The organism is Burkholderiales bacterium (assembly GCA_035560005.1).
Classification (GTDB): domain Bacteria; phylum Pseudomonadota; class Gammaproteobacteria; order Burkholderiales; family Eutrophovitaceae; genus DASRFY01.
The window spans coordinates 1-46,360 of the sequence record DATMAN010000096.1; the positions used below are offsets into that span (position 1 = coordinate 1).

At 66.0% G+C, this 46,360-nt stretch carries 50 protein-coding genes; 38 read left to right on the forward strand and 12 right to left on the reverse strand.

All coding sequences use genetic code 11. The features are described 5' to 3' along the window. From VNM24_14775 to VNM24_14805, 7 genes are all read left to right on the forward strand, one after another. Positions 1–148 (forward strand): PLP-dependent transferase (locus tag VNM24_14775; protein HWQ39843.1); only part of this gene is annotated, 148 nt, incomplete at its 5' end. A gap of 191 nt (positions 149–339) precedes the next feature. Beyond that, a complete protein-coding gene (locus VNM24_14780) occupies positions 340–981 on the forward strand; it encodes a sigma-70 family RNA polymerase sigma factor (protein ID HWQ39844.1) in 642 nt (213 codons plus the stop codon). Between the two features lie 40 nt (positions 982–1,021). Continuing rightward, positions 1,022–1,264, forward strand: a complete 243-nt coding sequence (locus VNM24_14785; GenBank protein HWQ39845.1) for a zf-HC2 domain-containing protein — start codon at positions 1,022–1,024, stop codon at positions 1,262–1,264. Between the two features lie 24 nt (positions 1,265–1,288). After that, entirely contained in the window at positions 1,289–2,140 is an 852-nt protein-coding gene (locus tag VNM24_14790; GenBank protein ID HWQ39846.1) for a methyltransferase domain-containing protein, read from the forward strand. A 197-nt stretch (positions 2,141–2,337) separates the two neighbouring features. Continuing rightward, positions 2,338–3,114 carry a methyltransferase domain-containing protein gene (locus tag VNM24_14795; GenBank protein HWQ39847.1) on the forward strand — a complete coding sequence of 259 codons (777 nt, stop codon included), beginning with the start codon at positions 2,338–2,340 and terminating at the stop codon, positions 3,112–3,114. Positions 3,115–3,126: 12 nt separating this feature from the next. Continuing rightward, complete coding sequence (locus tag VNM24_14800) at positions 3,127–3,510, forward strand: hypothetical protein (protein HWQ39848.1); 384 nt, start codon at positions 3,127–3,129, stop codon at positions 3,508–3,510. A 242-nt stretch (positions 3,511–3,752) separates the two neighbouring features. After that, positions 3,753–4,226, forward strand: coding sequence for a group 1 truncated hemoglobin (locus tag VNM24_14805; protein HWQ39849.1), 474 nt, complete (start codon positions 3,753–3,755; stop codon positions 4,224–4,226). A gap of 209 nt (positions 4,227–4,435) precedes the next feature. Here the strand turns inward: VNM24_14805 and VNM24_14810 are convergent, their stop codons facing one another. Continuing rightward, a complete protein-coding gene (locus VNM24_14810; protein ID HWQ39850.1) occupies positions 4,436–5,527 on the reverse strand; it encodes a mandelate racemase/muconate lactonizing enzyme family protein in 1,092 nt (363 codons plus the stop codon). 86 nt (positions 5,528–5,613) lie between these two features. On the opposite strand from VNM24_14810, the gene VNM24_14815 reads away from it, so the two are divergent. Further along, complete coding sequence (locus VNM24_14815; GenBank protein HWQ39851.1) at positions 5,614–6,417, forward strand: alpha/beta hydrolase; 804 nt, start codon at positions 5,614–5,616, stop codon at positions 6,415–6,417. Positions 6,418–6,482: 65 nt separating this feature from the next. Here VNM24_14815 and VNM24_14820 read toward each other — a convergent pair whose 3' ends face one another. Both VNM24_14820 and VNM24_14825 read right to left on the reverse strand, forming a co-directional pair. Further along, positions 6,483–6,683: a hypothetical protein gene (locus VNM24_14820; protein ID HWQ39852.1), complete on the reverse strand. Its 201-nt coding sequence runs from the start codon at positions 6,681–6,683 to the stop codon at positions 6,483–6,485. A gap of 44 nt (positions 6,684–6,727) precedes the next feature. Then, positions 6,728–7,249 (reverse strand): peroxiredoxin, encoded by a 522-nt coding sequence (locus VNM24_14825; protein ID HWQ39853.1) that lies wholly within the window; start codon positions 7,247–7,249, stop codon positions 6,728–6,730. Positions 7,250–7,418: 169 nt separating this feature from the next. On the opposite strand from VNM24_14825, the gene greB reads away from it, so the two are divergent. Further along, positions 7,419–7,982 carry a transcription elongation factor GreB gene (greB, locus tag VNM24_14830; GenBank protein HWQ39854.1) on the forward strand — a complete coding sequence of 188 codons (564 nt, stop codon included), beginning with the start codon at positions 7,419–7,421 and terminating at the stop codon, positions 7,980–7,982. A 95-nt stretch (positions 7,983–8,077) separates the two neighbouring features. Here the strand turns inward: greB and VNM24_14835 are convergent, their stop codons facing one another. Further along, complete coding sequence (locus VNM24_14835; GenBank protein ID HWQ39855.1) at positions 8,078–8,896, reverse strand: uroporphyrinogen-III synthase; 819 nt, start codon at positions 8,894–8,896, stop codon at positions 8,078–8,080. Between the two features lie 468 nt (positions 8,897–9,364). Here VNM24_14835 and VNM24_14840 point away from each other — a divergent pair, with 468 nt between their 5' ends. Then, entirely contained in the window at positions 9,365–9,715 is a 351-nt protein-coding gene (locus tag VNM24_14840) for a hypothetical protein (protein HWQ39856.1), read from the forward strand. Between the two features lie 203 nt (positions 9,716–9,918). Here the strand turns inward: VNM24_14840 and VNM24_14845 are convergent, their stop codons facing one another. Continuing rightward, positions 9,919–10,626 carry a glutathione binding-like protein gene (locus tag VNM24_14845; GenBank protein ID HWQ39857.1) on the reverse strand — a complete coding sequence of 236 codons (708 nt, stop codon included), beginning with the start codon at positions 10,624–10,626 and terminating at the stop codon, positions 9,919–9,921. 110 nt (positions 10,627–10,736) lie between these two features. After that, a complete protein-coding gene (locus tag VNM24_14850; protein ID HWQ39858.1) occupies positions 10,737–11,783 on the reverse strand; it encodes an SDR family oxidoreductase in 1,047 nt (348 codons plus the stop codon). A gap of 76 nt (positions 11,784–11,859) precedes the next feature. Here VNM24_14850 and gor point away from each other — a divergent pair, with 76 nt between their 5' ends. The 14 genes from gor (at position 11,860) to VNM24_14920 (ending at position 26,216) form a co-directional block, all read left to right on the forward strand. After that, on the forward strand, positions 11,860–13,230 hold the full coding sequence (gene gor, locus VNM24_14855; GenBank protein HWQ39859.1) for a glutathione-disulfide reductase: 1,371 nt from the start codon (positions 11,860–11,862) through the stop codon (positions 13,228–13,230). A gap of 231 nt (positions 13,231–13,461) precedes the next feature. Beyond that, positions 13,462–14,865, forward strand: coding sequence for an Nramp family divalent metal transporter (locus VNM24_14860; protein ID HWQ39860.1), 1,404 nt, complete (start codon positions 13,462–13,464; stop codon positions 14,863–14,865). A gap of 28 nt (positions 14,866–14,893) precedes the next feature. Then, positions 14,894–15,241, forward strand: a complete 348-nt coding sequence (locus VNM24_14865) for a RidA family protein (protein ID HWQ39861.1) — start codon at positions 14,894–14,896, stop codon at positions 15,239–15,241. Between the two features lie 72 nt (positions 15,242–15,313). Beyond that, positions 15,314–16,723: an Nramp family divalent metal transporter gene (locus VNM24_14870; protein HWQ39862.1), complete on the forward strand. Its 1,410-nt coding sequence runs from the start codon at positions 15,314–15,316 to the stop codon at positions 16,721–16,723. A gap of 68 nt (positions 16,724–16,791) precedes the next feature. Further along, on the forward strand, positions 16,792–18,606 hold the full coding sequence (locus VNM24_14875; protein HWQ39863.1) for a monovalent cation:proton antiporter-2 (CPA2) family protein: 1,815 nt from the start codon (positions 16,792–16,794) through the stop codon (positions 18,604–18,606). Positions 18,607–19,230: 624 nt separating this feature from the next. After that, positions 19,231–19,581, forward strand: coding sequence for a mercuric ion transporter MerT (gene merT / locus VNM24_14880; protein ID HWQ39864.1), 351 nt, complete (start codon positions 19,231–19,233; stop codon positions 19,579–19,581). Positions 19,582–19,596: 15 nt separating this feature from the next. After that, positions 19,597–19,884, forward strand: a complete 288-nt coding sequence (gene merP, locus VNM24_14885) for a mercury resistance system periplasmic binding protein MerP (GenBank protein ID HWQ39865.1) — start codon at positions 19,597–19,599, stop codon at positions 19,882–19,884. Between the two features lie 219 nt (positions 19,885–20,103). Continuing rightward, positions 20,104–21,813: a mercury(II) reductase gene (gene merA, locus VNM24_14890; GenBank protein HWQ39866.1), complete on the forward strand. Its 1,710-nt coding sequence runs from the start codon at positions 20,104–20,106 to the stop codon at positions 21,811–21,813. A gap of 729 nt (positions 21,814–22,542) precedes the next feature. Beyond that, entirely contained in the window at positions 22,543–23,046 is a 504-nt protein-coding gene (locus VNM24_14895; GenBank protein ID HWQ39867.1) for a sigma-70 family RNA polymerase sigma factor, read from the forward strand. Positions 23,047–23,050: 4 nt separating this feature from the next. After that, entirely contained in the window at positions 23,051–23,779 is a 729-nt protein-coding gene (locus VNM24_14900; GenBank protein ID HWQ39868.1) for a DUF3379 family protein, read from the forward strand. 113 nt (positions 23,780–23,892) lie between these two features. Further along, positions 23,893–24,144 carry a DUF2282 domain-containing protein gene (locus VNM24_14905; protein HWQ39869.1) on the forward strand — a complete coding sequence of 84 codons (252 nt, stop codon included), beginning with the start codon at positions 23,893–23,895 and terminating at the stop codon, positions 24,142–24,144. Between the two features lie 26 nt (positions 24,145–24,170). Continuing rightward, positions 24,171–25,001, forward strand: coding sequence for a DUF692 domain-containing protein (locus VNM24_14910; protein ID HWQ39870.1), 831 nt, complete (start codon positions 24,171–24,173; stop codon positions 24,999–25,001). After that, on the forward strand, positions 24,979–25,788 hold the full coding sequence (locus tag VNM24_14915; protein ID HWQ39871.1) for a DNA-binding domain-containing protein: 810 nt from the start codon (positions 24,979–24,981) through the stop codon (positions 25,786–25,788). The genes VNM24_14910 and VNM24_14915 overlap by 23 nt, the downstream gene beginning before the upstream one ends. Further along, entirely contained in the window at positions 25,776–26,216 is a 441-nt protein-coding gene (locus tag VNM24_14920) for a DoxX family protein (protein HWQ39872.1), read from the forward strand. The genes VNM24_14915 and VNM24_14920 overlap by 13 nt, the downstream gene beginning before the upstream one ends. A 30-nt stretch (positions 26,217–26,246) precedes the next feature. Here the strand turns inward: VNM24_14920 and VNM24_14925 are convergent, their stop codons facing one another. Then, a complete protein-coding gene (locus tag VNM24_14925) occupies positions 26,247–27,158 on the reverse strand; it encodes a DMT family transporter (protein ID HWQ39873.1) in 912 nt (303 codons plus the stop codon). A gap of 135 nt (positions 27,159–27,293) precedes the next feature. Between VNM24_14925 and VNM24_14930 the strand changes: the two genes are divergently transcribed. From VNM24_14930 to VNM24_14965, 8 genes are all read left to right on the forward strand, one after another. Next, the gene (locus tag VNM24_14930) at positions 27,294–27,845 is read left to right on the forward strand and encodes a DUF6806 family protein (GenBank protein HWQ39874.1); all 552 of its coding nucleotides are present in this window, start codon (positions 27,294–27,296) and stop codon (positions 27,843–27,845) included. A gap of 82 nt (positions 27,846–27,927) precedes the next feature. After that, positions 27,928–29,358, forward strand: a complete 1,431-nt coding sequence (locus VNM24_14935) for an MATE family efflux transporter (GenBank protein ID HWQ39875.1) — start codon at positions 27,928–27,930, stop codon at positions 29,356–29,358. Positions 29,359–29,498: 140 nt separating this feature from the next. Next, a complete protein-coding gene (locus VNM24_14940; GenBank protein HWQ39876.1) occupies positions 29,499–30,764 on the forward strand; it encodes a serine hydrolase domain-containing protein in 1,266 nt (421 codons plus the stop codon). A 77-nt stretch (positions 30,765–30,841) separates the two neighbouring features. Beyond that, positions 30,842–31,465 carry a YqgE/AlgH family protein gene (locus VNM24_14945; protein HWQ39877.1) on the forward strand — a complete coding sequence of 208 codons (624 nt, stop codon included), beginning with the start codon at positions 30,842–30,844 and terminating at the stop codon, positions 31,463–31,465. A gap of 45 nt (positions 31,466–31,510) precedes the next feature. Next, entirely contained in the window at positions 31,511–32,296 is a 786-nt protein-coding gene (locus tag VNM24_14950) for a glucose 1-dehydrogenase (protein ID HWQ39878.1), read from the forward strand. A 29-nt stretch (positions 32,297–32,325) separates the two neighbouring features. Beyond that, entirely contained in the window at positions 32,326–33,459 is a 1,134-nt protein-coding gene (locus VNM24_14955) for a phospholipase A (GenBank protein ID HWQ39879.1), read from the forward strand. A 123-nt stretch (positions 33,460–33,582) separates the two neighbouring features. Beyond that, complete coding sequence (locus VNM24_14960) at positions 33,583–36,501, forward strand: EAL domain-containing protein (protein HWQ39880.1); 2,919 nt, start codon at positions 33,583–33,585, stop codon at positions 36,499–36,501. Positions 36,502–36,557: 56 nt separating this feature from the next. Beyond that, the gene (locus VNM24_14965; GenBank protein ID HWQ39881.1) at positions 36,558–37,580 is read left to right on the forward strand and encodes a fumarylacetoacetate hydrolase family protein; all 1,023 of its coding nucleotides are present in this window, start codon (positions 36,558–36,560) and stop codon (positions 37,578–37,580) included. A 13-nt stretch (positions 37,581–37,593) separates the two neighbouring features. On the opposite strand, the gene VNM24_14970 is transcribed toward VNM24_14965, so the two are convergent. Both VNM24_14970 and VNM24_14975 read right to left on the reverse strand, forming a co-directional pair. Beyond that, entirely contained in the window at positions 37,594–37,725 is a 132-nt protein-coding gene (locus tag VNM24_14970) for a hypothetical protein (GenBank protein ID HWQ39882.1), read from the reverse strand. Positions 37,726–37,742: 17 nt separating this feature from the next. Further along, entirely contained in the window at positions 37,743–38,774 is a 1,032-nt protein-coding gene (locus VNM24_14975; protein HWQ39883.1) for a potassium channel family protein, read from the reverse strand. 41 nt (positions 38,775–38,815) lie between these two features. Here VNM24_14975 and VNM24_14980 point away from each other — a divergent pair, with 41 nt between their 5' ends. The 4 genes from VNM24_14980 (at position 38,816) to VNM24_14995 (ending at position 41,791) form a co-directional block, all read left to right on the forward strand. Beyond that, a complete protein-coding gene (locus VNM24_14980) occupies positions 38,816–40,225 on the forward strand; it encodes a di-heme oxidoredictase family protein (protein HWQ39884.1) in 1,410 nt (469 codons plus the stop codon). A gap of 190 nt (positions 40,226–40,415) precedes the next feature. Then, positions 40,416–40,793, forward strand: a complete 378-nt coding sequence (locus tag VNM24_14985; GenBank protein ID HWQ39885.1) for an STY0301 family protein — start codon at positions 40,416–40,418, stop codon at positions 40,791–40,793. 53 nt (positions 40,794–40,846) lie between these two features. Then, positions 40,847–41,515 carry a DsbA family oxidoreductase gene (locus tag VNM24_14990; GenBank protein HWQ39886.1) on the forward strand — a complete coding sequence of 223 codons (669 nt, stop codon included), beginning with the start codon at positions 40,847–40,849 and terminating at the stop codon, positions 41,513–41,515. Between the two features lie 126 nt (positions 41,516–41,641). Beyond that, complete coding sequence (locus VNM24_14995; GenBank protein ID HWQ39887.1) at positions 41,642–41,791, forward strand: hypothetical protein; 150 nt, start codon at positions 41,642–41,644, stop codon at positions 41,789–41,791. Between the two features lie 94 nt (positions 41,792–41,885). Here the strand turns inward: VNM24_14995 and VNM24_15000 are convergent, their stop codons facing one another. Further along, positions 41,886–42,179 (reverse strand): Mpo1-like protein, encoded by a 294-nt coding sequence (locus VNM24_15000; protein ID HWQ39888.1) that lies wholly within the window; start codon positions 42,177–42,179, stop codon positions 41,886–41,888. A 50-nt stretch (positions 42,180–42,229) separates the two neighbouring features. Next, entirely contained in the window at positions 42,230–42,625 is a 396-nt protein-coding gene (locus tag VNM24_15005; GenBank protein HWQ39889.1) for a cupin domain-containing protein, read from the reverse strand. 258 nt (positions 42,626–42,883) lie between these two features. On the opposite strand from VNM24_15005, the gene VNM24_15010 reads away from it, so the two are divergent. Then, the gene (locus VNM24_15010) at positions 42,884–44,794 is read left to right on the forward strand and encodes a feruloyl-CoA synthase (protein HWQ39890.1); all 1,911 of its coding nucleotides are present in this window, start codon (positions 42,884–42,886) and stop codon (positions 44,792–44,794) included. Then, positions 44,791–45,768 (forward strand): tripartite tricarboxylate transporter substrate binding protein, encoded by a 978-nt coding sequence (locus tag VNM24_15015; GenBank protein HWQ39891.1) that lies wholly within the window; start codon positions 44,791–44,793, stop codon positions 45,766–45,768. The genes VNM24_15010 and VNM24_15015 overlap by 4 nt, the downstream gene beginning before the upstream one ends. Here VNM24_15015 and VNM24_15020 read toward each other — a convergent pair. After that, positions 45,755–46,207, reverse strand: a complete 453-nt coding sequence (locus tag VNM24_15020; GenBank protein HWQ39892.1) for a thioesterase family protein — start codon at positions 46,205–46,207, stop codon at positions 45,755–45,757. The two genes, VNM24_15015 and VNM24_15020, sit on opposite strands and share 14 nt — an antisense overlap. Between the last annotated feature and the right edge of the window lie 153 nt (positions 46,208–46,360).

Sequence of the window (46,360 nt, forward strand, 5' to 3'; positions counted from 1 at the left end):
GACCACCACCCACTACCGCATGGACGAGCAGGCGCTGCGCCAGGCCGGCATCACCGCCGGCACCGTGCGCCTGTCCATCGGCCTGGAGGATCCCGAAGATTTGATCGAAGACCTGTCCCGTGCCTTGTACGCTTCGCAGAAGTTCTAGCTCTCACTGCGGCGGATGGGCGGCATCCTGGCGTCGTAAAGTGCGCGGTCGCCGGCCTTAAGCGGTTCAGGGCCGGTTTTCCCCGCTCTGTTCCTGCGCGCCCACGCTGCGTCCTCACCGGTGAGAGCTTGTTGCCCGGCACCGGGAACTTTCGGGCCGGCACTTGCATCCTTCGGCTGACTGGGGGACGGATGGAGCCGTCGACGGCTGATCGGGAGTTCTTCGAGCGCGGCGTGGGCGAGGCCCTGGACGGCCTGTACGGAGCCGCGCTGCGCATGTGCCGGAACGACGCCCAGGCGCAGGATCTCGTCGCCGAGGCGGTGATCCGAGCCTGGAGCCATTTCGGCGATCTGCGCGACCGCCAATGTTTTCGCGCCTGGCTGTTCAAGATCCTGACCAACGTGTTCTTCGAGGAGTGCCGCCGCCAAGCCGCCAACCCGAAACCCGCCAGCCTCGACGCTCTGGCGGAGGAGGACGAGGCGTCTGGCGCGCCGTTCTCGATCTTCGAGCGGCTGCACCAGCCGTTCCTGCTGTGGTGGGGCTCCCCCGAGCAGGAGTTTCTCAACGGCCTGCTGCGCGAGCATCTCGAACGCGCGGTCGCCGCGCTGCCGGAAGCCTTCCGCGTGGCGCTGGTGCTGTGCGAGCTGCAGGGCTTCAGTTATCAGGAAATCGCCGACATGCTCGGCGTACCCGTAGGCACGGTGCGCTCGCGGCTCGCCCGCGCCCGCTCCATGCTGCAGCGCGCGCTCTGGGAAGACGCGCAAGCCGCGGGTGTTCTCAAACCGGGCGCCGGCGCACCGCGCGATACCGCGGACGACGTGCCATCGGCGTAAGCGGCAAGCCGATACGAACATGAAAAGGAGCGCGAGGCCGATGTCACCCGAAGCGCGTAGCATTTCCTGCGAAGAGGCGCTCAAGCGCCTCTATGAGCATCTGGATCGCGCTCTGGACGCGACCGAGGCAGCCGAGATCGAGCACCATCTCGAAACCTGCCGGGCCTGCTTTTCCCGGGCCGAGTTCGAGAAGCGGCTGAAGGAGCGGCTGGCCGCGATCGGCCGTGAACAGGCGCCCGAAGCGCTGCAGCGCCGGGTACGCGAACTGTTGCGGCGCTTCTGAACCGCCCAGCGGGACGGGAGCAACATGGTCGCCATCCTGCGCTACCAGCGCGAGCACATCCTCGAGGCCGTGCGCGCGATGTACACCGAGGTGGCGGCCAATCCGCAGAAGGTCTTTCATTTCCCGACGGGCCGTTGCGCCTGCCTGCTCGTCGGCTACCCCGAGTCGGAGCTCGAACGCCTTCCTCCCGGCGCACTGGAATCGTTCGCGGGCGTCGGCTATCCGTTCCTGGCCGGCGCGGTCGGTCAGGAGGACGTGGTGCTCGACGTGGGATCGGGAAGCGGAACCGACACGCTCATCGCGTCGCTGCGCGTCGGTCCCCGGGGCAAGGTGTACGCCCTGGACATGACCGAGGCGATGCTGCACAAGCTGCGCGGCAACGTACGCGAGATGGGTGCGGGCAACGTGGAGGCTCTCTCCGGCAACGCCGAAGACATCCCCCTGCCCGATGCAAGCGTGAGCGCCGTCACCAGCAATGGCGTGCTCAATCTCGTCCCCGACAAGCGCAGGGCCTTCAGCGAGATCTTTCGAGTGCTCGCACCCGGAGGACGGCTGCAGATCGCGGACATCGCGGTGGGGCATCCGGCATCCGCCGAATGCCGGGACAATCCGCGCCTGTGGGCGGAATGCATCGTCGGCGCGCTGCCCGAAGAAGACTATCTGGACGCATTGCGCATGGCGGGCTTCACAGGCGTGGCCGTACTCGCGCGTCTCGACTACTTCGCCCTCAGTTCCAGCGCCGAGACTCGCCACGTGGCGCAGAGCCTGAACGCGCACAGCATCGTGCTGCGCGCGTCCAAACCGCAGCGCGGCGGTGCGGGCCTTGGCGGGCGCGTGCTCTCGTCGCTGCGTATCGCCTGGCGCAACTTCCCCTGATTCGCACACACGTCCGGAAAGCGCCAGCGCACGCCGGTGAGCATCGTGCGCCCTGAGCCTAGAAACAGCTCGCCTCCTTTCCGCTACGCCCCGCAGCCTTCGGACACGCTTCGGCCGGTTCGCCGGGAACTCAGGCCGGCGCGCTTGCATCCTTCATGACTGCGTACACGCGCAACGCATCGAGAGGAGAGGCTGAAATGACCACCGCACAAGCCGTCAATCGCATCGAGCTGGAAGCCAAAGTCAAGGAAATGTATCGCTACGTCGCCGATGCGCCCAGCGGCGAGTTTCACTTCGAAATGGGGCGAACGCTCGCCGAGCGGCTCGGCTATCGGCCGGCCGAACTCGACCGCGTCGCCCCCGAGGCGGTGGAATCGTTCGCGGGCGTGGGCTTTCACTTCGATCTCGCCGCCATCCGTTCCGGCGACACCGTGCTCGATCTGGGCAGCGGGAGCGGAATGGACAGCTTCATCGCCGCCCTGAAAACCGGTCCCGCAGGGCACGTGAGCGGGCTGGACATGACGGATGCCCAATTGCAGAAAGCGGAACGCCTGCGCGCCGCTGCCGGGCTGGAGCATGTCTCGTTTCACAAGGGCTACATCGAGGACGTCGCGTTTGCGTCCGAGACCTTCGACGTGGTGATCAGCAACGGTGTCATCAATCTCTCCGCCGACAAGGCGCGGGTGTTCCTGGAGGCGGCGCGCGTGCTCAAGCCCGGGGGCCGGCTGGCGATCTCCGACATCGTGACCGAGAAGCCGCTGCCCGAAGGCGTGACCTGCAACGCGACGCTGTGGGCCGCGTGCATCGGAGGCGCGATGCAGCAGGACGACTATTTCCAGGTCATCACGCGCGCGGGATTGCACCTGGTTCAGGTACGCGACAACCCGCAATACCAGTTTCTGTCGCAGAACGCGAAGAACGCGGCGCACAAGTACGGCGTGAAGAGCGTTTCGCTGCTGGCGATCAAGTATTGACGGGGATGTGCCATGACCGACACCAAGACCGGGGCTCGGGGGGCGTTCGCCACCGCCGTGTTCACTTGGATCGCCGGGCTGATCGCAGCGGCGTCGTGCCTCGGCATGCCGTTCGCCGCGGCGCTGTTGACGGCACTCGGCGCCGGCGCTTTCGCCACCCGGCACGCGCTGCTGATTCCGATCTTCGAGGCGATGCTGCTCGCGGCGGCCGCCTGCGCCGCCTGGCTCGCGCACCGCACCGGTCGCAGCCGCGCGTACGCCTATCTGGCGGCGTCGGTGCTGCTCGCGGGCATCGGGATCTTTTTCCACGCGGCGCCGGTTTTCGCCGGGATGGCATTGCTGGCGCTGGTGACGGCGCGGTTACTGGGGCACGCCCGGGCCGCCGGCATTTGCTAGCGCGCACCGATATCGCGCGCCAGTGCGTGCACGCAGACCGATGGAAAGCCGGGGCCGCTCGATAGACCCGCTCGACGCCGGCGCGGACGTCAACGCGGTCCGCCGCGGCACCGTGCTTTCCCCGGACCGACAAGAACAAAGCGCCCGCTGCGTCCGTCGGCGTGGGCGCAGGAAACGTCAAGAGGAGCCTGGCGGCGAACTTTTGGCCGCAATGCTCGGAAGGAAACACATGAGGAGTAGCCATGAACAGCATTCTTTGTGGAGTTCTCGCTCGATGCGTCGTTGGGCTGGCCTTTGCGCTGGCAAGCGCCGCCACATGGAGCCAGCAGGACACGGGGAAGCCGTCGCTCTATGAGCGGCTCGGCGGCGTGTACGCAATCGCCACGGTCGTCGACGATTTCATCGAGCGCCTGCTGGTCAACGAGACCCTGAACGCCAATCCCCGGATCAACGAAGCGCGTCATCGGGTTCCCAAGGCCGGCCTGAAGTACCAGGTGACTTCCCTGGTCTGCCAGGTGACCGGCGGACCTTGCGTATATGCCGGACGCGATATGCGCACCGCGCACGCACACCTCAATATCGGGGAGCGCGAGTGGCAGGCGCTGGTCACCGACTTCGTGAAGACCCTGGATCACTTCAAGGTGCCCAAGGCCGAGCAGCAGGAACTTTTGGCGATCGTGGGCTCCACCAAGCCCGAGATCGTGACCCGCCAGTAGAGATAAGACTCGAAAGACACACGACGTGTAGGCACCAGCCTGTCGCGGCGGAAGCTAACGCGTCGTGGAGCGCAGCCGCTGCGCCGCAGGCAAGGGGGCACGAAGAAATCCGCTACAGGTTTCTTGTGCCCCGTTCGATTCACGGCGATGCGCTCCTCTGCGTCCCCCGCTTCCTCCGCGTCGAGAGTCTGCCGCCGGCGCGGCGAACATCATGCCCTGACCAGCTCCAGACCGCGCCAGTCGAAGGTCAGCCCGTGTCCCGGCGTGTCGGGGGCAATCGCGCACCCGTCTTCGATCTTCAACTGCGGGGCGACGAAGCGTTCCAGCCCGAAGCCGTGCGCTTCCAGGTAAGAGCGGTTCGGGGCGGCCGCCAGCAGGTGCACGGTGATGTCGTGCGCCCCGTGGGAGGTCACCGGCAGATTCATCGATTCGGCGAGATGCGCGACCTTCATGAACACCGTGACGCCGCCGCAATTGGTCACGTCCGGCTCGGGATAGGTCACGCCGCCCGACCGGATCAAATTGGCAAACTCGTAGAGCGTGTGCAGGTTCTCGCCGGTGGCGACCGGCAACCCGCCTTCGCGCACGATGCGTACATGCCCTTCCAGGTCATCGGGGATGGTCGGCTCTTCGAGCCAGACTGGATTGAAAGGCTGCAGCGCGCGCGCCGCGCGGATCGCCTCGTCCGCACTCCAGCGCATATTGGCGTCCACCATCAGCGGAAAATCCGGCCCGAGGTGCTGGCGCATGGCCTTCACACGCGCAACGTCCTCGGAGAGCCTGTCGCGTCCGACCTTCATCTTGATGGCGCGAAAGCCCCTGGCGAGGTTGTCGTCGGTCTGTTTCAGCAGCCGGTCGAGCGGGAAGTACAGGTCGATTCCGCCCGCGTAGCAGGGCACTCGCGGATCGGTTCCGCCCAGCAGCCGCCACAGTGCCGTGTTGTGGCGCCGGGCCTTCAAGTCCCAGAGCGCGATGTCCACTGCGGAGATCGCCATCGCAGCGGCGCCGCCGCGGCCTCCGTAGTGCAGCCGCCACCACATCTTCTTCCACAGCGCCTCGATGCGATCGGCCTCCTCCCGAAGCAGGATGGGCTTGAGATCGCGTTCGATGGTGGCGAAGACCGCCGCCCCGTTGGCGCCGACGGTGAAGGTGTATCCCACCCCTTGCGCGCCGTCGCTGTCGCCGATGCGCACGGTGATCAGTTCGAACTTCGCCAACTCCCCGTGTGTGCTGTCCGAGAGCACGACCGGAAGGGGAATCAGATAGTGTCCGGTTTCGATGCTGGCGATGGTCGAGTTCATGGGGCTCCTCGTTTCTTGTCGGCCGGCGGTTGGCGCGAGAGCCAGTAGAATGCGCCCTCGAGCCGGACCCTTATGCGGAGCGCGCAGTGTACCTGAACGTCGGCGGCCATCGGGCCTATGCCTACACGGCCGGCCGTTCGATCGACGGCAACAAGCCGACCGCGGTGTTCGTGCACGGTGCGGCGAACGACCACAGCGTCTGGGCGCTGCAGAGCCGCTATTTCGCCTACCACGGCTGGAACGTGCTCGCGGTCGATCTTCCGGGCCACGGCAAGTCGCAGGGCAACGCCCGCGAAAGCATAGAGGCGCTGGCCCACTGGGTCATGGAACTGCTCGACGCGGCCGGCGTGGCGCGAGCGGCGCTGATCGGGCACAGCATGGGATCGCTCGTTTCGCTGCACGCCGCGGCCAGCGAACCCGCGCGCGTCGCGCGGCTTGCCCTCGTGGGCACCGCGATCCCCATGGCGGTGTCCGAGGCCCTGCTCGCCAGCTCGAAAGCGAACGACCATGTCGCCTTCGAGATGATCAACGCCTACTCCCACAGCCCCGCAGCGCAGATCGGGGGAAACCGTGTCCCGGGGCTCTGGATGCTGGGCAACAACCTGCGACTCATGGAGCGCTCCGCGCCCGGAGTGCTCCATGCCGACTTCGTCGCCTGCAACAGCTACACAGCCGGACTGGAAGCGGCGGGGAAAATCGCCTGTCCCGTACTGCTGATACTGGGCAAGCGTGACCTCATGACGCCGATGAAATCGGCACGGGAACTCGCCGCCAGGCTCAAGGATGCGAAAGTCGTCGCGCTGGACGGCGCCGGGCACGCGCTGATGGCGGAGAAGCCCGACGAGGTATTGGACGCGTTGATCGGTTTTTTGACCGGGAGAGACCCCTGATCGCCGAGAGCGCCGCGGGCTCCTGGAAGGCCGTCGCGAACGCCCCGGCGCCGGGTGCAAGCGGACTACTGGTCGGATGCGTCCGCGCGGTTTTGCAACTGCCGGTTAGCGTCTTCGAGCTTCTTCTCGAATTGCTGTTTCGTCTGCTCGGCCTGTTTGGCTTCCTGCGCCTTGATGGAGGCGCCGGTGGCCGCCGTGCTCGCCGTCTCACTGACTCCACAGGCGCAAAGCGCGAGCGCGACAATGATCGCAAGAGCTGACTTCATGGGCGCCTCCTTTCAGAGTACCGGTAAGTGATCGAAACCGCAGCTCAGGCAGCCTGAAGAATCTTCCGCGCCTGGTTGAGCATGGTATCGACGTCGCTCACTTCGAACTTGCCGGGCTGCTCCACGTTGAGCGATTTGACCACGCCGTCGACGACCAGCATCGAATAGCGCTGCGAGCGCACGCCCATCCCGCGGGCGGTCAGATCGAGCTCCAGCCCCAGCGCCCTGGTGTAAGCGGCGCTTCCGTCGGCCAGCATGCGCACCTTGCCTTTGGCCCCCTGCTCCTTGCCCCAGGCGTTCATCACGAAGGCGTCGTTGACCGAAACGCACCAGATCTCGTCGACCATTTTTCCGAGCTGATCGGCCTTCTGCACGTAACCCGGCAGGTGCTTGCCCGAACACGTGGGCGTGAACGCCCCGGGCAGCCCGAAGATCGCGATACGCTTGCCTTTCGCCATCTCCTGGACCTTGAATTCGTTCGGTCCCACGGTGCAGCCCGGGGTTTCGTCCTCGATGTATTCCCACAGCACACCGGCGGGAAGCCTGTCCCCGACCTTGATCGCCATGTTCTTCTCCTTCTGGTGACTATGACCAAGCATATTTTACTCCCGGCCCCGTTCCCCGGACCGCAGGGGATTCGCGCTTTCCCGCTGCCGTTTCCGGCTGGTGCCCGCTCCGATCGCATTGACAGAGACGGCGAGTCGAATAGACTTTGCGGCCGCACAGGACGACGCGATGAGCAAAGCATTCACCGCACAGACGCGGCCGGACGACGAGACAGAAGAGGAATCCGGGGCTGCCCTTCCGGCCGGCGTCAAGAACTACATTACCCCGGCAGGCTATCGACGCCTGAAGGCGGAAGCGCTGCGCCTGCTCGACAAGGAACGCCCCGACCTGGTCAAGGTCATCCAGTGGGCCGCCTCGAACGGCGATCGGTCGGAGAACGCGGACTACATCTACGGCAAGCGGCGGCTGCGCGAGATCGACCGGCGCATCCGTTTCCTGACCAAGCGGCTCGACGCCGCCGTGGTGGTGGATCCCGCAGATCGCGAACCGACCGACCAGGTCTTCTTCGGCGCGACCGTGACAGTCAGGCACGGCAACGGCGAACGAAGGACCTATTCAATCGTAGGCGTCGACGAGGCCAACCCCTCACGCGGCCTGATCTCCTGGGTCTCTCCGCTCGCCAGGGCACTGCTCAAGGCGCGCGAGGGCGACGTGGTCACGCTGCGGATGCCCTCCGGCGTCGAGCAGATCGAGGTCGTGCAGGTGCAATACAAGCAAATCAGCGAGGCGTGAGGGAAGAGGTTTTGTGGGCGCGAGAAGCAAGGCAGCGCACCGCCTGTCCCGCATTCTCCACACCTGCGCTTGCCCATTTCGGCCTCACGCCCCCTTTACGCCTCGGGCCTCGTCTCGCCTCCCAGCGCCTGGCTGAGCGCTCGCACCAGCGGCCCCAGTTTCGGAGGGTTCGCTTCCAGGCCCGGCCTGACGCCGTAGTGCTCCAACGCACGACTGCAGACCGGACCGATCGAGGCCACGAGCGTTCTGCGCAGCCCATCTTTCAGCTCCGCGGTCCTGCCTTCCGTTTGCGCCACCGCGAACAAGTTCTGGACCTGCGAGGCGCTGGTGAAGACCACCGCGTCCACGTCCACTGCGCCCAGGCGATCGATCAGATTCACCAGGGGCGTGACATCCCGCGGCAGCGCCCAGCGATAGGTCGGCACCTCGATGACGGTCGCGCCGCGTTGCTCGAGGGCCTCCTCCAATTCGACGTTGCTGTCGCCGTAGCGCTGCACCACGACCCGCTCGCCGCCGATTTCGAGCGCGGCGACGGCATCCAGCAATTGCCGCGTGGTGTAGGGCTCGGCCGCGCTGAAATCGATCCGCACCTGCCGCCCGCGCAAGACGGCCGTGGGTTTGGGCCCGCGGACCGCCACGAGCGAACGCTGCAGAAGGTGTTGCAACGCTGGCGTGACACCGAGGTTATCGGTCGCGTCGAACAGGGCCCGGGTGCCGACGCCGGTCTGGAACACAAACAACCGGGCGGGGTGCCGGGCCAACTCCTCGACCAGCGCGCGAATACGCGGCAGATCGACCTCCGGCACCTCGGCCAATGCCGGTGCCGAGATCGGCACGCCGCCCTGCTTGCGCACCATGTCGGCCAGGTGCTCGGCGAAGCGGCTCTCCAGGAGCGCGATCGTCTTGTCTTTCATGAAATCGGTTCACATTCTGAACTGCGCAACACAGGGAGGAAAGCACAGGCAGAAGAGCCAACCAGGAGGACACAGAAAAAAACCAGTCCGACGACACAACCAAACGTCACGCTGTAGAAGCACATGAACCACCAGCGCCCTTGTCTCTCCTCACCTTGAGGTAGTCGGACAGCATTCGCACCTTTTCGCTGCCCAATCCATACCGCGGCCCCCTTTCGCTCATTCAACGCGACGGGAAGCCGCGGTGCTCATCGCTTTGACAAACGCCATGTCGGGCCAACGGGCGTCGTTGCGCGACGGTCCGGTTCAGCGGTTGTGCGTTTGGCGCACAGCGCAAGAACGTCCAAAAAGTGGGCAAGAGCCTACAAGCGCATTGCGCTTCAAACACCGATGCTGAGCGCCAAGGCCGTTATCGCTGACTGGAGCAGGCGGCCGCAACGATTTTCAACTCGTGCAAAGGAGGCAGTCATGACACGGAAGTCCCCCACACTCGTTCTCGCGCTCGCCGGTGCGGTGGCGCTCGGGCTGGCAGGCTTGGCACAGGCCGACGACCGTGGCGGTGCGGTCGAATCGCAGGCAACCATGATCAAGTCGCGCGGCGCGGACGCCGCATATGCCGACTTGATGCGCGACTGGAGCTACAAGGGCGCCGACCAGGGCAAGGCGGTCAATCTGCGCTCCGATCCGGAACTGACTGCGGATCTGATGCGCGACTGGAGCGGCCCGGCCAAGGGTACGGCGGTGCAAAGCCGGCGCGCGCCGCATTCGCGCGCGGCGGAGTCGGCCTACGACGACCTGATGCGCAACTGGGGCGGGTGAGAAACACCCACCCCCTTCACCCCGGCCTTTCCCGCCGGGCGTAGAGGGTGAAGAAGCAAAGGGCGACCGATGCCGGTCGCCCTTTGTGTTTTCTGCCGCTCGAAGGTCACCCGGGACCGGCCGTCAGAACCCTTTTTGAAGCGCATGCTCGCTTTATTCTCGTTGTTGCTCTTATTGGCGTGCCTGGTGCCCTGGTGGTTCGGTCAGATTTTCTCCGCGCGTACGGTGGCGGCGCTCTGGCCGAAGAGGAACTTCCTCGCTTCGTCATCCACCACGGGCTGGCTGCTGATCGCCTTGCCCTTCTCGTAGGCGCGCACCACGGCAGGCCGCGCCCGGATCGCCTCGAACCAGCGTTTCAGGTTCGGAAAGTCCTCCAGATTCTGCTGCTGCCGGGCGTGCGGAACGATCCACGGATAAATCGCCATGTCGGCAATCGAGTATTCCCCCGCCACGTATTGCCGATCCGCGAGCTGCCGGTCGAGCACGGCGTAAAGGCGCGAGGTCTCCTTGACGTAGCGGTCGATCGCGTACGGCAGTTTCTCGGGCGCGTAATGGACGAAGTGGTGGTTCTGCCCCGCCATCGGCCCGAGACCGCCCATCTGCCAGAACAACCACTGCAGAACCTGCACCCTGCCGCGCAGACCGGCCGGAATGAACCGCCCGGTTTTCTCGGCCAGATAGAGCAGGATCGCGCCAGACTCGAACACCGAAATCGGCCCTTTGTCGTCGGATGCTTCGCGATCGATGATCGCCGGCATCCGGTTGTTCGGCGAAATCCTCAGGAAGTCGGACTTGAACTGCTCACCGCGCCCGATGTTGACCGGAACGATCCGGTACTCGAGCCCGGTTTCTTCCAGGAAGATCGTGATCTTGTGCCCGTTGGGCGTGGGCCAGTAGTAGAGCTCGATCATGGTCTTGACTGGGTATCAAGCGGACCGATCGCCGAGGCGGGCCCGGACGAGCGTCGCCTTCGTCCCGCGCGCCTCACCCCTTTTTGCCCGACGTCTCCCGCCTCTCCTCATCACGGAATGATCCGATTCGCCCGAAACCCCGCGAACAGCCGCGAGAACATTTCCTCCGAATCCACAGTTTCGCAGAAGCCTGCGCGGCGCGCTTTGCCGCAGTCTGAAATGACATCCCACTCGGCCGAGAAGACGAAATCGCCGAACTTCCAGGCGGCGACATCTTCGAAGCGGTTGGGTTCCAGTCCGTGCTTTGCCACGATGCGCTCCCACACCGGGGCCTTGTCCTGCATGAAGTCCTGCAACGAAAAAGGTCTCGGCGGGCCAGCCTCGAGGCCGAAGAGCGCGGCCAGCTTCGGCCAGACGTACTCCCAGCGGAACAAGTCACCGTTGGTGATGTTGTAGGCCTGGTTCGCGCACTGCGGGCTGGTGGCCATCCATTCGATTGCCCGCGCCAGCAGGCCGGAGTCGGTGACCTGATAGAGCGTTCTCCAGTTCGCCGGCTTGCCGGGATGCGAGAACACCATTCCGAGTTCCTTGCAGATAGAGGCATAGACGGCTAGCACCATCGTGAGGTTCATCGAATTGCCCAGGGCGAATCCGCACACGGCGTGCGGGCGCACCGCGGACCACGTCCAGTCGCGGCCGCGCTGGCGCACCTCCAGGAGGTCCTGCTGTGCGTAGTAGAACACTTCGGAGGCCAGGCGCGGATCGGTTTCCTTCGCCGGCGTCTTGAACGGTCCGAGGTGGCTGCCGTACCACTTTGTTCCTTGCACCAGGTGTACGTGCTGCAACTGCGTGGCTGCCGGCTCGATCGCATCGAGGAGATTGCGCAGCAGCGCGACATTGTTCTCGCTCGACTCCTGCGTGGTCGGCCGCTCCACATAGGCGGCGTAGAAGACGTGGCTCACCGCGCGCAGTTCCCCGAGCCGCGCCTTGCACTGCGCCGCATCGGCCAGATCGACGGCGACATGGCGATAGTTGCCGGCTACCTCCGGGCTGCGGCGCGAGACCGCGATCACGCTCCAGTCCGGTTTCGCGACCAGGTGTGCCAGCAGATAGCGGCCCACGACCCCGGTCGCTCCGGCCACCAAAGCGGTCTTCATGGTTTGCCTCGCATGGGGTCGCCGTCCCCTTCGCTATACTGGCCGCCTTTTCTAGACCATCGGCGCGAATTGCGCAATGAAACGCTTCGACCTCCTGGTGATCGGCGGCGGCAGCGGCGGCGTGGCCACCGCCAATCGCGCTGCATCGTACGGGGCGCGTGTTGCGCTGTTCGAGCCGGGCCGAATGGGCGGCACCTGCGTCAACGTGGGCTGCGTGCCGAAGAAGATCATGTGGAGCGCAGCCACGCTCGCCCACGCGATCGAGGAAGCCCGCGGCTACGGTTTCGAGGCGCACGCGGAACGCTTCGACTGGCGTGGCCTGAAGGTCCGCCGCGACGACTACATCCGCAAGCTGAATGCCGGTTACGAGCGCGGACTGACCAACAACAAGGTCTCGATCGTGCGCGCATTCGCGCGCTTCGTCGCGCCCGATACGCTCGAGGCGGGCGGCGAGCGCTACAGCGCCCCCCATGTCGTCGTTGCGGTCGGCAGCCATCCGATCGTGCCCGAGATCCCGGGCGCGGCGCTCGGGATCACCTCCGATGGATTCTTCGAGCTGGAGCGCCGGCCCGACAAGGTCGCCATCGTCGGCGCCGGATACGTCGCGGTGGAGTTGAGCGGAGTCCTGCGAGCGCTCGGCGCGGAAGTGACCGTGCTGATCCGCCGCGAGCGGGTGCTGCGCTCGTTCGATGCGATGCTCGGCACCCGGCTTATGGAACAGATGGAGGCGGACGGCATTCGCATCGTCCGACATTCGCAGGTGGGTCGCGTCGAGCGCGCGGCGGACGGGCTGCGGATCGAGTACGGCGCAGGCGCGCTCCCGGGATTCGACACGCTGATCTGGGCCATCGGACGCCAGCCGAACAGCGCGGGGCTGGGACTCGAAGCGATCGGCCTTCGGCCGGAGCCCGGCGGCGTGATTCCCACCGATGCGTTTCAGGAAACCGTGGTCAGGGGCGTGTACGCGATCGGCGACGTGACGGGCCGCTTCGAGCTGACACCCGTGGCCATCGCGGCTGGACGGCGGCTGGCGGATCGACTGTTCGGCGGCCAGACGGCGCGCCACCTGCCCTACGAGAACATACCCACCGTGCTGTTCACGCACCCGCCGATCGGCACGGTGGGTCTCTCGGAGCAGGCGGCAGTCGAGCGCTACGGCGCGGAGCAGATCAGGATCTACGAAACCGGCTTCATTCCGATGTACTACGCTTTCGGCGAACGCCAGCCCAGGTGCTTCATGAAGCTCGTCGTGGCGGGAGCCGAGGAGCGCATCGTCGGCTGCCACCTGATCGGCATGGGCGCGGATGAAATCCTGCAGGGCTTCGCCGTGGCGCTGCGCATGGGCGCGACCAAGGCCGATTTCGACGACACCGTGGCGATTCATCCCACGGTCGCGGAGGAGCTGGTCACCATGCGCGGCAGCCGCGCCGCGGCGCCGCAGGAATGAAGCATGAAGTAAGAAGGAAGACGGATCCATGATCGGGGTACACAGAGTAGCCGGATGAACGCTTTCGGGCCAGCACCGGCCGGCTTCTTCACGGCTCATCCTTCCTTGCTCCCTCATCCTTGATCTTGTGTTACCTTTGCGCCTCACACCCAACGGTTCGACGCTGCCGCACGGCAGTCTCCGCTCGAATCGAGAACAGAACAAAGACTTCGGACGCAGAGGAGGAGAGCGATGACAACCGCCAACGAAGCGCGTGAGCTTGTCCGGGAAGTGGAGAGAGGCCACTACGACCCGTACCAGCTCGACCCGAAAGATGTCCTGGATCCGCCGGTCGAGTTCGGTGCCATCCTGCGCAGAATCGGTCCCGGCCTGGTGCTCTCCGCCTCCATCGTGGGTTCCGGCGAACTGATCGCCACCACCACGCTGGGCGCCGAAGTCGGCTACGTGGTGATGTGGCTGATCATCTTCAGCTGTCTGATCAAGGCGGTGATCCAGGCCTTCCTCGGCCGCTACACGATCGTGCGCGGCGAGACCGGACTGGCCGCATTCAATCGCATTCCCGGCAGGCTGTGGAAGGTGAACTGGGTGCTGTGGGCCTGGGCGCTGATGGTGTTCTTCACGTTGTTCCAGATCTGCGCCATGTTCATCGGCGTTTCGCAGGCGATGAACCTGCTGGTCGCGGACATCGGTGTCACGTGGTGGGTCCTGGGCTTCTTTGTCCTGACCCTCGTCCTGCTGCTCGGCGGCGCCTACAAGCGCATCGAAGGCATCGCGATGATCAAGGTGGGGCTATTCACGCTCATCACGCTGCTCGCCGCGGTCGTGCTCACCCGGATGCCCCAGTACTTTTCCTGGAGCGATGTGACGAACGGGTTCCAGTTCGAGTTGCCCGAAGCCGGACTGAAGACCGCGCTCGCCACTTTCGGCATCACGGGCGTGGGCGCCACCGAGCTGTACATGTACACCTACTGGTGTGTCGAGAAGGGCTATGCCCGCTATACCGGCCCCTACGAGGACACGGAGGCCTGGCGCAAACGCGCCCGCGGCTGGATCCGGGTGATGCACGTGGACGTGGTCTTCTCCATGATCATCTACACCATCGCGACCATCGCCTTCTTCCTGCTGGGCGCCGGCATTCTGCATGGCATGGGCAAGGTGCCGGGCGGTACCGACATGATCGTCGTGCTGTCGAACATCTACACCGAGACGCTCGGCGGCTGGGCCAAATGGTTGTTCTACATCGGCGCCATCGTCATCCTGTACGGCACGATCTTCGCCGCCACTGCAGGACACTCCCGGATGTGTTCGGATTTCCTGCGGCTCACCGGCGTCTACGAGCACGACGACTACAAGGCACGACTGCGCTGGCGCGACACCTTCATCGTCGTGCTGGTGGCGATCCCCCTGGGGATGTACTTCATCTTCGGGCAGGCGCCTGTCGACATGGTGCGCTGGGGCGGCATCGCGCAGGCGTGGACGCTGCCGATCCTGAGCCTGGGGACCCTGTATCTTTATCACCGATTCATGCCGAAGGAACTCGCGGCGACCAGATTCATGACGATCGTCCTGTGGCTGGGCGCAATCGTGATCACGGGCTTCGTACTGGTGAGCGAGTTCCGCCGCTTCATGGCCTGAGCCAGAGCGTACCCTGGGGAGAACGACAATGACGATCCAGCGATTCGAGGTGGGCCCGAGGCTCTCGCAGGTAGTGATCCACGGCGACACGGTCTACACGGCCGGCATCGTCGCCGACGATCCCAACGCGGACGTCGGCGGCCAGACCGGCCAGATTCTGGACAAGATCGATCGCTATCTGAAGGAAGCCGGAACCGACAAGACCCGGATCGTGATGGCCACGATCTGGCTGTCCGACATCCGCTATTACGACGAGATGAACGCAGTGTGGGACATGTGGGTGCCGAAGGGCCACACGCCTGCACGCGCGTGCGTGGAATCCCGGCTGGCCACGCCGCGATACAAGGTGGAAATCCGGGTCATCGCCGCGCGCTGATCCGGCTGCGTGCTCGCGCGGCGCGTGCGCGCGGTTGCCTGAGGGAATGCAATAGTGCCCGGGGAGGAAATCATGGATACAGCAACCGCCACCGCACGAACCGCCGTCAGGCACGCGGCTCACTTCGATCCCTACAAGCTCGATCCGCGCAACGTGGTCGAGCCGCCCGTGGGCACCGGCTCGATCCTGCGCCGCATTGGACCCGGGCTGGTGCTCTCCGCCTCGATCGTCGGGTCCGGTGAACTGATCGCCACGACCACGCTGGGCGCCAGGTTCGGCTACACCATGATGTGGCTGATCATCGTGAGCTGCGTGATCAAGGCGGTCGTGCAGGCGGTGCTGGGCCGCTACATCATCGCCAGCGGCGAGACCACGCTGATCGCCTTCTCCCGCATCCCCGGCCCGAAGGCGCTCGTCAACTGGGTCGCCTGGTGCTGGTTCGCGGCAACCGTGGCCGTGCTCTTCGCGCTCACCGGGATGTACATCGGCGTCTCGCAGGTGATGCACGGCCTGTTCCCGACCGTTCCCGTCACGGCGTGGGTACTGAGCTTCATGGTTCTCACCCTGGTGCTACTGCTCGGCGGCGCCTATCCGCGCATCGAAAAGATCGCGATGATCAAGGTCGCGCTGTTCACCCTGATCACCTGCTTGTCCGCGGTGATCCTGATGAACATGCCGCAGTACTTCTCCTGGGGCGACGTGCTCGACGGACTGCACTTCCGCATGCCGGAGGGTGAAGGGCTGGCGGTGGCGATCGCGGTGTTCGGCATTACCGGCGTGGCTTCCGGGGAGCTGTGCATCTATCCCTACTGGTGCATCGAGAAGGGCTATGCGCGCTTTACCGGGCCGCGCGAGGACACGGATGCCTGGCGCAGGCGCGCGCGCGGCTGGATCCGGGTGATGCACACGGACGTGGTGGTATCGATGATCATCTACACGCTCGCCACCATCGCGTTCTACCTGCTGGGCGCGGGCGTCCTGCACGGCATGGGGCAGGTCCCGGGCGGCAAGGAAATGATCTCGGCGCTGTCCAACATCTATACGCAAACACTCGGCGCCTGGTCCTTGTGGCTGTTCTACCTGGGCGCGGTGATGATCCTCTACGGCACCGTATTCGCGGTCACCGCCGGCAACTCGCGCATGCTGGCTGATTTCTGCCAGCTGCTGGGCGCGTTCGCGCGCGACGATTACCGGCGGCGCACCCGTTTTCGCGATCTGTTCATCTTTCTCATCACGGTGCTCGCGGTGTCGCTGTACTTCGTGTTCGGGCAGGCGCCGGTGACGCTGGTGGTCTGGACCGGCATCGGCCAGGCCGCGCTGCTGCCGATCGTGGCTTTCGGCACGCTGTTTCTCGCCACGCGCCACCTCGTGCCGGAGCTCAAGGTTCCCGGCTGGATGATGGGGCTGCTGTGGATCGCAGCCGTGGTGATTACCGTGTTCATCGTGCCGTCGCTGTACCTCGAATTCGTCAAGATGTTCTGAGTTCGCATCGCCCTCCGTCTTCGGCTGCCTGCGGGAGGAGTGGCTCGAGGTGAGCCGGGTGTCGCGCCATGTCTGTTCTCGCCCAAGCCGCCGTCTTCCTCGCCGCCGCCGTGGTCGCGGTGCCGCTGTTTCGCCGTCTTCGCCTGGGGGCAGTGCTTGGCTACCTCGCCGCAGGAATCGCGATCGGTCCCTTCGGCCTGGGCATCATCGGCGAAGTCGACCACGTCATGCACTTCGCGGAGCTGGGCGTGGTGCTGCTGCTGTTCGTGATCGGACTGGAGCTGCAACCTTCGCGGCTTTGGGTACTGCGCAAGGCGGTGTTCGGGCTGGGCGGCGCGCAGGTCGCCGTCACCGCTGCGGTCCTGGCCGGGGTCGGGCTGGCCCTGGGGCTGTCGTGGCCGGCGGCGCTGGTGGTGGGACTGGCGCTGTCGATGTCCTCCACCGCTTTCGTGCTGCAAGTGCTGGCCGAACGCGGCGAGCTCACCACCCGGCACGGCCGCTCCGGCTTCGCCATTCTGCTGTTTCAGGATCTGGCGGTCATTCCACTGCTCGCGCTGATTCCCCTGCTCGGCATCGGCGAGGACATTCCCAGCGGCGCACAGGCCTGGCTCGCGGCACTGAAGGCCGTGGGCGTCGTGGCGCTCGTGGTGGTCGGCGGACGCTACCTGCTGCGTCCCGTGCTGCGCGCGGTCGCGGCCAGCCGCATCCAGGAGATCTTCACCGCGGCCGCGCTGCTCACCGTGATCGGGACCGCGCTGCTGGTGTCCGGTACGGGGCTTTCGATGTCGCTTGGCGCTTTTCTTGCCGGGGTGCTGCTCGCCGACTCCGAATTCCGTCACGAGCTGGAAGCCAACATCGAGCCCTTCAAGGGCCTGCTGCTCGGATTGTTCTTCATATCGGTCGGCATGTCGGTGGATCTCGGTCTGCTCGCGCGCGAGCCGCTCAGGATCGGTCTCACGGTGGCGGGGCTGATGCTGGCCAAGGCCGCCGTGTTGTTCCTTCTGGGCCGGCTGTCGGGGCACAACGCGCGATCGTCGCGGCGCCTGGCGGTGGCGCTGGCGCAAGGCGGCGAGTTTGCCTTCGTGCTGTTCGCGCTCGCCGCTGGTGCCGGAATTATGAGCCCCGCATTGTCCGACCGGCTGGTGATCGTGGTCACGCTGTCGATGATGCTCACGCCGCTCGCCTTGGCACTTGACGAGCGCATCGGGCGCAGGCGCCCGCTCGAGCCCGAGGAAAAGTTCGAAGAAATCGACGCCGGGGAAGTCCCGGTGGTGATCGCGGGTTTCGGGCGGGTCGGACAGATCGTGGGACGCGTGCTGCGCGCCCGCAACATCGCCTTTACCGCGCTGGACAAGAGCAGCGAACAGATCGAGACGGTGCGCCGTTTCGGCACGCGCGCCTACTACGGCGATGCCTCCCGTCTCGACCTGCTGCGCGCGGCGAAGATCGACAAGGCCAGGATCTTCGTGCTGGCTATCGACGATGTGGAAACCTCCCTGCGCACTGCGGAGACCGTGCGGCGCCACTTTCCGCACGTCAAGATCTTCGCCCGCGCCCGCAACCGCTTCCACGCCTACCGCCTCATGGATCTGGGGGTGGAGTTCATCGTCCGTGAGACCTTCTTCTCTTCCATGCAGATCGCCGAACAGGTGCTGCGGGCCGTTGGGCTGCCTGGCGTGGATGCGAAGGACACCGTCGAGACCTTCCGCCGCCACGACGAACAGATGCTGCAGCGCCAGCACGCGGTCTATCACGACGAAACGCAACTGATTCAGACTACCCAGGAGGCGGCGCGCGAGCTGCAGGGCCTGTTCGAGTCCGACAGCGAAGATCGCCTTCGTGACGCCACCCGCCCGGTCTTCACATCCGATGACGTCCGCTAAGAAGACGGGAAGCATGCAGGTATCGCGATTGTTTCAGTGGCTTCTACCGGACCTTGTGACGAACGTGGCATATCTGCGCGCGCAGCTCCAGACCTGATGCATATGCGTGCTTGCGGGAGCGTTACTTTCCCTCTCCTGGATTTCCTCGCCATCCGTTGCCGGTGATGAGGGCTCCCCAACTGTACGACGCGGTGGCACGGCCGGGGTAGCGGTATTCGGCCGCGCGTTGCCGGCGCGCACAGGAGCGGCGGGGTCTCCTGAATCCGCACCCGCAGTTCTGGTGAGAAACGACCTGGACGTCAACACAGTGTTCGGCCGGAACGGGATTGGACCCCGGCCGAGCCGTGACGCCGGAACTATCGTTGGCACTGCCGGGCACATTCGCCAGCCGATTCCGCAGGACGAGTATCAGCTCGTTTCGCGGGGCGTGCGGGCGAGTGAAACAGCCGGGCCGTCGCGTCGCTGACCGGAATCTACCCGGGATAGCGATTGGGCAGCCGAAGATCATTCGGCTGCCCTCTTTATGTCTTGCCGGCGGTGATTGTCTTTGGAAGCGCCTGTTGACTCTGTACTCGGCTACGGGATTAGCCTTTAGATGCATGGTATGCAACCAAGGAGATTTTCGTGTCCGAAGGAAAAGGCGAATCGGTGACCTTGGCTGCCGGAGGATTGGCTGCCCTGCTGGCCTCGGCATGCTGCTTGGGACCACTTGTGCTGGTGAGCATCGGCCTCGGCGGTGCCTGGATGTCCAGTCTGACGGCACTCGAGCCGTATCGGCCGTACTTCATCGGTGCCGCGCTCGTTGCGCTTTTCCTTGCGTGGCGGCGCATTTATCGACCTGCTGTCGAGTGCAAGCCCGGTGAGGTGTGCGCGCAGCCACAGAGTAAGCGTGTTTACAGAGGATTGTTCTGGGCCGTGGCGGCACTCGTTTTGGTTGCACTGCTCTTCCCTTATCTCGCTCCGTTGTTCTATTGATTAGGAGATTGACTCATGAAAAGCGTCATATCGGCAATTGCCAGCGTCGTACTTGTCGCAGTGGGATCGTTGGCGTATGCAGTCAATCGCACGGTCACGCTGGACATTCCGGGGATGAATTGCCCGGCATGTCCGATCACGGTCAAGAAGGCGCTGCAAAGGGTTGAGGGCGTCGAGAACGTCTTGGTCAGTTATGAAAGAAGGGAGGCAGTGGTCACGTTCGACGACGCCAAGGCAAACGTCGAGACGCTCATCAAAGCCACGACCAACGTCGGTTACCCATCCACGGTCAAGACCAATTGACGCCAAACGGCATGCCGACGCAGGCCGGGAATTGCGAACCGCAGACAAACCCGGCATTCGAACTGCACCCGACCAGGCGGATCGCCAGGCGGGTGAGCACCGGACGCTTCGCCATCCCGCGACGTTTTTGCTGACGCTCGATGAAACCTTTGACATCGGCCAGCGGGTGAACGTGACGCGTTACCGTGACGTATTGCAGCCAATTGGAGTAATCCGAACATGAAGACGCTCGAACTTCGCATCACCGGCATGACCTGCGATCACTGCGCGCGCACCATCGAAGGCGCACTGAAGACGGTGCCCGGCGTCACAAACGTGGCGGTCTCGTATCCTGAAGGCACGGCTCATGTCGCAGGCGAGACACCAGAGACCGACGCTCTGGTTGCCGCGGTTCGCGCAGCGGGTTATGGCGCCGAGTTGCTTGGCCCAAGAGTGCGCAACAGGCAACCGCGCCACGCGGAGTCGTTGATCGGAAAGGCGCTCGACGTTGCAAAAGGGCTGTCTGTACTCCAAGCACGACGGCCGGCGCAGCGCCCGGAGCATATCGCGATCATCGGCAGCGGTTCCGCGGCCTTCGCGGCTGCCATCCGGGCGACGGAAGAAGGCGTCCGCGTGACCATGATCGAGCAGGGCACACTGGGCGGCACGTGCGTCAACGTGGGCTGCGTGCCTTCCAAGATCATGATCCGCGCGGCACACATCGTGCACGAAGCCCAAGGTCATCCGTTCGACGGCGTGGGGCGCCATGCGCTTGCCGTCGACCGACGCAGGATGCTGGCGCAGCAGCAGGCGCGCGTCGATGAACTGCGCCAGGCCAAATACCAGGGCATTCTCGATGCCAACCCTGGGATCGCCTTGCTGCACGGACGCGCCCGCTTCAAAGCGCCGAAGGTCATCGAGGTTGAGGAGGAAGCCGGACGAAAGCGAGAGATCCACGCGGACCGCGTGCTGATTGCGACCGGCGCGGCGCCGGCGGTGCCACCGATTCCCGGACTCCAGGAAACGCCGTTCTGGACCTCGACCGAAGCACTGGTCGCCGAAGAAATTCCCCAACACCTGATCGTACTCGGCGGCTCCGTGGTCGGCCTGGAGCTGGGGCAGGCCTTCCGGCGCCTGGGCGCACGGGTCACGGTATTGGAGTTGCTGGACCGACTGCTGCCGATCGAGGACCAGGACATCAGTCAAGGCCTGCGCGAGGCGCTGGAGGCGGAAGGCATCGAGGTTCACACCGGCTTCAGGACGCAGTCTGTCAGCCACCGCGACGGCCGCTTCGAGATCAAGGGCGAGGGCAAAACGCTCGCGGGCCACCGGCTGCTGGTTGCCACGGGACGCCGGCCGAACACCGCCGACCTCGGCTTGGAGGCCATCGGCGTCAAGACGCTCAAGAACGGCGCGATCGAGGTGAACGATCGTCTGGAAACCAGCGTGCCCGGCATTTACGCAGCCGGAGACTGTACCAGCCACCCCCAGTTTGTGTATGTGGCGGCGGCCGGTGGCACTCGGGCGGCCGTCAATATGACGGGTGGGGAATCGGCGCTCGACCTGTCGACCATGCCTGCGGTGGTCTTTACCGATCCGCAGGTCGCGACCGTCGGTTTGAACGAGGCGGAGGCACGCGGGAAGGGTCTGCAGATCGAAGTCCGGTCGCTCACGCTCGACAACGTGCCGCGCGCGCTCGCGAACTTCGACACCCGCGGGTTCATCAAGCTGGTCGCGGAAAGAGACAGCGGCCGGTTGCTCGGCGCCCAGATCCTCGCGCCCGAGGCTGGCGAGATCATCCAGATCGCCGCGCTGGCGATCCGCCACGGCATGACCGTGCAGGACATCGGCAACGAGATGTTTCCGTATCTCGTCATGGCCGAGGGACTGAAGCTTTGCGCGCAGACCTTCACCAAGGACGTGAAACAGCTGTCCTGCTGCGCCGGGTGAAAGCTCGACGGCTCACGTGCAGCGCCATGACACGCATGCGATCCGGTGCCGCACGGACGTACAGCATCGCCGAAGCAGCACACAAAGCAGGGCTGAGCCTTCACCGGGTGCGGGTCTACCTTGATATGGGGCTGGTACAAGCTTGCGGTGCCACCGCCGGTGGCTATCGATTGTTCGACGCGACCTGCATCGAACTGGTCAAGTAGGGGGCCAAAGCCCTTCCCCTTGCCGAACACATCGGATCGAACCCGATCATGGTCATGTTCCAGGCCAACAAGCGTCGTCAAGCGCTCATTGACGGCCCAGCAGCAACCGACTACGGGACAGGGCTCCCGCCGGACGCACCCTGCGAGGTCGAGAAGTAAGGTCTTCGCCTCCCGCGGTGTCTATTGGATCAGAAGCACCGGGCTTTCCGGACCGGAGAAGCTCGTGGCGGTTCCCAGGGGGAGATGTACCGGCAAGCCGTTGAATACACCGGGACACTTTGACAGGAGATTTCCGATGGGCGTTGTCAAGAGTATCCGGGCGGTTGCGGCTGCCGCGATGGCTATTTCAACGGGTTCGTTCTCGGCAGCCGTTTTTGGAATCCGGGCGTAAGGCATGTCTACGCTGACTGCCGCGCTGCACGGCACCTGGCCGCCACCGGAAAAGTCACGCATCCGCCAGGATCGGACGCCGCGTATATCTGCGGATATCCCGTCAATCCTTCCGGTTCAGGGAATCCGCGGCATGGACCAGGCAGCATTTGAGATGGCAGTGCGCGCCTATTCTTCCGATCTGTTTCGATTCGCCTACTGGCTGTGCCGCAACCGCTGGCAGGCTCAGGACCTGGTGCAGGAGGCATTCGCCGCCGCGTGGAAGGCGCGCAATGCCCTCCGGGAGCCAGGTGCGATCAAGACCTGGTTGTTTACCATTCTGCGCAATGAACATGTTCGGGTCCATCAGCGCAGGCAGCTGCCGATGGAGGACGTGGAGCTGGACGAGTTGAACTCGCCGGCGTCCGGCAATCCGTCTGAAAAGGTGGAGTTGGACGCGTTGCTCAGGACGCTGCCTGAAAACTACCGAGAGCCGCTCGTGCTTCAGGTGCTGGGCGGCTTCAGTTGCCGCGAGATCGCCGAGATGATGAACATCACCGAGCAGAACGTCATGACGCGCCTGACTCGCTCCCGCCAAATGCTGCAACGCATGTCCACGCCGACACCACAAGCCGTACCGGCAAGGGAAAAGGGTTGAAACCATGGACTGCCTGACTCTGCGAAGAATCAAGTTGGCCACGCCAGAGGCTTCACGGCCCGAGGTCGTCGCGCACCTGCGCGACTGCGCGGACTGCGCGAGCTTCGTGCAAGAACTGGAAGCCTTCGAGCGCAAGCTGCAGCAGGTAGTGGCCGTACCGGTGCCGGAGGGTCTCGCGGACCAGATCGTTCTGCACCATCGAGAGTCCTCCGCGCCCAACCCGGCCGTTCGATCATGGCGATTCTGGCCGCTTCGCCCGACGCTGGCACTGGCGGCGAGTCTGGTGCTGGGGCTGTCGGCGATCATCGGCTACCAGCAGATCCAGGTGCAGTCTTCCAGGCAAGCGCTGGCCGCGAGCTTCGTGGCCCATGTGCTGTCCGAGCCTGAGGTGCTGCGGGCGCAGGAACACGTTGACCCCGCGAGACTGGCGCAAGCTCTGGCAAGCTACGGCAGCACGCTCAGCGGGCCGATCGGCGAGATCCGGCATCTCGGTCAGTGCCCGATCGACGGTGCGCTCGCTCATCATGTGTTCGTGCAGACGGCGCATGGCCCGGCGACGCTGATTCTGATGCCTGAGCGCCGCGCCAGCCTGCGCGATCCGCTCACCCGGGAGGGCTTCGCGGTGGTTATCCTGCCGCTGCGCGGTGGCAGCCTGGGCATCGTCGCGGACTCGCCCGACCGGGCCGTGAAGGTCGAAGAGCCGATCCGGGCGCGCATCCACTGGGAAGTCTAGCGAGTGCCTGTGGCGGCGGCCGCGGATGTAAGCTTTTGGGCGCAGCGCCTGTCTATCCGTTTGAGCGGCCGGCGTGCCGTTGACTGTAGCAACCATTGACCAGAGGAGAGCAAATGAAAGCAACCGACCTGATCGTCCATTCCGCCATCGCCAGCCTGCTCGCGCTGGGGGCTGCCCAGCCCGCATTCGCGCAGAAGGACATGGAGAAATGCGCCGGCATCGTCAAGGCCGGCAAGAACGACTGCGGCACTGCCAACTCGTCGTGCGCGGGCACGTCGAAGAAGGACGGGGACAAGGAGGCCTGGATCTATCTGCCCAAGGGGACGTGCGAGAAGATCGTCGGCGGCATCCTCGTCAAGAAGTGATCTCGCCGGGACCTCGTTCCCGGGTGGTGCCTGCCCGCGCGGCGCGCGCGGGGATCGGCTTGCGCGCGCCGCACTACCGGGCGCTGCTCGAACAGCGCCCGGCGCTGGGTTTCCTGGAAGTTCACAGCGAGAACTTCTTCGGCGCGGGCGGCCAGCCCCACTATTTCCTGGGCAAGGCCCGCGAGCTCTACCCCCTGAGCCTGCACGGCGTGGGGCTGTCGCTCGGATCGGTCGACCCGCTCAGCGATGAGCATCTTGCCGCGCTCGAGCGGCTCATCGAGCGCTACGAACCGGCCTTCGTTTCCGAGCATCTGTGCTGGTGTTCCTATGGCGGGCGCTACGCCAACGAGCTGCTGCCGCTGCCCTGCACCGAAGAGGCGCTGGCGCACGTGTGCTCGCGCATCGCCCGAGTCCAGGAGCGTCTCGGGCGGCGCATCCTGGTCGAGAACGTTTCGGCTTACGTGCGCTTCCGGTATTCGACGATTCCCGAGTGGGAGTTCTTCGCGGAGGTGCACCGACGCACGGGATGCGGCCTGCTGCTCGACGTCAACAACGTCTACGTGAACGCGGTGAACCAGGGTTTCAGCGCGGAGGCCTACATCGACGCCGTTCCAGCCGCGGCGATCGAAGAGATCCATCTAGCCGGTCACGAGGACACCGGCGAATGCCTGGTGGACACCCACGGCCGCGCGGTGCATCCCGCCGTGTGGACGCTTTATCGGCGCGCCATCGCCCGTCTGGGCGATCGCCCCACGCTCATCGAGTGGGATACCGATCTGCCCGAACTGCCGGTGCTGCTGGCGGAGGCGGCGAAAGCAGACCAGGTCATGTGCGATGCGCGCTCACTCGCTGCCTGAGCTGCAGGCCGGGTTTCTCGGCCGTCTGTTTTCCGCCGACGAGGCGCCGGAGCCGATCGTCGCGCAGGACGCCGGGCGCTTTTCGATCTATCGCGCCACGGTGTTCGCCAATCTCGGGGAGGCGCTGCGCGCCGTGTATCCGGTCGTGGAGCGCCTGACCGGCGAGCGGTTCTTCGCCCAGGCCGCCCGCCATTTCGTGCGGGATTACCCTTCTGCGAGCGGCGATCTGCACCGCTATGGCGCGGAATTTCCCCTGTTTCTGGCATCGTTCCAACCGGCCGCGTCGCTGCCTTACCTTGCGGACGTCGCGCGGCTGGAGTGGCTCTGGCACGAGGCATTTCACGCTGCCGATCATCAGCCGCTCGACCGCTCGCGCCTGGCGGCGATTCCGGCGGCACAGTGGCCGCAGCTGCGCCTGGGGTTTCAGCCCGCCGCCCGGCTGCTGCGCTCGCGCTACCCGGTGCATCGCATCTGGCAGGTCAATCAGCCCGACTATCGCGGCGACGACACGGTAAGTCTCGACGAGGGCGAAGCCCGGCTCCTCGTGTTCCGAGCGGGCTACGACGTGGTGATCCTGGCCCTGTGTGCCGGCGAATACGCTCTTGTCGATACGGCCATGCGCGGGGCGCAGCTCGCCCGTGCAGTGGAAGAGGCGCTCGCGGTCGACTCCACGCTCGACGTCAATGGCTGCCTGCGCCGTCTCGTGGAGCGCGAGGTCGTCGTCGATGTGTTCATTGAACCCACCAACGGAGTCCAGCCATGTGGAACAAATCGATGCGGTTCGTGACGGCCATCGCCCGCTGGCTGAATTTCGCCGCTCCGGTGCTGGACCTGGGCATCCGGCTGTATGTGGCAAATGTTTTCTTCAAGTCCGGGCTGACCAAGATCGCGAGCTGGGACACCACACTGGTGCTGTTCGAGTACGAGTACGCCGTGCCGCTGCTGCCGACCGCAGTGGCGGCCTGGCTCGCTACCGCCGTCGAGCTGATCTTCCCGGTACTGCTTGCCGTCGGGCTGGCCGGTCGCTTCAGCGCTTTCGTGCTGTTCGTGTTCAATTACGTCGCGGTGATCTCCTATCCGGGTTTGTCGGAAGGCGGATTCAAGGATCACTTTTACTGGGGCTTCCTGCTGCTGGTGCCGCTGTTCCACGGGCCGGGGAAGTTATCCGTGGACCATCTCATCCGTTGGCGAGTGGAGCGCGCGCAGCGCCCCTGAGGCCCGTGCCCGGCGCGCAGGTTCCGGGATTCATTCGATCGCCGTTTCCGGTTCCCGCGGCTTGCGACGGTGGCCCAGCGCCACGTAAAGGCCGCTCGCCACGATTACCGCCATTCCCAGGAAGGCCGGTGCGTCGGGAAAGTCTCCGAAAACCAGCAAGCCGAACAGCGTAGCCCAGAGGAGTTGGGCATAGCCGAGCGGCGAGAGAAACGACGCATCGGCCAGCTGCATCGCCTTGATCAGCGCGTAGTGCCCGGCGCCTCCCGCCACACCCAGCAGCATGAACAGCGGCCAGTGACGAAGCTGGGGTGTTTCCCAGAAGAAGGGAACGATCGGCGACATCAGCACGCAGCCCACCGCCGCCGTGTAGAAGAAAGTCACCATCGGCGGCTGTGTGGCGCTGAACCTGCGAGTCATGATCTGGTACAGGCTGTAGCAGGATGCCGCACCGAGCGCGAGCAGCGCCGGCCACTGCAACATCGCACTGCCTGGCCGAACGATGAAAAGCACGCCGGCGAATCCCGCGGCCACCGCGATCCACCGGCTCCGGCCGACCTGCTCGGACAGCAGCCAGACCGCGAGGATCGTCACCAGCAGCGGGGAAACGAAACTGATGGCCTTGACCTCCGCCATCGGCAGGAAGCTGAGCGCCCCGAAGTTGAACAGCGTCGAGCCCATCAGCAGCGCCGCGCGTACCAACTGTCCACCCGGTCGCGCGGTGCGCACCAGGCCGAGTCCCAGCCGTGGCGCAAGCAGCAGCACCATCAGGGCCGTGTGGACGAAGTAGCGGCTCCAGACGATCATCGGAACCGGGTAGTTGCGGCTCAGGAACTTGGCGGTCGTCTCCAGCACCGAGAAACAGGTGACCATCGCCATCATGTACAGCACGGCCCGGGCCTGCGCGCTGGAGGCTCGCAGCCGGGCAAGGCTCGAGGAGAACAAGGAATGCGCCGGTCAAGAAGCGAAGGACGCGGATTCTAACCGACCCTCGGAATCGCCCTCCAAAAGCGCTAGAATTGCGCCTCCCTGCCAGCAGACCGGCGCTCGGACAGCCTTTCGAAAGACGGAGCCCTCATCATGCGAGTCGAAGTTCATGTTCACGGAACGGTCCTGCTCAAGGCCGGCACCAGTACGGCTCAGATCGAGGCCGCTCTGCGGCCCTGGCTCGACTACATCGACGAAGACAGCCTGGGGGACGCCAAGAGCGTGCATCCGGACGAGCCTGGAATCGTCTTTGATCGGCGCCGGCGGGTGCTCGATGTGTGCTGGACCGGCGACGTGGGACGCAGCTTCCGGCAGATCCTGGGTGATGCGCTCGAGGCGCTCAACGCGTACAGCGAAGAGGCCGCTTCTTTCGACATCACCTACTATCACGCCGACGGACGCGACGAATTCGACGTGATGTTCGTCGGTCCGACCGCGGAGGCGATTCACGAGGCCCGCCGACGGCGGATGTTCGAAGACCTCCGGCACCTGCTCGGCCGCGAGTTCAGCGAGGCGGAAACCGGCCAGGTGCTCGCGCTGGTCGACCAGCTCTTCGAGCGCCACTGGCAGTCGGCGGAGGACGAATCGCAGCAGCAGTCCTCCGACGAACAAGCTGCGCCGATCGGCCGCAAGCAGCTGCACTGAATCGCGGCCAGCCTGGCCGGCGCGGAAGGTTTGCGCCGGCGTCCCCGGCGGCGCGCGCCGGGGACGGGTGTCCGACCAGACGATGAAGAGGGATATCGGCGGCGCGAACGCGCGCCTGCCCGCCGTGCGCCTGGTCGGCGCAAGCCGGAGCGTGGATGTGCGGGCCGTCATCGCGCTCGCGCTACCGCTCGTCGCCAATACCAGCATCCAGGCGGTACTCAATCTCACCGATACGTGGTTCGTGGGCCGGCTGTCCACCGAGGGTCTCGCCGCGGTCGGTGCGGTGTACTGGCTCACCATCGTGGCGATCCTGCTCGCCGGTGGGGCAGCCCTCGCGGTGCAGACCTTCGTGGCACAGGCCTTCGGCGCGGGAGACCACCCGCGCGCGGCGCGCGCGGCGTGGAACGGTCTGTGGGCCGTGCTGTTCACGACCCCGCTGTTCGTCGCCGTGGCGTTCGCCGGAGAAGCGCTGATCGGCCCGTTCGATCTTCCCGCCGCTATCCACGCTCAGGCGGTGGCCTACTGGTTCCCGCGCATGCTGGGCGGCTCGCTGGCGCTGGCCGTCTGGGCGCTGACCGGCTTCTTCAACGGCATCGGCCGCACCCAGGTCACCTTGGGCGTAATGACCTTCTCCGCGGTGCTCAACGCCGGCTTGAATCAGCTGTTCATCTTCGAGTTCGGCTGGGGCGTGGCCGGTGCGGCATGGGCAACGACCACCGCGTTGTTCGCCGCGGCCATGGTCGCAGCGTTGCTTCTGGCAAGCCGCGGCGTCGACCGGGAGTTCTCCACCCGTGCAGCCCTTGCGTTCGACGCAAAGCTCGCGCGAAATCTCGTGCTGGTCGGCCTGCCGATGGGGATCTTTCCGGCAATCGACGTCGGCGCCCTGGCGGCTTTCCAGCTCATGCAGTCGGGTTTCGGCGCGGTCGGCGGCGCCGCTTCGCAGATCGTGATGATGCTGACTTCGATCGCCTACATGCCCACCATGGGGTTCGCCCTCGCCGGCACCACGCTGGTCGGCCAATCGATCGGCGCCGGCGATCACGATTGGGCGGCGCGCGTGGGCAATACCATCATCGGGCTGTGCGTGACCTATATGGGCTGTGTCAGCGTCTTCCTGGCGCTGGCCGGACCGTGGATCCTTCCGCTGTTCATGGCAGCCGACGACGCACGGGCCGCGGACGTCGTCGCCCTGGGGCGTGCCCTGTTGTGGTTCGCGGCGGGATACCAGATCTTCGACGGGCTGAACCTGGGCGCACAGTTCTGCCTGCGCGGCACGGGCGACATGCGCGTGCCCACCGCGATGATCATCGTGCTGGCCTGGTTCGGATTCGTGCCCTTGTCGCACATGCTGATCTTTCCGCAGGGCGCGGGCTGGGTGGACTTTCTTCCGCAATTCGGATGGGGCGCGGTCGGCGGCTGGGCGGCTGCGCTGCTCTACACTGCCGCGCTCGGTCTGGCGGTCTGGCTGCGCTGGCGCTCCGGCGCCTGGCGCCGCATGGCTCTGCCTCGCTGATTCCTCGCGCGAACAGCCGAACCTGCGGCCACGATGCAATTTCCGCGCGCCGGATTTCGATGCAGATGTGTTTCGCGAGACAGGGCAAGCGGTTAAGATAACGCCGCCACGCGGCACCACACGCTTCGACAGGGGGACTCATGACGATACCCATCCGCATCGCATTTATGTCCATCCTCTGGGCGGCGTGCGCGGCGTTCGCCGCCGCGCCGCTGCCGCAGACCGCCCCCCAGGACGTGGGTATTTCACCCGAGCGCCTCGCGAGGCTCACCGCCGTGTACCAGCGTGCAGTCGATTCGGGGGAACTGCCCGGCGCGGTGATCATGATCGCGCGCGACGGCAAGCTCGCCTACGCGAAGGCGCTGGGTTGGCAGGACAAGGCCCGCAACGTTGCGATGAAGGAAGACTCCATCTTCCGCATCTATTCGATGACCAAGCCGGTGGTGAGCGTCGCGGCGATGATCCTGGTCGAGGAAGGATTGCTCGGGCTGCACGAACCGATCTCGAAGTACCTCCCGGAGTTCAAGGACATGAAAGTCGGTGTCGAGGGCACCGATGCCGCCGGGCAACCGACGTTCACGCGCGTGGATGCCAAGCGCCAGATCACGGTGCAGGACCTGCTGCGTCACACTTCCGGACTGACCTACGGCGCGTTCGTGCAGAGGACCGCCGTGCAGAGGCTATACAAGGACGCCGGGCTGTGGTCGCAGAAATGGATCCTGGAGGATTTCTGCAAGGCGCTCGCCAAGCTGCCGCTGCAGCACGAGCCGGGCACCACGTGGGAATATGGCCACTCGACCGACGTGCTCGGCCGGGTGGTCGAAGTGGTCTCCGGCAAACCGCTCGACCGATTTCTCGCCGAGCGGATCTTCATGCCGCTGGGGATGAACGACACCGCCTTCCACGTGCCTGCCGGCAAGCACGCCCGCCTCGCGGAGCCGATCCCGGACAAGTACACCGGCACCGTTCCCGAGCTAATCGACGTGCGCCAGCCGGCGACGTTCTTCGCCGGCGGCCACGGGCTGGTGTCCACGGCGGGAGACTACCTGCGCTTCACGCAGATGCTGTTGAACGGAGGGGAGCTTGACGGGGTGCGCATCCTCGGGCCACGCACCGTCGAGTACATGGCCTCGAACCATCTCCACGAGAAAATCGCGAAGGGCACGAACTATCTCCCGGGACCGGGCTACGGCTTCGGACTCGGCTTCGCCACGCGTCTGGAGGTCGGCATGTCGGAGTGGCCCGGCTCCGTCGGGGAATTCTTCTGGGGCGGCTACGCCGGCACCTATTTCTGGATCGATCCAGAAGCGAATCTCGCCGTGACCTACATGTCGCAAGAGCCCGCGCGACGCAACCATTATCGGGTCTTGTTGCGCAACACGGTCTATCAGGCCATCATCCAGTAGACGGTCCTTCAACGTTGCTTCCTTCTTCGCCCCTCGCGCGCGCTCTGCCCTCGCCCGGGCGGCGCGACAAGACCCGAATGCTCGCAATCGCCGCCCGCACCCTGATGCTTGCCTGGCTCCTGGCGCTGGGCGCGATCGCAACATTGGCTCGGGCACAGGACGAGGCGCCGTCGCGCGAAGCGATCCTGCTCGTGGCGCACCCGTTACTGCTCGACCCGAATTTCTCGCAGAGCGTAGTGCTGGTCACCTTTCCCCCGGACAGTGGACCCATGGGTGTCATTCTCAACAGGCCGAGCGGCGTGGAGCTGCGCTCGATCTGGCCCGACAGGCCGGAGCGCCAGGGACGTAGCGACATCATTCATTTCGGCGGACCTCTGGAGCCCGACGGCCTGCTGTTCGTGTTTCGCATGACGCCAGCGCCGGTGCGCGCGCTCTGGGTCACGGAGGACATCTACTTCAGCGGCGACGGACAGCTCCTCGAGCGGCTGCTTGAGGAAGAGCGTCCGGTCCCGCACCAGCGCTTCTTCGCCGGATATTCCGGCTGGGCGCGCGGGCAACTGGAGAGCGAGATCAGCGGCGGCAGCTGGTACGTGCTGCCCGTGGATGCCGGAGTGATCTTCGACATGCCGGTCGAGAGCATGTGGGAAAAGCTCTTCGAACGCGCCACTCTGCCCCGCGCTGCCGTCGAGAACAGATCTTGAACCACGGTGCGTGGTTCATGTCGTTATCCGGATTGAGGAGAGAGAATGGAAGACAGGCTGTTTTCGGTCGAGGGACAGATCGTGCTGGCCTCGGGCGCGAGCCGCGGCATCGGGCGCGCGCTGGCGGAGGGATTCGCAGCGCGCGGCGCGCAAGTGGTGATCGCCGGCCGCGAGCGCGAAACGCTGGAAAAGACAGCCAGGGAAATCTCTGTCGGCGCGAGCCCGGTCAAGGCGGTGGTCTGCGACGTGTCCAGACCCCAGGACGTGCAGCGGCTGGTGGACGAGACAGTCAGGGCCTTCGGCCGCATCGATACCCTGCTCAACGTCGCCGGCGTGAACAAACGCATGAAGATCGAGAACTACACGACCGAGGACTACGACTGGATCGTCGGCATCAATCAGCGCGGTGCCTTCGTGCTCGCGCAGGCGGTCGGGCGCCAAATGATCGGCCGCAGGCAGGGGTGCATCATCAACATCGACTCGCTCAACACTTACGCGCCGCTCACGGGGGTGGGCCCCTATGCGATGAGCAAGGCGGCGGTCCTGACGATGACCCGCGCGATGGCCACCGAATGGGGCAGGCACGGCGTGCGCGTCAATTCGATCGCGCCCGGCTTCTTTCCCACCGCGCTCTCGGAGAAGTTATGGGCGCAGGATCACATGCGCAAATGGGCCGAGGAAGTAACGCCGATGGGCAAGCTGGGCGACGTGAAGGACTTGGTCGGCACCGCGATCTTCCTGGCTTCGCCGGCCGCGGCGTTCATCACCGGACAGACCATCCGCGTCGACGGAGGCATCACGGCCGGCATCAACTGGCCGATCGAGCTGTAGGATCGGGAGAGCAGCGCACGCGGCCGCCCATGCCGTCGCGCACCTTCGCGCTGCTGCTCTTTCTGCTCGCTGGCGCACCCCTGCATGCACTCGAGCTGTCCCTGCTCCCCGGGACGCAAGAGGCCGCAGCCGGAGGATCTTTCTCCATCGTGCTGGTTGCCACCAACGACTCGACCGAGACGATCCACTATGCCCCACCCGCGCATCTGAACCTGAAGGTTCTGGTCGCGGACGGCGAGCGGATCGTCACGCTCGCCCGGGAGGACACAAGCCAGCCGAGCGTTGCCATCCCGGGCGGTGGCTACGTGCGCATCCGCTACGCGGGCAGCGCGCCGCAAGCGCTGGCCGGAGACCTGGTGCTGCGCCCCATCGATCTTCCAGCCAATGCCGTGGCAGTCCACGTCGTGCCAGGCGAGGGCCCAGCCGGAGACTTCTCCCGTCTGACCAGTGCGCTGTCGCCCTACGAACCGATCTATTTCTCGATCGGCACGAGGGCCAATACCAATGCGCGCTTTCAGGTGAGCCTGAAGTTTCGCGTCTTCAATCGCAATACCCGCATCGCACTGCTCGAAAAGCTCTATCTCGCCTATTCCCAGTCTTCGCTCTGGGACCTCGAATCTTCCTCCAAGCCGTTCCGCGACTCCAGCTACCGGCCCGGCGTTTTCTTCCTCGACGAGAACGTGTCGCAATGGCCATTCGCCGGCTCGCGCCTGGGCCTGCAGGCTGGACTGGAGCATGAATCGAACGGCAAGGACGGCACGGCTTCGCGCAGCATCAACATCGTGTTCGTGCGCCCGGCCCTCACCTTCCCGCTCGCCCGGGAGTATCAGCTCACACTGGCCCCGAAGATCTATCACTATCTGGACAAGGAAGAGAATCCGGAAATCGACCGCTATCGAGGCAACGTGGATTTTCTCGTGCGCCTCGGGCGCGAGGACGGCTGGCTGTTCGACGCAACGCTGCGCCGCGGATTCGCGTCGGACTCCGGCAGCGTGCAGGTGGACGCCTCCTACCCGCTGCGGGTGGCGACTTTCGGCAACCTGGGAGGCTATCTGCACCTGCAGTATTTCAACGGCTACGGCGAGAGCCTGATCGATTACGACCGCAAGCTGCGCTCGCAGTTTCGCGTCGGGCTGATGGTGACCCGCGGGCTGCGCTGGTAGCGCGCAGCGCGGCGTCTTGCATGCACTTGGCATCCGATGCACCATTCGCCAGAACAGGTCGAGGAGACAAAGAGCGATGGACGGCAAGTGACCGCAAGGTTGCAACCTGCGCTGACGCTTCGAGTGCGACTGCTGTTTCTGATCGCGCTGAGCGTCGCGCCCGCAGTCGGCCTGATCCTGCATAACGCCTGGGAACGCCGCAGCGATGTGCTCTCCTCGGTGCACGGCAATGCGCTGCAGCTCGCGCGGCTGGCCGCCAAGGAGCACGAGAAGATCATCGAGTCCGGGCGGACCGTGCTCGAAACCCTGGCGCAGATTCCCGCAGTAAACCGGTTGCGTTCCCGATCGGACTGCGAGGGGTTGCTCTCGAGAGTGCTCGACGGTCATCGGTCCTATTCGAACCTCGGGGTGATCCGCGCCGACGGCCGCGTGTTCTGCAGCGCGCTGAGGGTGCCAGAAGGGGTCAACCTCGCGGATCGGTCGTACTTCCGGCGCGCGATGGAAACGCGCAGCTTTTCGGTGGGCGACTATCAGATCGGCCGCATCACGGGCCAACCGGGCCTCAACCTCGCCTATCCGCTACTCGACGAACGCCGCCGAAGCCAAGGCGTCATCTTCGTCAGCATCAACCTTTCGTGGCTTGGTGAACTGGCCCGGGCCGTGCAACTGCCTCCCGACGTCGTCCTGACGGCGGTGGACAGCGAAGGCACGATCCTGGCGCGTGTGCCCCCCGCGCCTCAAGTCATCGGCAACAAGGTGCCCGAACTCGCGCGGCTGCACGAGGTCATCAGGGACTCCGCCCGCCGGCCCTTCGAGGCGCCGGACCCGGACGGCGTGACGCGGCTGTGGACCTATGCACCGATCCACACCGGCACGACTACCTCGCTCTACATCCGGATCGGCACCGACCGCGACGCCGCGCTCGCGCCGGTCCGGCGCGAGTTCTCCGCGGCGCTGCTGGTGCTGCTGTTCGTCGCAACCATGACCGTGGTCCTGGCCGTGTGGGGCGCGCGCGTGTTCGTGATAAGACCGTTGCAGGCGATCAGCGAGGCCGCACGCGCCCTGGGGGAAGGCAAGGTCGGGACGCGCACCGGCCTGGCCCACGGCAATGACGAGTTCGGACGACTGGCCCGCGTGTTCGACGATATGGCGGGCGGCATCGAATCGCGCGAGGCGCGGCTCACACAACTGACCGAGAGTCTGCGCCGCAGCGTGCGCGCGTTGCGCACCGTCAGCAAGGGCAACCGCAGCCTCCTGCAGGCACAAGAGGAGCACGAGCTGTGCGTGTCGATGTGCCGGGTTGCCGTCGAGGTGGGCGGCTATCGAATGGCCTGGGTCGGCTACGCGGAGCACGACGAGCGCAAGTCGATCCGGCCGGTCGCCTGGTACGGCGTGGACGACGGATTCCTCGCCGGCTTGCGGGCGAGCTGGGCCGACAGCGAGCAAGGTATGGGCATTGCGGGCACCGCGATCCGTACCGGGCAGCCCTCGTACACCAGGGATATCCGCAGCGACGCCCGCGTTGCGCCATGGCGCGAGGAAGCCCTCAAGCGCGGTTTCTTGTCCGGGATCGCCTTCCCGCTGGTGGTCGAGGGCAGCGTGATCGGCGCCTATTCGATTTACGCGGCCGAAGCCGATGCCTTCGACGAGGAAGAGGTCGAGATCCTGCGCGAGAACGCGCTCGATCTCGCGTTCGGCATCGCGATGTTGCGGTTGCGCGACCGGCAGCGCCAGGCCAACGAAAGGATCCGCCACCTCGCCTTCCACGACGCGCTGACCGAGCTTCCCAACCGCACACAACTGGTCCAGAACCTGGAAGCGCAGATCGAAATGGCGCGCAAGGACGGCTGCTCGTTCGCCCTGGCCGCCTTCGACGTGGACCGCTTTTCCGACGTCAACGAAGCGCTCGGCTATGACCAGGGCGACCAGTTGCTGCGGGAGATCGGGCGGCGGCTGAAGGAAGCGTCTGCGCGGGAGGCTACGGTGTGCCGCCTCGGCGAAGACGAGTTCGGCGTACTGTTGCCCAGGATGGACGCCGCTTCGGCGACCGAAGCCGTCGAACGATTGCTCCGGGCGCTGGACGCGCCCTTCGAGCTGGCGGGGCTGCAACTCGACATCCGCACCAGCGCGGGCATCGCGGTATTCCCGACCCATGGCGCCACGGCCGATCTGCTGATCAGCCGGGCCACGACCGCCTGCGGCCTGGCCAAGCGCACCGGAAACCCGTACGAGGTCGGGCCGACCGAGCCGCCCGAAGCCACGGCGCGGCGCCTGGCGCTGGCCAGCGATCTGCGGCGCGCGATCGAAAGAGGGCATCTGACCCTTTTCGTGCAACCCAAGATCGCGATCGCCGAGCGGCGCCTGTGCGGCGCGGAAGTACTGGCGCGCTGGACGCATGAACAATACGGGCCGATCGGACCCGGCGAGTTCGTGGTGCTCGCGGAACGCACCGGGCTCATCCGTCCGCTCACCTACTGGGTGCTGGAGACCGCGGCCAGACAGATGACGGCCTGGCGCGAAAGCGGGCTCGACTGCCCGCTGGCGGTGAACATCTCCGCGCGCAATCTGCGTGACCCCCAACTGGTGCGGCACGCCGAACAGACCTGCAGGGCCTTGGAACTCGAACCCGGCGCGATCGAGCTGGAGATCACCGAGAGCGCCCTGATGGACGATCCGGCGCGGGCGCTGAAGCTGCTGCAGGCGCTGCGCGACATCGGTTTCCGGCTCGCGATCGACGACTTCGGCACCGGTTATTCCTCGCTCGGCTATCTGGAGAAGTTTCCGGTCAACGTCATCAAGATCGACCGGGCTTTCGTGGCCAACATGCTGAGCAACGAGAGTTCCGCGCTGATCGTCCGCTCCACCATCGATCTGGCCCACAACCTGGGGCTCAGCGTAACCGCCGAAGGCGTGGAGAGTGCCGAGGTCCTCGACCGGCTGGGCGATCTGGGCTGCGATTCGGCGCAGGGATATTTCATCGCCCGGCCCTTCCCCGCGGAGGAGATGCCGCATTGGCGGCGCACCTCGACCTGGGCGGCGTAGGGCGTGCCTCGGACCGGCCGCTATACTTGCCGGACAAGACCGATCGGGAGGGGACGATGCAAGAGAACCGCAGACGCTTTTTGCGCACGGCCGGGCTGACCGGGACGGTCGCGGCCGCTGCCCCCGGCGCCGCGTTCGGCGTGCCGGCGTGCGCTGCACGCGCCCGGCAGGCCGAACCGGATCTGCCGACCCGGAAAGCCCTGGGCACGATACGTCGCGGCGCCCAATGGCACCTCGCCTGCAGCACCTCGCAAGGCGTGCTCGACGTCGTCGAGGCGGGCAACGCGCTCGGCGTGGCCGTGCCTTCCACGCTGGACGAACTGTTCGCATACGGCGGGGGCCGCGCCGTGGACGAGGTGGTCGCGCACGCGATCCTGGACAACCGCCTGCGCCGCCACTTCTTCGCGGAGGACAAGGTGCAGTTCGGGCCCGCGCTCACCCAGCCGGAAAAGATCGTCATGATCGGGCTCAACTACCGCAGGCACGCCGCCGAGGTCGGACAGGCGGTGCCCAAGACCCCGATCCTGTTCAGCAAGTACAACAACGCGCTCATGGGACATCGCGGCATCCTCAGGCTGCCCAGCGCGGTGGCCAGGGAATTCGACCACGAAGTGGAACTGGTGATCGTGATTGGCAGGCGCGCCAGGGACGTGCCCGAGGCGCAGGCCTTGTCTCATGTCGCCGGCTACTGCACCGGCAACGATTTCTCGGCCCGCGATCTGCAGCGCGTCACCTCGCAGTTCATGCTCGGCAAGACCTGCGACGACTTCGCCCCGCTCGGCCCTTGGATGGTGACGGCCGATCTCGTGCCCGATCCGAACGCGCTGGACCTGTGGTGCGACGTGAATGGAGAGCGCAGGCAGTCTTCGAACACGGCGGACATGGTGTTCAACTGTGCACAGCTGGTGAGCTACATCTCGCGCCACATGACCCTGCAACCCGGCGACATCGTCTATACCGGCACGCCGGAAGGCGTCATCGCCGGCAAGCCCGAGGGCAGCCGCGTGTGGCTGAAGTCGGGGGATGTGGTGACCTGCGCAGTGCGGGGCCTGGGTGAATTGACCGTCACGCTGGCGTGACGGCCCGCGCGCCTCAGAGCAGGAATCCGGCGGCGAGCGTCGCCACGGCCGCGGCCAGCGCGAAGGCGGGCCGCGCGGCGGCGCGGTGACGGGCGAGCCATCGCGTATAGCCCGCCAGCCGCGGCGTGCGCCTCGGCGCGCGCATCGCGCTCCTTCGGGCGTTCACAGCGGACCCGGTTCGATGACCAGCAGCAGGTCGTCGCGCTCGATGCGGTTGCGGGCGCTCTCCCAGAACCCGATCGGTTGTCCGTCGCGGTAGAGCCGCACCACCAGCCCGCGCTCCAGTTCGCGCATCGATTTTCCTACCTCATCGGGGTGCGGCTTGCGCTCCACCAGCGCGACGCGGCCCCCGGACGTGAGCAGGTCGAATACATAGTCGGTCACGAAACTGTGCGACACCGCATCGGCGAGCAGATAACCGCCGGCCTGCGACGGCATGACCGTGGCGTTGGCGCCCGCCCGGCGGATCAGCTTCACGTTCTCGTCCTCCCACACCACGCTGATCACCCTGGTCGTGCTCGTCAGACTGCGGATCGTGAGGACCGTGAGCACCGTCGAGTCGTCGCGCCCGAGGCTGACGATCACGGCCCGGGCCCTCTCGACGCCGGCATCGCGCAGGACGCGCTCGTGGGTCGGATCCCCGTGCAGCCCGATATAACCCTGATCCGCGGCCTCGCGCAGACATTGCTCGGAAATGTCGATCACCACGATCCGGTCGGGCGCCGTGCCCTTGGCGACGATCTCCTTTGCCGCGACCCGTCCGGTTTCACCGAAACCGCAGATGATGATGTGGCCGTTCAGGCGGTCTCGCAGTCTGGACATGCGGAATTCCTCCACGACTCTCTGGATCACCAACTGGTAGGCGGTGCCCAGGAAGATGAGCCAGATGAAGATGCGCACCGGGGTGATGAACAACGCGTCGATCACCCGCGAGTGGCTCGCCACGGGAACGATGTCGCCGTACCCGACAGTGGTGATGGTGATCACGGCGAAGTACACGATGTCGGCGAAAGAGAGGTGACCGTCGAGATGGTCCTTCAGGCCGTCGCGGTCCAACCAGAGCACCGCGATCACCACGCCGAAGAGGACGAGGACCAGGAGCAGGCGTGACGCAAGCGTCCACTCGGCCTTGACGTAGAGCAGCTGCCCGCGCCGCGCGCGGCGCGGGGACGTCGATGCAGGAGTCTGCGGCATGCGTTGCTGTCTGGTCTGGCCTGCGCGCATCATAGAAGAGCATGAACGTACAGAGAAGCCTCAAGCCGGCGTGCGCAGCGGTGGCGCGGACGCTTTGCGCCCTTGCGGCCGTCGCCGCGCTCGCCACGTTGAGTCTGGGCGCGGCCGATCACCGCGCTCCGGCGACGACTTCCGGCGGCCTCGGCGCATCGGAGCCGGATGCCTTTGTGCGCCCGCTCTCCGATCTGACCGAGGCGCAGCGCGCGCTGTTCGAGCTGGGCAGGGCCGAGTTCGGCCAGCGCTGGGTCGTGCCGTTTCACATCGGCGGTGAGTGGGGACGCGGGCCGTTTTCCAACGCAGAAGCCTGCACCGATTGCCATGCCGGCACCGGGCGCGGGCGCGCGCCGGAGCGGGCTGGCATGCCGATGCAATCCTGGCTGGTGCGGCTTTCGATCCCAGGCACGGACCCTCACGGCGGTCCGCTTCCGCACCCGGTCTACGGCCTCCAGTTGCAAGCGATCGGTGTGCTCGGCAAGGTGCCGGAGGAAGGCCATGCACACGTGGACTACGACGAGCGGGCCGTGAGGCTCTCCGAAGGTGAAACGGTCTGGCTCCGGAAACCACGGCTGCAAGTGGGCGGCCTGCGCTATGGTCCGCTCGAGCAAGCGACGCTTACGTCGGCGCGCGTGGCGCCGCCGGTGTTCGGCCTCGGACTGCTCGAGTCCGTTCCCGAGGCCGTGGTCCTGGAACTCGCCGCCGGGCAACGCGAGGCGGGATTCGAGGGCCGGCCAAATTACGTGCGCGATCTCGAACAAGACCGCAGCGTGCTCGGCCGCTTTGGGCACAAGGCGAACCAGCCTTCGGCTGCCCAGCAGGCGGCCACCGCGCTGATCGAGGACATCGGCGTGACCTCCCGTTTCTTTCCGGTCGAGAACTGCACGCAAGCGCAGCGGCCGATGTGCGCGGCCGTCCCGTCGGTCGGCTCGCCGGAAATCCCGGACGCGCGATTCGACGCGCTGGTGTTTTACCTGCGCGCGCTGGCACCGCCGCCGCGACGTGATCGCGACGATCCCGTCGTGCTGCGCGGGGAGCGCCTGTTCGAGCAGGCGCGGTGCGCCGTGTGTCACGTCCCGGCGCTGAAGACCGGCACGTACCCGCCGCTGCCGCAGATCGCCGGGCGGGTGATCCATCCCTACACCGACCTGCTGCTGCACGACATGGGAGAAGGACTCGCCGACGGAAGACCCGACTACCGCGCCGGGCCGCGCGACTGGCGCACGCCCCCGTTGTGGGGAATCGGGCTGGCCGGCAAGATCAACGGCAATGCGACCTATCTCCACGACGGGCGTGCCCGCAGTCTTTCAGAAGCCATCCTCTGGCACGGCGGCGAGGCACGGGTTTCCCGCGACGCCTTCGTCGCCATGCAGCGACAGGAACGCGAAGCGCTGCTCGCGTTCCTGCGCTCTCTCTAGCAAAATGGCCTTCACGGAGGGCACGCGGGAGATGTCCCATCCCTCTGGCGAATGATCGAAGGTGCGCTCCGGGAGCGGTCGCGATATGGTTCGTCAACCAACGGTGGTTCGGTTTGCTTCTTTTCTTTCCGCCCTGCGTGCGCTCCGCGGCAAAGGGCCTCGCGGCTTTCTCGGTGCGGCGGCGCTCGCGGTGAGCGCCAGTGCAGCCGCCGAGGTGTCCTGCCCCGACGTACTCAACGTCGAGCAGCGCGCCGTGCCGCCGTCGGGCGAATGGCAGGTCAGCTATGCGGACCGCCCGGCACGCCTCATCGGCGTGACCCTGTACGATGGGTTGCCGCCGGACCGCGTAGTGCCTCCGACTTCGCGCACGAGCACTGGCGGCACGCTGATGGTGAAGTGGCGGCTGCGCGAGAACCGCCGCAGCTATTACCTGCTCTGCAGTTATGAACAGACCAACGCACGACTGTACACGGCACTGCCGCCGGGAGTGCTGCTGTGCGAGGCGGCGTTCGACCTGCGCGTGAACGCGGTCGGCGGTCATCCGGCGCGGCGAATGTACTGCAAATAGCTCTACCTCGGTCCGCCCGAACTCGCTCGGCCTCGCCCGGCGCTCGATATCCCATGACCTTGCGCATTGACATCCTCTCCGACGTGGTGTGTCCCTGGTGCTTCATCGGAAAGCGCCATCTGGAGCGGGCGCTCGCGATGTACCGCGAACGTCACTACGAGGCGCCTGCACCGGTGGTCCGCTGGCATCCGTTTCAATTGAACCCCGATCTTCCGGCCTCGGGAACGCCACGCGCGCAGTACGTCGCACGCAAGTTTGGCGGGCCGCAGCGCGCTGCGGAAATCTACGCGCGGGTGGCGGCGGCCGGTGCGCGAGCCGGCATTGCGTTCGCCTTCGATCGCATTGAAGTACAGCCCAATACACTGGACGCGCACCGCTTGATGCACCGTGCCGGCGAACTGGGCATCCAGGACGCGATGGCGGAGTCGCTGTTCGCCGGCTACTTTCTGGAGGGCAGAGATTTCACCGACCCGGAGACGCTGGCCGATCTGGCGCAGCGCGCGGGCATGGCTCGCGGAGACGCACGGCGTTATCTCGTCTCGAACGAGGATCGCGCGCTGGTCGTGCGCCAGGACGCACACGCGCGCGACAGTGGCATCGAGGGCGTGCCCTTCTTCATCTTTGGCGAACGCCTGGCGGTATCGGGCGCCCAGCCGCCCGAGGTGCTGCTCGAAGCGATGGAGCGCGCCGCGCCCGGGTGTCGGGCTGCTGCAACGCAATAAACCATCTGCCACCGGGAGGAGGCAGACGGTTGAATCCGCCGCTACGCGGGCGTAGCATCTTGCCCGACAAGAACAAAAGCACGACCGGGAACAAACGTCTCACAATTCCGTGGAAGGAGGTTCGCCATGTGCTTTGAGTTCGAGGCCCTCTACTGGGCAAAGATCGCGGAAGAAGAGCTCAAGAAGAAGGAAGAGGAGCAGAAACGGAAGGAGCAGGCTGCAGCGAAAGGCGATCAGCGCAAGCCGCAACCGATGGATGAGCCGGTTCCGGTCTGAGCCGGCGCAAGCCCGATGACCTCGAGCCCCGCACGCGCGGGGCTCTTTCGTTTTTGCGCGCGCCAAAGCACGGCCCGCGGGCAGCCTTTCTCCCTCACACCCGTCCGCGGATCTTCGCCAGCCACCACTGCAAGCCCACGAAGAGGAAACGCCAGTCGCGGAGAAATTCCGGCGGCTTCCCCTCGACCCAGTGCACGACGAACTGCAATGCCCAGCCCAAGGCGAAAAGCACGGCAGCGGGCAGCCACAGCTTCTTCACCGGAATAGCCGCGGCGAACAGCACGATCGAGAGCACGATCAGGGGGATGCCGATCGTATGGCAGAGCCGGTTGATCGGATGGCGATGGCTGCGCGCATAGCGTTCGATCCGCGGATCGACGGATTTCATGCTCGCCTGCCCGGGGTTAGGGCCTCGTGCACGACCGGAGCCATCCGCCGCTACGCCACGGTCGGTCGCCAGCGGCCTTCGACCGGCACGGCTTCGTGCGCGCCGGGCCACGGCGGCATTGTCGCCCCGACGATATGCAGGGCCCCGCGCCCGAGCGAACGGAACTGGAAGCGGGTCCCGCGAGGAATGCTGACGCAGACTCCTGGCTCCAGCGCCACGACCTCTTCGCGTCCTTCCCGCCATCGCCACAATTCGCCGCGCCCGGACAGGACCAGCCAGAGTTCCTCGACTGTTCGATGCGCGACCGCCTTCGAGGTCCGCCCGGGCGCGAGCGCGAAATGCGCCATGCTCCCGGCCGCGAGCCTCAGCAAGGGGCGCACTTCCGATCCATCCGGCGCCACCTCGCTGTGCGTCGCCGCGACCCGCGTAGTGCCAAAGTCGCTCACGGTACCTCCTTCGCCGGGTGCGCCATTCGCCAACGATCCCGGGATTATAGGATCGACGGCGCCGGGCCCGCATGCGGGCCGCTGCGGCGGACCGGCGGCTCATCGGGTAGACTGCTGCGCGTCGATGCAGTCCGGGCTTCCCGGTCGGCGCCCGACGACAATCCTCGACAGCGAGGAGCCGAGTATGTCTGTGTCTCTCGCGCACACTTGCAGCGGATCGGACGCGCCTGGCGGTCGCGGCAACGGCCAGTGACTCCGGTGCGCGGCGTCGAAAACCACCCCCCGGCGCAGGCTTCGTCCACGGCCCGGTCCGCGCCGGTACGCAGGGTCGCGTTGGGTCCCGCCGAGGCGATCTTCGAGTATCGCCAGGACGGTTCGATCCTCGCGCGCTCGCCTCATGCGCTGCCGCCGTATCCGGCCAAACTCACCGAGCGGCTCGTCCACTGGGCGCGCAAGACGCCGGAACGCGTGTTCATCGCGCAGCGCGGCCCCGACGCCCAATGGCGCTGCCTGACCTACGCGCAGACGCTGGATCAGGTGCGCGCGATCGCGCAGGCACTGGCCGAGCGCGATCTCTCCGCTCAGCGCCCGATCGCCATCCTGTCGGAAAACGGCATCGAGCATGCCCTGCTGGCCCTCGCCGCGATGCACATCGGCGTGCCCTATGCACCGATTTCCCCGGCGTACTCGCTGGTCTCGGCCGATCACGCCAGGCTGCGCTACATCCTGGACCAGCTCACGCCCGGCCTGGTGTTCGCCGCGGACGGTGCGCAATACGCAAAGGCGATTGCGGCGGCGCTCCCCCGCGATGCGGAGCTCATCGTCTGCGAGCGGCCGGTTCCCGGCCATGCCGCTACGCTGTTCGGCGATCTGACGGCGCGCACGCCCACACAGGCGGTCGACCGGCTGCATGCCGCAGCAGGCCCCGATGCGATCGCCAAGATTCTGTTCACGTCGGGCTCGACCGGCCAGCCCAAGGGCGTCATCAATACGCAGCGCATGCTGTGCAGCAACCAGGTAATGCTCGCCACCGCGCTGCCGTTGCTGTGCGAGACGCCGCCGGTGATCGTCGACTGGCTGCCCTGGAACCACACGTTCGGAGGCAATCACAATTTCGGCCTGGTGCTCTACAACGGCGGCACGCTCTACATCGACGATGGCAAACCGCTGCCCGGGCTGTTCGACCGCTCGGTGCGAAATCTGCGCGAGATCGCGCCCACCGTCTACTTCAACGTGCCGCGCGGCTACGAGGAGCTGGCCGCGTGGTTGAAGCGCGATGCAGCCCTGCGCAGGACGTTCTTCAGCCGGGTGGCCATGCTGTTCTACGCCGGCGCGGGCCTTCCGCAACCGGTGTGGGATGCCTTCGACGAACTGGCGGTCGCCACCTGCGGCGAGCGCATCCTGTGGATCACCGGGCTGGGCGCCACCGAGACCGCGCCGCTCGCCACGCTCGCGAACTGGGACAGCGGGCGCGCGGGCGTGATCGGCCTGCCGGTGGTCGGACAGGAGATGAAGCTCGTGCCGGCCGGCGACAAGCTGGAAGCGCGCTTTCGCGGACCGAACGTCACGCCGGGCTATTGGCGGCAGCCGGAACTGACCCGCGCGGCCTTCGATGAAGAGGGCTACTACCGAATGGGTGACGCGGTGCGCTTGCTCGATCGCGAGCGTCCGGAGAAAGGTCTTGTCTTCGACGGCCGCCTCGCCGAAGACTTCAAGCTCTCGAGCGGAACCTGGGCGAGCGTCGGGCCGCTGCGGGCGCGCTTCATCGCCGCCGCCGCGCCGCTGGCACAGGATGTGGTGATCACGGGTCACGACCGCGCTTTCATCGGCGCTCTGGTGCTGCCCCGCCTCGACCAGTGCCGCACGCTGTGCGCGCGGCTCCCGCAGGACGCGCCGCCCGGCGCAGTGCTGTCGCACCCGGCGGTGCGCGCCCGGTTTCAGGACCTGCTCGACCAACTGGCGCGCGAAGCCACCGGCAGCGCCACACGCATCGAGCGCGCGCTGCTGCTCGACGAGCCACCCTCGATCGATGCCGGCGAGATCACCGACAAGGGCTCGATCAACCAGCGCGCGGTGCTGGAACGCCGCGCCGCGCTGGTGGAAGAACTGTACGCCGAACCGCCTTCGAATCGCGTGTTGTGCGCGCGACCCGGGAGATCCCCAAGATGAGCGCGTTGGCGCGTACGGCGAGCGCGCTCTTCGTCGTGCAGATGGCGGTTGCCGCGGCACAGGCACAGGCGCAGACCTTTCCGGAAAAGCCTATCCGCCTCATCGTTCCCTTTCCGCCGGGCGGAGTGACCGATCCCGTGGCCCGCGTGGTCGGAGAAAAAGTCGCGCAGGCTCTCGGCCAGCCGGTCATCGTCGACAACCGGCCGGGTGGCGCCGGCATCATCGGCGCGCAGCTCGCCAGGCAAGCGGCGCCCGACGGCTACACGCTGTTCATGGGACACTCGGGTACGCACGCGGTCAATCCGCACCTCTACGCGAGCCTGCCCTATGACCCGCTCAAGGACTTCCAGCCGATCACGCTGATGATGTCCACCTCGCACGTGCTGGTCGTTCCCGAAGCGAGCGCGGCGAAGTCGGTCGCCGACCTGGCACGGCTCGCGCGATCGAGCACACAGCCGTTGACCTTCGCTTCACAGGGTGTAGGCACGGGTGGCCATCTGCTGGGAGAAATGCTCGCCGCGCGCGTCGGCGCGACGCTGCAGCACGTGCCTTACAGAGGATCGGGGCCGGCACTGCTCGATCTGCTCGCCGGCCGAGTGGACCTGTTCTTCGATGCCGTGATCACTAGCGCGCCGCATGTCAGGGCCGGCAGACTGCGGGCGCTCGCCACAGCCTCGCCGCAGCGCGCACGCGTGCTGCCCGAAGTGCCGACGATGGCGGAGGCCGGATATTCCGGCGTCGAGCTGGACTTCTGGTTCGCGTTGTTCGCGCCGGCCGGCACGCCGCCGCAGGTCGTGAGCCGTCTGCACGAAGCGTTCGTCGAGGCGCTCACCCGTCCCGAGGTCGCCGCGAAATTCGGCGAACAGGGTCTCGACATCCTCACCAGCTCGCCCGAGGAACTGCGCAACCTGGTCCAGAGCGACTCGGCGAGGTTCGGCCGCGTCGTGCGTGGAGCCAACGTCAAGATCCAGTAGGCGGAGCGATGAAAGGCGCCAGCGCCTGTGCCAATGGGGTTGGCACGTCGATCGAGCGGCCGGTCTTGCGGTCGACCGCCACCATGACGAGGTAACCGTCCGCGAGCGGGCCGTCCGGCTTCTGCATCGAGAAATCGAGCCGGATCGAGCTGCGGCCGATACGCCCCACCCAGATCTCGACAGCGAGCAGCTCGTCCAGCCGCGCCGGCTGGCGATAGTCCAGATGCAGCTGCACGCGCGGCAGCCAGATGTCCAGCCGGTCCCACACCGTCGCATAGGGAAAGCCCACGGCGCGAAACAGCTCGGTTTCCGCCAGTTCGACAAACCGCGGATATGTGCTCCAGCGGATGATCCCGCTGGCATCGACATCGCTCCAGCGCACGTATTCGCACACCCGGTATCGCTGATTGGCCGGGCTCGGGCTTTGCTCACTGCTCATGCGCTGCGATCGTGCGCATTGGAGCGTCTGAGTTCCAGCACGGTGTCTGCCTCGTTGCCTTCGAGTTCTTCATGGAAGCACTGGGACATCGCGCGACACGCGGCTGCGCCCGCCAGCTACGCGCTGCATCGGCGGGGAGGGTCTTTCGCGGCT

Excerpts from the sequence above, each read along its gene's own strand:
- VNM24_14975 (HWQ39883.1), bottom strand. The coding sequence starts at position 38,774 with ATGCCGCAGACTCCTGCATCGACGTCCCCGCGCCGCGCGCGGCGCGGG.
- VNM24_14835 (HWQ39855.1), bottom strand. The coding sequence starts at position 8,896 with ATGAAAGACAAGACGATCGCGCTCCTGGAGAGCCGCTTCGCCGAGCAC.
- VNM24_14915 (HWQ39871.1), top strand. The coding sequence starts at position 24,979 with ATGCGCGCTCACTCGCTGCCTGAGCTGCAGGCCGGGTTTCTCGGCCGT.
- VNM24_14870 (HWQ39862.1), top strand. The coding sequence starts at position 15,314 with ATGGATACAGCAACCGCCACCGCACGAACCGCCGTCAGGCACGCGGCT.
- VNM24_14800 (HWQ39848.1), top strand. The coding sequence starts at position 3,127 with ATGACCGACACCAAGACCGGGGCTCGGGGGGCGTTCGCCACCGCCGTG.
- VNM24_14840 (HWQ39856.1), top strand. The coding sequence starts at position 9,365 with ATGACACGGAAGTCCCCCACACTCGTTCTCGCGCTCGCCGGTGCGGTG.
- VNM24_14785 (HWQ39845.1), top strand. The coding sequence starts at position 1,022 with ATGTCACCCGAAGCGCGTAGCATTTCCTGCGAAGAGGCGCTCAAGCGC.
- VNM24_14950 (HWQ39878.1), top strand. The coding sequence starts at position 31,511 with ATGGAAGACAGGCTGTTTTCGGTCGAGGGACAGATCGTGCTGGCCTCG.
- VNM24_15015 (HWQ39891.1), top strand. The coding sequence starts at position 44,791 with ATGAGCGCGTTGGCGCGTACGGCGAGCGCGCTCTTCGTCGTGCAGATG.
- merA (HWQ39866.1), top strand. The coding sequence starts at position 20,104 with ATGAAGACGCTCGAACTTCGCATCACCGGCATGACCTGCGATCACTGC.
- VNM24_15000 (HWQ39888.1), bottom strand. The coding sequence starts at position 42,179 with ATGAAATCCGTCGATCCGCGGATCGAACGCTATGCGCGCAGCCATCGC.
- greB (HWQ39854.1), top strand. The coding sequence starts at position 7,419 with ATGAGCAAAGCATTCACCGCACAGACGCGGCCGGACGACGAGACAGAA.
- VNM24_14845 (HWQ39857.1), bottom strand. The coding sequence starts at position 10,626 with ATGATCGAGCTCTACTACTGGCCCACGCCCAACGGGCACAAGATCACG.
- VNM24_14875 (HWQ39863.1), top strand. The coding sequence starts at position 16,792 with ATGTCTGTTCTCGCCCAAGCCGCCGTCTTCCTCGCCGCCGCCGTGGTC.
- VNM24_14895 (HWQ39867.1), top strand. The coding sequence starts at position 22,543 with ATGGACCAGGCAGCATTTGAGATGGCAGTGCGCGCCTATTCTTCCGAT.
- VNM24_14935 (HWQ39875.1), top strand. The coding sequence starts at position 27,928 with ATGAAGAGGGATATCGGCGGCGCGAACGCGCGCCTGCCCGCCGTGCGC.
- VNM24_14980 (HWQ39884.1), top strand. The coding sequence starts at position 38,816 with ATGAACGTACAGAGAAGCCTCAAGCCGGCGTGCGCAGCGGTGGCGCGG.
- merP (HWQ39865.1), top strand. The coding sequence starts at position 19,597 with ATGAAAAGCGTCATATCGGCAATTGCCAGCGTCGTACTTGTCGCAGTG.
- VNM24_14780 (HWQ39844.1), top strand. The coding sequence starts at position 340 with ATGGAGCCGTCGACGGCTGATCGGGAGTTCTTCGAGCGCGGCGTGGGC.
- VNM24_14995 (HWQ39887.1), top strand. The coding sequence starts at position 41,642 with ATGTGCTTTGAGTTCGAGGCCCTCTACTGGGCAAAGATCGCGGAAGAA.
- VNM24_14825 (HWQ39853.1), bottom strand. The coding sequence starts at position 7,249 with ATGGCGATCAAGGTCGGGGACAGGCTTCCCGCCGGTGTGCTGTGGGAA.
- VNM24_14940 (HWQ39876.1), top strand. The coding sequence starts at position 29,499 with ATGACGATACCCATCCGCATCGCATTTATGTCCATCCTCTGGGCGGCG.
- VNM24_14790 (HWQ39846.1), top strand. The coding sequence starts at position 1,289 with ATGGTCGCCATCCTGCGCTACCAGCGCGAGCACATCCTCGAGGCCGTG.
- VNM24_14805 (HWQ39849.1), top strand. The coding sequence starts at position 3,753 with ATGAACAGCATTCTTTGTGGAGTTCTCGCTCGATGCGTCGTTGGGCTG.
- VNM24_14905 (HWQ39869.1), top strand. The coding sequence starts at position 23,893 with ATGAAAGCAACCGACCTGATCGTCCATTCCGCCATCGCCAGCCTGCTC.
- VNM24_14865 (HWQ39861.1), top strand. The coding sequence starts at position 14,894 with ATGACGATCCAGCGATTCGAGGTGGGCCCGAGGCTCTCGCAGGTAGTG.
- VNM24_14955 (HWQ39879.1), top strand. The coding sequence starts at position 32,326 with ATGCCGTCGCGCACCTTCGCGCTGCTGCTCTTTCTGCTCGCTGGCGCA.
- VNM24_14900 (HWQ39868.1), top strand. The coding sequence starts at position 23,051 with ATGGACTGCCTGACTCTGCGAAGAATCAAGTTGGCCACGCCAGAGGCT.
- VNM24_14795 (HWQ39847.1), top strand. The coding sequence starts at position 2,338 with ATGACCACCGCACAAGCCGTCAATCGCATCGAGCTGGAAGCCAAAGTC.
- gor (HWQ39859.1), top strand. The coding sequence starts at position 11,860 with ATGAAACGCTTCGACCTCCTGGTGATCGGCGGCGGCAGCGGCGGCGTG.
- VNM24_14820 (HWQ39852.1), bottom strand. The coding sequence starts at position 6,683 with ATGAAGTCAGCTCTTGCGATCATTGTCGCGCTCGCGCTTTGCGCCTGT.
- VNM24_14930 (HWQ39874.1), top strand. The coding sequence starts at position 27,294 with ATGCGAGTCGAAGTTCATGTTCACGGAACGGTCCTGCTCAAGGCCGGC.
- VNM24_14920 (HWQ39872.1), top strand. The coding sequence starts at position 25,776 with ATGCGGTTCGTGACGGCCATCGCCCGCTGGCTGAATTTCGCCGCTCCG.
- VNM24_14970 (HWQ39882.1), bottom strand. The coding sequence starts at position 37,725 with ATGCGCGCGCCGAGGCGCACGCCGCGGCTGGCGGGCTATACGCGATGG.
- VNM24_14965 (HWQ39881.1), top strand. The coding sequence starts at position 36,558 with ATGCAAGAGAACCGCAGACGCTTTTTGCGCACGGCCGGGCTGACCGGG.
- VNM24_14810 (HWQ39850.1), bottom strand. The coding sequence starts at position 5,527 with ATGAACTCGACCATCGCCAGCATCGAAACCGGACACTATCTGATTCCC.
- VNM24_15020 (HWQ39892.1), bottom strand. The coding sequence starts at position 46,207 with ATGAGCAGTGAGCAAAGCCCGAGCCCGGCCAATCAGCGATACCGGGTG.
- VNM24_14850 (HWQ39858.1), bottom strand. The coding sequence starts at position 11,783 with ATGAAGACCGCTTTGGTGGCCGGAGCGACCGGGGTCGTGGGCCGCTAT.
- VNM24_14990 (HWQ39886.1), top strand. The coding sequence starts at position 40,847 with ATGACCTTGCGCATTGACATCCTCTCCGACGTGGTGTGTCCCTGGTGC.
- VNM24_14945 (HWQ39877.1), top strand. The coding sequence starts at position 30,842 with ATGCTCGCAATCGCCGCCCGCACCCTGATGCTTGCCTGGCTCCTGGCG.
- VNM24_14860 (HWQ39860.1), top strand. The coding sequence starts at position 13,462 with ATGACAACCGCCAACGAAGCGCGTGAGCTTGTCCGGGAAGTGGAGAGA.